Genomic DNA, 57,671 nt, shown 5'->3' on the forward strand with positions numbered 1-57,671 from the left:
TTCCAAAGAATTTAGTGGCTACAAATGTTGATACAAAAGTGGTCCTTCCCCCGGATTCCAGAAGGAAAACGAGGAAAGGACCAACGTAACTTCAGCCTAGTCAGACACCAGTCAGACAATAGTCATACTCGCTGAGGGGGTGGCCACTGCGGTGGCCGCCCCTTTTGCATGCATCGGGGGCGCCCCAGCAAAACCGGGCAGAATGATGCCTTTGGCCCCCGGCACGATACCCTAGCTCAGAGTTCACCAACGGGAAGGCACCATGGAAACCGTCACCACTTCAGCCCAGCCAAAGAAGGGCCGGCGCCGAGTTTTGTTGAAGCTCTCCGGCGAGGTTTTCGGCGGCGGGAAGCTGGGCGTTGACCCGGATACCGTCCGCGGCGTAGCCAAGCAGATCGCAGCCGCAGTCCCCGACGTGGAGGTCGCAATCGTCGTCGGCGGCGGGAATTTCTTCCGCGGCGCCGAACTGTCGCAGAGCGGCATGGACCGCTCCCGCGCTGATTACATGGGGATGCTCGGTACCGTCATGAACTGCCTCGCGCTCCAGGACTTCCTGGAACAGGCAGGCGTGGAAACCCGGGTGCAGAGCGCCATCACCATGGGCCAGGTCGCCGAGGCATATATTCCGCGCCGCGCGATCCGGCACATGGAAAAGGGGCGCGTTGTCATCTTCGGCGCCGGTGCCGGACTGCCCTATTTCTCCACGGACACCGTGGCCGCGCAGCGGGCCCTGGAGGTCCACGCCGACGTCGTCCTCATGGCCAAGAGCGGCGTCGACGGCATCTATACCGCCGACCCGAAGAAGGACCCCAGCGCGGAAAAGCTCCACCGCCTCAGTTACGACGAGGCCCTGCGCCGCGATATCCGGGTGATGGACCAGACCGCCATGACCATGTGCAAAGACAACAACCTGACCATGGTGGTGTTCGGGATGGAAGGCGAAGGAAACGTCACCCGCGCCATCCGCGGCGAGGAGCTGGGCACCGTAGTGACGCCCTAGCAACGGCTAGGATGTTTTCAGGACAATTCCGCACCCCCTAGTAGCGGGGGTAGCCAGGTGGAAGACACCACCGGAATCAAGACCGTGCAGCGCCCCGCCAGCGGCGGATGCACCAAATTTCTGAGGAGAGATCGTGATCGAAGAAACCTTGCTCGAAGCCGGGGACAAGATGGACAAGGCGGTTGAGGTAGCCAAGGAAGAATTCGCCTCGATCCGTACCGGCCGCGCGAACCCGGGCCTGTACAACAAAGTCCTGGTGGACTACTACGGCTCACCCACGCCGTTGCAGCAGCTGGCGTCCTTCGCCATCCCGGACGCCCGCACCATCCTGATCACGCCCTTCGATAAGACCGCCCTGCGCGACATCGAACGTGCCCTGAGCGACTCCGAGGTGGGCGCCAACCCCTCCAACGACGGCAACGTCATCCGGATCACCATTCCGGATCTCACGCAGGAACGCCGCAAGGAATACGTCAAGATCGTGAAATCCAAGGGCGAGGACGCCAAGGTCTCCATCCGCAACATCCGCCGCAAGGCCAAGGAGACGCTGGACAAGCTGGTCAAGGACGGCGACGCCGGCGAGGACGAGGGCAGCCGCGGCGAAAAGGAACTCGACGCCATGACCAAGGCCCATGTAGACGGCATTGATGAGCTGCTCAAGCGCAAGGAAGCCGAGCTGCTCGAGGTCTGATGGGGGAAGAACAGCGGGCCGCCGGACTACGCATCCGGGGGCGGGGGAAAGAACGGAAGAATCCGACACCTAAAGCCGGCAGGAACCTTCCTGCCGCCACCGCGGTGGGCCTTGTAATGCTCATCTCCGTCCTGGGCGGACTGCTTTTCTTCCCGCTGGTCTTCGTCCTGCTCGTCACCGTTTTCGCGGTCTTCGGAGTCTGGGAAATCTTCCGGGCCCTGGAAGCCTCGGGAACCCGGCTGCCGGTGGTTCCGGTAATGACCGGCGCCCTAGCGATGCCGGCCGCCGCCTACTTCGGCGGTGCGGAAAGCCTGCTGTTCGCCATGCTGCTCAGCAGCGTGGCGGTGCTGCTGTGGCGGTCCCTTGAAGGCGCGGCCGGCTCCGCCCGCAGCATTTTCGCCGGGGTCTTTACCCTGGCCTGGGTGCCGTTCCTGATCAGCTTTGCGGTGCTGCCGCTGCACACCCCGGTAGGGGCGGCGCCGGTAGGCCTCTGGCCCGACGGCATTGCCCCGCCCGGCGCATGGCACATCGCCACCCTTCTGCTGCTCGTGGTGTCAAATGACACCTTCGGCTATCTGGTGGGCGCCTCGCTCGGCAAGCACCCGATGGCCCCGAAGATCAGTCCCAAGAAGTCCTGGGAAGGCTTTGGCGGCTCCATCGCCGGCGCCACCGTCGTTGGTGTGCTCGCCGCCATCTTCCTGCTGGACAAGCCCTGGTGGGTTGGGGTGGTACTGGCCGTGGGCATGGTCGCAGCGGCAACCGCCGGGGATCTCTCCGAATCCATGGTCAAGCGTGAACTGGGCATCAAGGACATGAGCAGCATCCTGCCCGGCCACGGCGGCTTTATGGATCGGCTGGATTCGATCGTCTTCGCTTCCCCGGTGGCGTTCATCCTCTTCTCGGCCATGGCCGGCGTGTAGGCCCCTCCGCATTCCCACATCGCACCAACGTCCGGCCACTAGAATGGTGCCGAGCAAACCAGCCGAACGGCATTGAAGGAAACATAGTGACAGTGGACATTCAACGGCAGATTCCTGCGTCCTTTGACCGAGTTCAGCGGAACGAATACGGCTACAACGCCAAACAGGTCGATCAGTTCCTGCAACGCGCACGGGTGTCCTTCGAGACCCCGGGGACCGCGGGCCGCCCCGTCAGAAGCGCCGACGTCCGGGCCGTTTCCTTCGATCCCGTCAAGGGCGGCTATGCCGCCGCCGGCGTGGACGCGGCGCTGGACCGCCTTGAGGATGCCCTGGCCCGGCGGGAACGCGATGATCTGGTGGCCGAGAGCGGCGAGGAAGCCTGGCTGCGCGAGATCGGCAGGCTCGCCGGACTGCTCCGCGGCCGCCTGCACCGCCCGGACGGCCAGCGCTTCCGGCGCCCCGCCAAGGCCAAGGTCCGCAGCTACAACACCACCGACGTGGACGACCTGTGCCATGAATTGATCGGCTACCTCGAGGAGGAGAAGCCGCTGAGCGTGGACAACGTCCGGCGCGCCGTTTTCCGGCCAGCAGTGGGCCGGGACGGATACGAGGAAAGCCAGGTGGACGCCTTCCTGGACCGTGTCGTCGAACTGATGTCCGCGATCGACTGACCGGCCACCGCCCGGTCGCGATCGACTGACGGGCTACCGCCCGGTCGCGAGCGGCCGTTCCGGGGTGTGCAGCCGGGTCATCAGCCGCGTGATGGTCCGCGGCACCCGGTCCCTGGTTGCCCGGGACACCAGGACCATCACGGCGAACGCTGAAGGCACCGTCCACGCGGCGGGCTGAGCGAGCCACGACGGCGTCCCGGCGGCACCCACGAACGCTCCGGCCACCATGGCACCGCCGCACAGCAGGGCACCGGTCACCATACCGGCGATTGCCCCCGTATCCGTAAGCCCCCGCCACCAGATGCCCAGCAGCAGCACGGGGCAGATCGTGGACGCGGTGAACGCGAACACCATCCCCACGCTGCCGGCCAGCGCCAGCGAATCCGTCATGGCGGCGATCCCCAGCGGCACAACGGCCGAAATCAGCGCCGCCCAGCGGAAGCCGCTCACACTGCCGCCCAGCACATCCTGGCTGATCACCCCGGCGAGCGAGACCACCAGCCCGGACGTCGTCGACAGGAACGCTGCGAACGCCCCGGCCACCACCAGGGCGGTGAGCAGGTCACCGGCCATGCCGCCCACCATCCGGCCCGGCAGCAGCAGCACGAGGGCATCGGCCTGCCCGCTCTGGGCCAGCCCCGGAGCGAACATCCGCCCGATCAGGCCGTACGCGGTCGGGAACAGGTAAAAGACCGAGAGCAGCCCCAGGACAATCAGCGTGGTCCGGCGGGCCGACTGCCCGTCCGGGTTCGTGTAGAAGCGCACCAGGACATGCGGGAGCCCCAGCGTGCCGAACAGCAGCGCCACCAGCAGGGAGATGTTCTGGTACGGCCCGGCCGGGGGAGCGGCCGTGGGGTTCACGGCGGCCTCGGCCACGGCGGGGGTCCCGGTGCCGGCCAGAACGAACAGGATGAACAGGATCGGCACTGCCAGCGCCGTCAGTTTCAACCAGTACTGGAACGCCTGGACGAACGTGATGGAGCGCATCCCGCCGGCAATGACGGTGATGCAGACGACGGCGACCACCGCTACCTGCCCCACCCACGCAGGCAGGCCGGTGGTGATCCGGATGGCCAGCGCCGCGCCGTGGAGCTGGGGGACGATGTAGAGCCAGCCGACCACTACCACCACGATGCTCGTGACGCGGCGTGCCGCCCGCGAGTCAAGCCGTGCCTCGGTGAAATCCGGAATCGTGTACGCGCCGGAGCGCCGCAGCGGGGCAGCCACGAACAACAGCAGCATAAGGTACCCGGCCGTGTAGCCCACGGGAAACCACAGGGCGTCCGTGCCGGAGAGCAGGATGAGTCCGGCCACACCGAGGAAACTGGCGGCGGAGAGGTATTCGCCCCCGATCGCCGAGGCGTTCCACCACGGCCGGACCGTGCGGGAGGCCACATAGAAGTCCCCGGTGGTGCGCGAGATCCGCAGCCCGTAGAAGCCGATGGCGGCGGTGGCCAGCGAGACGGCGGCGAATGCCGCGATGCCGACAACCGGATTCACCGGCGCCTCACTTGTCCCCGACGAGGTCCCGGTAGCGGGCCTCGTTCCGCGCCGCGGTCCGGATGTATAGCCAGGCGCTGAGCCCGACGACGGGATAGCTGCCGGCACCGAGCAGGACCCAGTCGAACGGCAGGCCCACAATCGTTGATTCCGCGAGCCCGGGGACGAATCCGAGCATCAGCGGGAAGGCGAGCAGGATCAGCAGGAAGCCGCCGGCCACCACGAGCGCCAGCCGCAGCTGCGAGCGGATCAGCGAGCGGACGAACACCTGACCGGCGTCGGACTCCTCGGCGGCTTCACGTAGTGCCGCGGCCGAGCGCGCCGCGGGCAGCGCCGTGCCGTTCTGCGCAGCGGCGCGGGGGGCCGTGACCCGGACGCGGGTCATGCCTGGGGCCGGATCCGGGTGGCTTCAAGCTTCTCCCGCACTGACGGCAAATGCCGCCGGCTGATCGGCAGTTCCGCCCCGGCCACGGTCACGCTGGGGCTCGCCGAGGCAAGCTTCATGTGGCTGACGTGGTTCAGGGCAATCAGGTACGAGCGGTGCGTGCGGATGAATCCGGCGTCGGCCCATTGCTGTTCGAGATCGGCCAGCGGAACCCGGATCAGGTAGCTCGCGTCCGCGGTGTGGAGCCTGGCGTAGTCACCCTGGGCCTGGACGTAGGTGACGTCATCGCGTCGGATCATCTTGGTGGTCCCGCCGAGGTCCACCGTGATCATTTCCGGTGCCTTCGCGCCGTCCTTGAGCAGATCGCAGATTCGTCCGATCGACTTCGACAGCCGGTCGGCGCGCAGGGGTTTGAGCAGGTAGTCCACTGCGGCCAGCTCAAACGCCTCCAGGGCGCAGTCCTCGTCGGCGGTGACGAACACGACGGCGGGCGGGTGGGCGCTGCGGGAGATGACCCGGGCAATGTCCAGCCCGGAGAGGGCGGGCATGTGAATGTCGAGGAAGACGGCGTCGACGTCCTCCGCTTCCAGGGCGCGCAGGGCCTCGGTTCCGGAGGAAGCCCGGTAGATGGTGCCGATCCGGTCATCCCGGCCGAGCAGGAAAGCCAGTTCCTCGACGGCGGGCAGCTCGTCGTCGGCGACGAGGACGTTAATCATGGTTCTAGAGTAGCGCCGCAAGCATCAGCCGCAGCAGTCGTCCGCAGCAGTCGTCCGCAACAGTCGTCCGCAACAGTCGTCCGCAGGCTCACGCATCGTGACGGGGTTGGGATTTGGGTACCCGCATGGTGATCAGGGTCCCTTCGCCGGGTGCCGTCTCGATGACGAGCCCGTTGTCCTCGCCGTAAACCTGCCGCAGCCGGGTGTCGACGTTGCGCAGTCCCACGTGGTCGCCGTCGCTGTGCCCGGCGAGGACGGACCGCAGCTGTTCGGGGTCCATCCCGACGCCGTCGTCCTCGATGGTCACCTCGGCGAAGGCGCCGGAGTCGTGGGCCGTGATGGAGATGTGGCCGGGACCCTCCTTGGCCTCGAGGCCGTGCCGGACCGCGTTCTCCACGAGCGGCTGCAGGCTCAGGAACGGGATCACGGTGCTGAGCACCTCGGGCGCGATCCGCAGGCTGACCTGCACGCGGTCGCCGAACCGGGCGCGCTCCAGGAGCAGGTAGCGGTCGATGCAGCGAAGCTCTTCGGCCAGGGTGGTGAAGTCACCGTGCCGGCGGAAGGAATAGCGGGTGAAGTCGGCGAACTCCACCACGAGTTCGCGCGCCCGCACCGGATCGGTGTTGATAAAGGATGCGATTGCGTTGAGCGAGTTGTAGATGAAGTGCGGGCTGATCTGGGCCCGGAGCGCACGCACCTCGGCCTCCATCAGCAGGGTACGGGAGGCATCGAGCTCGGCCAGCTCCACCTGCGCGGCCACCCAGTCGGCCACCTCGCTGGTGGCACGGACCAGTCCTGCACCGGCCGACGGTGCGAAAGCCGCCACGACGCCCACCACCCGGGTGCCGGCCCTGATCGGGGCGATGACCGCAGCACGCTCCACCACCGGCCGGGCCGGAACAACGCCCCTGGCCTGGGCGAGTTCCTGGACCTCGCCCGCCGGGATAACGGCGGTGTGGCCGCCGTCGAGCACCCCGGCGGCGAGCCCCATCAGCACGGGCCTGAGCTCCTCGCCGGCCCCGTCCCACGCGAGCACCCCCGCGGTGTCCGTGATCGCCAGCGCGTCGCTGGCCAGCAGGCTGCGCAGCTGCCGGCTGGCCTTGGCGGCGCCCGCCGGGTTGAGTCCGGTCCGCAGGTGCTGCCCGGCCCGGGAGGCCGCGTGCAGGGTCTTGTAGGTGGCCTGCTCCGCGTCGGTGCCCAGCTCCCGGAAGGAACGCAGGACCCTGAGCCCCACAGCGACGACGACGGCGATCGCCATCGCGATCACGGCGGCTGCGGCGGCGGTAAACAGGGGAGAGTCCGGCATGGGCCCAGCGTAGCGCGGGCGCCCCGCATCAGCCGCCGGGGACGCACATCAGGTGCCGCTGGGCGCAGCATCCTGACCGCTGGGCGACGCAGGGTACGGCGGTTGTGGATTGTTAGGCGCATCACGCGAGACAGTGATTGCAGTCACATGGGCCGGAGGGCTGTTCGGAGCAGGCCAAGGCAGCCGGTGTGGACGCAAAAGTCTCAATGAGGAGGAACGATGGGTCACGAAGCCCAAGAAACGGACGCCACGGCGGCCGTGGACTTCAAGGAAGTCCAGTCGACGCCGCGGTTCCAGGAACTGCGCAAACGTCACCGCAGCTTTGTCTTTCCGATGGCCATTGCATTCCTGCTCTGGTACTTCGCTTATGTTCTGCTGGCCGATTACGCGGTGGAGTTCATGTCCACCAAGGTCTGGGGCAACATCAACGTCGGCCTGATCATGGGCCTGCTTCAGTTCGTGACCACGTTCGCCATCACCGGTTGGTACGTCAGCTACTCGAACCGGAAGCTTGACCCGATCGCAGCGGAAATCCGCCACGAAATCGAAGGCCACGACTTCGACCAGCACGGCAACCAGATCAGCGGGGTAGAGAAATGACGTTTATGGTCCCCGCAGTAATCGTTGAGGATCTCAAGGAAACCACGCTGCTGAACATGGGCATCTTCGCTCTGTTCGTGGCAGTCACCATGATCATCGTGATCAAGGCAAGCCGCAACAACAAGACGGCCGCCGACTACTACGCCGCCGGACGGTCCTTCACCGGATCTCAGAACGGCACCGCCATCGCGGGCGACTACCTCTCGGCGGCTTCCTTCCTGGGGATCACCGGCGCCATCGCCATCAACGGCTACGACGGCTTTATGTACTCCATCGGCTTCCTCGTCGCCTGGCTCGTCGCCCTGCTGCTCGTGGCCGAACTGCTGCGTAACACCGGCAAGTTCACCATGGCCGATGTCCTCTCCTTCCGGCTCAAGCAGCGCCCCGTGCGCATCGCGGCGGCCATCTCTACCCTCGTGGTCTGCTTCTTCTACCTCCTGGCCCAGATGGCCGGAGCCGGCACCCTGATCTCCCTGCTCCTTGGCATCAGCGACTGGGGCGGACAGGCGCTGGTCATCGTCGTCGTCGGCGCCCTGATGATCATGTATGTACTGATCGGCGGCATGAAGGGCACCACCTGGGTCCAGATCATCAAGGCCGTGCTCCTGATTGCCGGCGCTGCCGTGATGACCCTCTGGGTCCTCGCCATCTACGGCTTCAACCTCTCCGCCCTGCTGGGCGGCGCGGTGGAAACCTCCGGCAACCCGAATATCCTGAACCCGGGCATGCAGTACGGCAAGTCCGAAACCTCCAAGATCGACTTCATGTCCCTGGGCCTGGCCCTCGTGCTTGGCACCGCGGCCCTGCCCCACGTTCTGATGCGCTTCTACACGGTCCCGACCGCCAAGGAAGCCCGCAAGTCCGTGGTCTGGTCCATTTGGCTGATCGGCCTGTTCTACCTGTTCACCCTGGTCCTGGGTTACGGCGCGGCTGCCCTGGTGGGCGCTGACACCATCAAGGGTGCCCCGGGCGGCGTCAACTCCGCCGCACCGCTGCTGGCGTTCCACCTCGGTGGCCCGCTGCTGCTCGGCTTCATCTCGGCGGTGGCCTTCGCGACCATCCTGGCCGTTGTCGCCGGGCTTACCATCACCGCGGCGGCATCGTTCGCCCACGACATCTATGCAAGCGTTATTGCCAAGGGCAAGGCCGACGCCGCCACCGAGGTCAAGGTGGCGCGGCGCACCGTGGTCGTCATCGGCCTACTCGCCATTGTCGGCGGCATCTTCGCCAACGGCCAGAACGTGGCGTTCCTGGTGGCGCTTGCCTTCGCGGTTGCGGCCTCGGCCAACCTGCCCACCATCCTGTACTCGCTGTTCTGGCGCAAGTTCACCACCCAGGGCGCCATCTGGAGCATGTACGGCGGGCTCGGCTCCGCGATCATCCTGATTGCGCTGTCCCCGGTGGTCTCGGGTGCCAAGACGTCCATGATCCCGGGCGCCAACTTCGCGATCTTCCCGCTCAGCAACCCCGGTATCGTCTCCATCCCGCTCGCGTTCCTCCTGGGCTGGCTCGGTTCGGTGCTGGACAAGAGGCTGGAAGACACCACCAAGCAGGCCGAAATGGAAGTCCGCTCCCTCACGGGTGTGGGCGCCGAGAAGGCCACCGACCACTAAGTACCGAAGCGCTGGGCGCAGTCGGCCAGCTGGACAACAGGAGCTCCCGTGTATTGCACGGGGGCTCCTGTTGTGTGTCCGCGGCGCCGGCGGTCAGGCGGTCGGCGGTCAGCAGTCGGCGGTCAGCCCTCCGCGGAGCCCCGCTCCAGCAGGGGCTGGATCCGGAACGGGATGAGCTCACCCATGGCCAGGGCGGTGTCCGTCCGGTCCACGCCGTTACAGGACAGGATCTTGCCGTTGATCCGGAAGAGATCCTCGGCGTCGAGCGCCACTACGCGGAGCAGGAGGTCCGCCGAGCCCGTGAGGCCGTAGCCTTCGAGGATCTCCGGGATCCCCGCCATTTCCACCGCCAGCTGGCCGAGCTTCTGCTGCTGGACATGCACGGAGATGAACGCCATCAGCGGGTAGCCCAGCGAGGCCGGATTGATGCGCCGTTCAAAGGAAAGGAACACGTGCTTCTTCTCCAGCTGGGCCATCCGGGCCTGGACAGTGTTCCGGGACAAACCGAGCTTTTGGGCCAGCGCCACAACGGTGCGGCGGGGGTCACCGGCCATGGCCGAAAGCAGGCGGGTGTCGGTGCCATCCAGGGGTTGCATAATGCGCAAGATTAGCACGGTCCAATGGCTCCGGACAGTGCAGAATGCTCAACCTATCGACGGGTGGTTGTACCCAATGGGCATTGTGAGTAGGGTCACAACTATCCGGGGCAACGGCGCCCGGGCGGCTGGCGCGCAGCGGGATCACGAGTCCTGCGAGTTCCGGTCAGACGACGTCAGAAGGTGCGGACAACTGTGTTTACCGACGACGCGGGCAAGGGCGGCATTGCCGCCGGCGGCCCCGGGAACAGTGCAGAATCAAACAGGCGGACGGGCGGGGATCTCGTTCAGCTCATCACCCCAGGGGGTGAGCGTGTCAGCCACCCCGAGTTCGACCCCTGGGTCCGGGATGTCAGCGACGAGCAGCTTAGTGCGCTCTACGAGGACATGGTGGTCATCCGCCGGATCGACACCGAGGCCACAGCACTGCAGCGCCAGGGTGAGCTTGCCCTCTGGCCCCCGCTGCTGGGCCAGGAAGCGTCCCAGATCGGCTCGGCGCGGGCCCTCCGCGACGACGATTTCGTCTTCCCCAGCTACCGCGACAACGGCGTCGCCTACTGCCGCGGGGTAAGCCCGGAGGACATCGTGAAAGCCTGGCGGGGCAACGCCCTGGCCGGCTGGGACCCCTACACGGTGAATGTGGCAACACAGCAGATTATTATCGGCGCGCAGACACTGCATGCCACCGGCTACGCCATGGGCATCCAGAACGACGGCGCCGATTCAGTGGCAGTGGCCTACTTCGGCGACGGCGCCACGAGCGAGGGCGACGTCAACGAGGCCCTGGTGTTCGCCGCCAGCTTCCAGTCCCCGGTGGTCTTCTTCTGCCAGAACAACCACTGGGCCATCTCCGAGCCCGTCCGGCTGCAGTCCCACATCCAGATCGCGGACCGCGCCGCCGGCTTCGGCATCCCCAGCATGCGGGTGGACGGCAACGACGTCCTCGCCGTGATGGCTGCAACCCGCATCGCCATCGACCGGGCACGCCGCGGCGGCGGCCCCACGTTCATCGAGGCCGTCACCTACCGGATGGGCCCGCACACGACGGCGGATGATCCCACCAAATACCGCGACGCCAACGAGCTCGAGGACTGGGCTGCCAAAGACCCGATCTCCCGGCTGAAGTCGCTGCTGGGACGCAAGGGGCTGCTCACCGACGAACTCGAGACAGCCGTCGCAGCCAAAGCGGACGCCGTCGCCAGGGACATGCGCGCCGGCGTTATCAACATGCCCGAGCCGGCACCGATGGACATCTTCAAGAACGTCTACAGCACGCCCCATTCCTCGCTGGACCGCCAGCAGGACCACTATTCCCGCTACCTGGCTTCCTTCGGTGATCCCGCAGAAGCCGCTTCTGAAGAAGGTGCACGCTGATGACGCAGATGACCTTTGCCCGAGCCATCAATTCGGGCCTGCGCAAGTCCCTTGAGAACGATCCCAAGGTGCTCCTCATGGGAGAGGATATCGGCGCCCTCGGCGGCGTCTTCCGGGTGACCGACGGCCTGCAGAAGGACTTCGGCACGCACCGCGTCGTGGACACCCCGCTCGCCGAATCCGGCATCATGGGCACCGCCGTCGGCCTGGCGTACCGCGGCTACCGGCCGGTGGTGGAGATCCAGTTCGACGGCTTCATCTATCCGGCGTTTGACCAGATCGTCAGCCAGGTCGCCAAGATGCACTACCGCACCCAGGGCGCCGTCAAGATGCCCATCACCATCCGCGTACCGTTCGGCGGCGGCATCGGCTCACCCGAACACCACTCCGAGTCCCCGGAGGCCTACTTCACCCACACCTCGGGCCTGCGCGTGATCTCCGTGTCCAACCCGCAGGATGCCTACACGATGATCCAGCAGGCCATCGCCTCCGATGACCCCGTGCTGTACTTCGAGCCGAAGCGCCGCTACCACGACAAGGGCGAGGTGGACGAGATCCGCGACCTCAGCGCCGCCCTGTCCATGGAGAAGGCCCGCGTGGTCACCGAAGGCACGGACGTCACCCTCGTTGCCTACGGCCCGCTGGTGAAGACCGCCAGGGACGCCGCCCTCGCCGCCGCCGACGAAGGCGTCTCCGTGGAGGTCATCGACCTGCGCTCGCTCGCCCCGGTGGACTTCGCCACCCTGGAGGCCTCCGTCCGGAAGACCGGGCGGCTGGTCATCACGCATGAGGCCTCCCAGTCAGGCGGCATCGGCGCCGAAATCGCCGCGAGCATCACCGAACGCTGTTTCTACCACCTCGAAGCCGCCCCGGTCCGGGTCACCGGCTTCGACGTCCCGTACCCCAATTCAAAGCTCGAACTGCACCACCTGCCGGGCCTGGACCGGATCCTGGATGGCGTCGACCGCGCCCTGGGCCGTCCCAACTCCCTGAGCGGACTGGAAGGATGACCGCCACCATGATCAAGGAATTCAGGCTCCCGGACCTCGGTGAGGGTCTCACCGAATCGGAAATCGTCGCCTGGAAGGTCGCGGTGGGGGATACCGTTGCGCTCAACCAGATCATCGCGGAGGTCGAAACGGCTAAGGCCGTCGTCGAGCTTCCCTCGCCGTTCGCGGGCGTGATCACCGCGCTGCACGAACAGCCCGGCACCGTGGTGGAGGTCGGCAAGCCCATTGTTTCCTTCGAGGTCGAGGGCGACGACGGCGGCTCCGGTTCGGGTGAACCCGCCGCCAAGCGCGAGCCGAACCTCGTCGGGTACGGCGCCGTCCTGGAAGGCTCCGGCCGTCCGGCCCGCCGCGCCCGCAGCTTTGCGGCCCCGGTGGCTTCGGCCGCCGCGCCTGTCCCGGTGCTGGAGCACGTTGAGGCGGCCCCGGTGGTTCAGGCACACCCGGCCGGGATCCCGCCGGTCGGGATCCCGGCGGCCGAGCCCGGCGGGGTCCGTTCCGCCGAGCGCCCGCGGTCCACCCCGCCGGTGCGAAAACTGGCCAAGGACCTCGGCGTCGACCTCGAAGCCGTCACCGGCACGGGGGAGCACGGGCTCATCACCCGCGACGACGTAAGGACCTTCGTCGGCGGCGGGGACCTGCCTGCGGCGGCACAGGAACTGGCCGGTGTGTCCACTCAGGATCCGGCGCCGGCGCAGGGTGCCCGCGAGACCCGGTCGCCGATCAAGGGCGTGCGCAAGTTCACCGCGGCCGCCATGGTGTCCAGTGCCTTTACCGCACCGCATGTAACCGAATTCCTGACCATCGACGTCACCCCCACGATGGAACTGCTGGCCCGGCTGAAGGCCAGCCGCGCGTTCGCCGGCTACAAGCTCACTCCGCTGACCATTGTGTCCAAGGCCGTGCTGATCGCGCTGCGCAACCACCCCACGCTCAACACCCGCTGGGATGAGGCGAAGCAGGAGATTGTCCAGTACAACTACGTGAACCTGGGCATCGCGGCCGCCACGCCGCGCGGCCTGACCGTCCCCAACATCAAGGATGCGGACCGGATGTCCCTGCTGGAGCTCTCCACGGCGCTCACCGAACTGACGGACACGGCGCGGGCCGGCAAAACCAGCCCTGCCAACCTCTCCGGCGGCACCATCTCCATCACCAACATCGGCGTGTTCGGCATCGACTCCGGCACCCCCATCCTCAACCCGGGCGAGGCCGCCATCCTGGCTCTCGGCGCGGTGCGGAAGATGCCCTGGGAGTACCGGGACGAGGTGGCGCTGCGCCAGGTCATGACGCTCAGCCTCTCCTTTGACCACCGGCTGGTCGACGGCGAACAGGGCTCCCGCTTCCTGCAGGACCTCGGCGCCATCCTGGCGGATCCGGGTATGGCGCTGGCCATGGTGTAACCGCCGGTCCGGCCACCACGGCAGTCCTGAACACCAGCAGGCTGCCGGCAGCTCCGTCCGAACTGACGGAGCAGCCGGCGGTTGTTTTCCGGCCGCTGTTGAACTCGGACGAGGGTGTGGCAGGAGGCCCGACCCGCAAAGTGGCCGGCCCCGGCGGCGGTCTGGGGATCTGGCTGGCCAGTTGTGCAGCTGCTCCGTTGTGCAGCTGCTCAGCTGTCGTCATTGGGGGCGGCAGCTGCGGTGCACACCCAACGCGCCCACGCAAATACCGCCGCAGCGCTGAGCGGTGCGGTCGTGCACGGATCCTGCTGTCGTTGACTGTCGGCACTTCAGTTGAGGCCCCCAGCAGTTCGCCGAAGATGGCCGCCATGGGGGTCCCGGACGCCGGCACGACGCTCCCGCCCAGTCACTTCCACGCGCACCGGCCGGCACCCGCGGAATCCAGCGGAACCCCGCGCATCCCTTTTGCGGAAACGGGTTCCGGAACCGAGTAACTGGGCTGGAACGTCGGGCTGCGTCCCGGTGGGAGGGAATAGCGAGTCAATTGGCCCCGGGGTTAGCCACTTGTGCTGGCCCCGCCCCGGGTAGATTACCGGCGTGCCGGCAGGCGCTGCGGGGTTTCGTGGTTGCGGTCCGGCAGATCCTTCGGGACGTGGTGTCAGCCCGGCGGCCACCACGCTAGTGGGCGCACCCGAATGGCCGCCATGGGAAGTGCCACAGCGGCCGTCTTGGGCGAATGGGCGCACCGAATGGGCGAGCCCAAGTGGGCGCACCCAAAACGTTGCCCGCCAGCTGTCCCCGGACCTGGCATACCCGGCCAACATATCGATGGTGCGCTCCGGCAACGTGCCCCCGGTTCGTGGCATCCCTGCCGAAACTCGCCATCGTCAGTGCGCTGGCGGTGCGGCCGGTGCCAGGAGTGCGGCCAGCGCCATGCTTTCGAGCAATGGCCTGGCGCGCCGGACGCCCATCCGGCGCCCGTGGCTGCGTACCGAGTGCGGGGTGGAGTTGATCAGGCCGAACGTGGCGTGGGCGCGCATCCGCAGCTCGGCGGCCTCGGTACCGGCGTGCAGTCCGGCCAGGACATCGACCCAGAGCTCCACATAGTTGCGCTGCAGCGTGCGGACCTCGGCCTGATCGTCGTCGGCAAGGTTGCTGAAGTCCTGGTCCTGGACCCGGATGACGTCGGGATTGCTGAGGGCAAAGTCCACGTGGAACTCCACCAGCCGGCGCAGGGCCGGCGCGGCGCCGTCGGACTCCGCAACAACCCGGTGGCCGCCGTCGAGCAGCTCCTGGCTGACGCTCAGCAGCAGCGCCCCGAGGACGGCCTGCTTGCCGGTAAAGTGCCGGTAGACGGCGGGTCCGCTGACGCCTGCCGCGGCGCCCAGGTCCTCAAGCGACACACGGTTGAAGCCGTCGACGGCGAACAGCGCGGCGGCCGCTGTCAGCAAGGCCTGCCGCCGGTTCTCCTTGGCCTGGCTCCGCTGGGTGGTTGGAGGCTGGGTAGTTGGAACCGGTAGCGCTACCGGTAGCGCTGGAACCGGCAGCGCTGGAACCGGCATGGCCGGAGGCCGCGGTCCGGTCTGGCTCATCTGGCTGGGCTCGGTCACCGGCACATCCCTCATCTCAAAAAGCCAGCTGCTCGCATGGCCCTGTGTTGGACATCACAGTTAATAGAGACTAACCTAAAACTCAGTTATGCGGTACTAACCGAAGTGGCCGGATCGGCCACGAAGCCGGGCCCCAGCACCAAGGCCGAGAACGGAAGCAGTCAATGCAGACAATCGCCAGCCAGGTGGACGCCTCGGGCGCCGCCTTCGCCGCGAACCGCGAGGCCCAGCTGGGACTGGCCCGCGAGCTGAAGGAACGCCTGGCCACTACGGCATTGGGCGGGCCCGAAAAGTCCCGGGAGCGCCACGTGGCCCGCGGCAAGCTCCTGCCCCGCGAGCGCATCAACCAGCTCCTGGACGAGGGCAGCCCGTTCCTGGAGATCGCACCGCTGGCGGCCAATGGCATGTACAACGACGATTCGCCCGGCGCCGGGGTTATTGCCGGGATCGGCCTGGTGCACGGCCGCCAGGTCCTGGTCATTTCCAATGACGCCACGGTCAAGGGCGGCACCTACTACCCGATGACGGTGAAGAAGCATCTCCGGGCGCAGGAAATCGCCCTCGAGAACCGGCTGCCGTGCATCTATCTTGTGGACTCCGGCGGCGCCTTCCTGCCGAAGCAGGACGAGGTCTTCCCGGACAAGGAGCACTTCGGCCGGATCTTCTTCAACCAGGCCAAGATGTCCGCGGCCAGGATCCCGCAGATCGCCTCCGTGATGGGATCCTGCACCGCCGGCGGCGCCTACGTCCCCGCGATGAGCGACGAGACCGTGATTGTCCGCAACCAGGGCACCATCTTCCTGGGCGGGCCCCCGCTGGTGAAGGCCGCGATCGGTGAGATCGTCACGGCCGAGGAGCTTGGCGGCGGCGATGTGCACTCGAAGATCTCCGGAGTGACCGACCACCTGGCCGAAAACGATGAGCATGCCCTCCAGATCGTCCGCGACATCGTCGCCACCCTGCCCCGGCCGGCTGCCCCGGCCTGGGACGTGGACACCGCCGTCGAACCTCTCGCGGATCCGGACGAGCTCTACGGCGCCGTCCCCACCGACGTCAACGCGCAGTACGACGTGCGCGAGGTCATCGCCCGGCTGGTGGACGGCAGCGGCTTCCACGAGTTCAAGAAGAACTACGGCACCACCCTGGTGACCGGCTTCGCGAAGCTGCACGGCCACCCCGTCGGGATCGTGGCCAACAACGGGGTGCTGTTCAGCGAATCCTCGCTCAAGGGCGCGCACTTCATCGAACTGTGTGACCAGCGCGGCATCCCGCTGATCTTCCTGCAGAACCTGTCCGGCTTTATGGTCGGCAAGGACTACGAGCAGGGCGGCATCGCCAAGAACGGCGCCAAGATGGTGACCGCCGTCGCCACCGCACGGGTGCCCAAGCTGACCATCGTGATCGGCGGATCCTTCGGCGCGGGCAACTACTCGATGTGCGGGCGGGCCTACTCGCCGCGCTTCCTCTGGATGTGGCCGGCGTCCCGGATCTCGGTCATGGGCGGCAACCAGGCCTCCGGCGTGCTGGCCACCGTGAAGCGTGACCAGTATGAGGCCCGGGGCGAGGAATGGTCCGCCGCGGACGAGGAAGCGTTCAAGGCCCCGATTAAGGCCCAGTACGAGGACCAGGGCAGCCCCTACTACTCCACCGCCCGCCTCTGGGACGACGGCGTAATCGACCCCGCGGACACCCGCACCGTCCTGGGACTGGCGCTCGACGTCGTCTCCCGCACCCCGCTGCCGGAGACCTCCTTCGGCCTATTCCGGATGTGAGCCAGCAATGACCATTTCTTCGCCGACTGCTACCTCCGCAACACCCACCAAGCCGCTGTTCGGTACCGTGCTCGTGGCCAACCGCGGCGAGATCGCGTGCCGGGTGATCCGCACCCTGCGCGCCCTGGGCATCCGTTCGGCAGCCGTCTATTCGGACGCCGACGCCGGAGCCCGGCACGTCCGCGAGGCAGACGTCGCCGTGCGGATCGGACCCGCGGCCGCCGCCGAGAGCTACCTGAAGATCGGGGCCATCATCCAGGCCTGCCGCGACACCGGCGCCGAGGCCGTGCACCCCGGCTACGGCTTCCTGAGCGAGAACGTCGACTTTGCCCGTGCGCTCGAGAAGGCCGGCATCACCTTCATCGGCCCCGGAGTCGAGGCCCTGAACGTCATGGGCGACAAGATCCGCTCCAAAAACCACGTCACGGGCTACGGCGTGCCGGTGGTCCCGGGCATCGCCGAACCCGGGATGACGGACGCCCGGCTCATCGAGGCCTCCACCGGCGTCGGCTTCCCGCTGCTGATCAAGCCCTCCGCCGGCGGCGGCGGCAAGGGCATGCACATTGTGGAACGGCCCGAGGACCTCGAAGCCACCCTGGCCACCGCCCGCCGGGTCGCGGCCAGCGCCTTCGGTGACGACACGCTGTTCCTGGAACGCCTCGTCCTGACCCCGCGCCACATTGAGGTCCAGGTCCTGGCGGACAACCACGGCAACGTTATCCATCTGGGGGAGCGCGAGTGCTCGCTGCAGCGCCGCCACCAGAAGGTCATCGAGGAAGCGCCGTCGCCGCTGCTGGAATCCTTGCCCGACGGCGCCGAAATCCGCGCCCGCCTCGGCGAGGCCGCCTGCAACGCCGCGCGCAGCGTCCACTATTCCGGCGCCGGCACCGTGGAATTCCTGGTCTCCGACAACGCCCCGGACGAATTCTTCTTTATGGAGATGAACACCCGCCTGCAGGTGGAGCACCCGGTCACCGAGATGGTCACCGGCGTCGACCTCGTCGAATGGCAGGTGCGGATCGCCGCCGGTGAGAAACTCACCGTCCGGCAGGACGACGTCGTGCTCACCGGCCACGCGGTGGAAGCGCGCGTCTACGCGGAAATCCCGGAACGCAACTTCATGCCCTCCACCGGAACCGTGCTGCTGCTGGACGAGATCCCCGGCCCCGCACAGCGCCCCAGCGCACCTCCCCGCAACGAAGCCGAAACGGCCCGCGGCCGCATCCGGGTGGACTCGGCCCTGATCGAGGGTCTCGAGCTCTCCGCCAGCTATGATCCGATGATCTCCAAGGTCATCGCGTGGGGGAAACACCGCACCGCCGCCCTGGACACCCTGGACGAGGCGCTCGCCGGGTACACCGCCCTCGGTGTGGACACCAACGTCGAATATCTCCGCCTGCTGATCAACGACGCCGACGTCCGCGCCGGCCGGCTCGACACCGGACTGATCGAGCGCAAAATGCCTGACTTCAGCTTCCGGCGCGTGGGCGACTTCGAGCTGGTGGCTTCCGCGTTATATGCGCTGGCCATGACGGAGCAGAACAATCCGGTCCCGGCAGCGGGTCCCTGGCAGCGCGGCGACGGCTGGCGTCTCGGCGCGCGTGCTCCCTGGCGGGTCAGCCTGGGAACATCCGATGGCGGCATCGGAACTGTGGGTGTGACAGGCCGTGCCGCTGGCGGTCCGGTCCTCGTCTCGGTAGGAGACGGCCCGCAACGGCCGGCCAGCCTGCAGTTCCTCAGGCGAAGTGGCGCGGTTTTGACGCTGGACGGCGAAACCCGGACGTACTCACTCGCGCCCGTCTACACCGGCCCCGTCACTCCGAGCTGGAGCAACCCGGTGCCGGGAGCCCCCACGGAGCTCTTCCTCGGCAGCGAGGGCTGGTCCTGCCGGCTTGAGGTGCTCACTCGCGAGAGCCGGCTGGACAGGGTGCTCGCCGCGATCGAACGCGAGGAGGGCGCCGCTGACCCGGCGGTGCGCTCGCCGATGCCCGGCACAGTGGTCTCCGTCTCCGTCAGCAACGGCGACACGGTGACGGCCGGCCAGGTGCTGCTTTCCGTGGAGGCCATGAAAATGGAACACCAGCTCGTGGCGCCGCTGGCCGGGACGGTGCATATCAGCATCAGCTCCGGCGACCTCGTCAAGCCGGACCAGGTGCTCGCCACCATCCACCCCGCCGTCCCGGCCGCCGCACCTCAGGCGGTTGATGCGGCGGAGGATGCAGCCGAGGACGCGATTGAGGAAGCGCCCTGGGCGCGGAGTAACACCTAACAGCTTCAGCACCATTGCGCAGACACCCGAACACTCAGACCCGACAGAGGAGTCACCCCATGCCAGATTTTGAACTCAGCGAGGACTACCAGGACCTCAGCGACACCGTCCGCGAATTCGCCGACCAGGTGGTGGCCCCGGTCTCCGCCAAGCACGACGAGGAACACAGCTTCCCCTACGAAGTCGTCTCCCAGATGGCCGACATGGGCCTGTTTGGCCTGCCGTTCCCGGAAGAATTCGGCGGCATGGGCGGCGACTACTTCGCCCTCGCCCTCGCCCTCGAACAGCTGGGCCGCGTGGATCAGTCCGTGGCGATCACCCTGGAAGCCGGCGTTTCCCTCGGCGCGATGCCGATCCACCGCTTCGGCAACGCCGCCCAGAAAGAGGAGTGGCTGCCGCTGCTGGCCTCCGGCAAGGCGCTCGCCGGCTTCGGCCTGACCGAACCGGAAGCCGGCTCCGACGCCGGCGGCACCAAGACCACCGCCAAGCTCGGTGGCGGGGAGTGGGTCATCAACGGCAACAAGGAGTTCATCACCAACTCCGGCACGGATATCACCAGGCTCGTCACCGTCACGGCCGTGACCGGCCAGGAGGAGCGCCCGGACGGCAGCATCAAGAAGGCGATCTCCACCATCCTGGTGCCCACCAACACCCCGGGCTTCACAGCGGAGAAGGCCTACAACAAGGTCGGCTGGAATGCCTCGGACACCCACCCGCTGACGCTCGACAACGTCCACGTCCCCGAGGCGAACCTGCTTGGCGCCCAGGGCCGCGGCTACGCCAACTTCCTCTCCATCCTGGATGAGGGCCGGATTGCGATCGCGGCCCTGGCCGTCGGTGCGGCGCAGGGCTGCGTGGACCAGTCGGTGAAATACGCCAAGGAGCGCAGCGCATTCGGGCAGAACATCGGAAAGTACCAGGCCATCGCCTTCAAGATCGCCCGGATGGAAGCCCGCGCCCACACCGCACGCCTGGCTTACTACGACGCCGCCGCCCGGATGCTCGCCGGCAAGCCATTCAAGACGCAGGCGGCCATCGCTAAGATGGTCGCAGGCGAGGCAGCCATGGACAACGCGCGGGACGCCACCCAGGTGTTCGGCGGCTATGGCTTCATCAACGAATTCACCGTGGCCCGCCACTACCGCGACTCCAAGATCCTTGAAGTCGGTGAGGGCACCACAGAGGTCCAGCTGATGCTGATCGCCCGCGAACTGGGGCTCTAACCCGGCCCGCCGGGCGCAACTTTCCACCCGATGGCCGAGCTGGTCGAGGCCCCCCGAAAGGATCGACGATGATTGACAAAGTTGTTGGCAGCGCTGCCGAGGCAGTGGCGGACATCCACGACGGCGCCTCGCTCGCCGTCGGCGGCTTCGGGCTCTGCGGGATTCCGGTTGCCCTGATCGATGCCCTGCACGGGCACGGCACGAAGGACCTGGAGACCGTCAGCAACAACTGCGGGGTGGACGACTGGGGGCTGGGGATCCTGCTGCGGGACGGCCGGATCCGCCGCACCATCAGCTCCTACGTGGGAGAGAACAAGGAGTTCGCCCGGCAGTACCTCTCCGGCGAACTTGAGGTGGTCCTCACCCCGCAGGGCACGCTGGCCGAGAAGCTGCGGGCCGGCGGGGCGGGCGTCCCCGCCTTCTACACCCCGGCCGGCGTCGGCACCCAGGTGTCCGACGGCGGACTGCCGCAGAAGTACGACGCCGACGGCAACGTGGTGATCGCCTCCGCCCCGAAGGAAGTCCGGAGTTTCAACGGCGCCGACTACGTTCTGGAAGAATCGTTGACGCCCGACTTTGGCCTCGTGCACGCCTGGAAAGGCGACCGGCACGGCAACCTCGTCTTCCACGCCACCGCGATGAACTTTAATCCGCTGTGCGCCATGGCAGGGAAGATCACCATCGCCGAAGTTGAGGAACTTGTGGAACCGGGGGAGCTGGACCCGGAACACGTCCACGTGCCGGGCATCTTCGTCCAACGGGTTGTGCTCGCGCCCGGGGCCGGGAAGCGCATCGAAAAACGGACGGTCACAGCGTCGCCGTCCGGGACCACGTCCGGGACCACGTCCCGCAGCACCGACCAGGCAGGAGCGTAACCGTGGAAACAAACAGTTCGCAGGGCGCACCGGCCCGTCCGGAAGCCGTCCGCCACGAATACCGGCGCTCCGCCGTCGAACATCCCGCCGGTAGCGAAGTCAAGGGCTGGACCCGCAACGAACTGGCCGCCCGGGTGGCGCAGGAACTGCACAACGGCCAGTACGTTAACCTCGGCATCGGGATGCCCACACTGATCCCCAACTACATTCCCGCCGGCATCGAGGTGGTGCTGCATTCCGAGAACGGTATCCTCGGCGTCGGTCCGTACCCGCGTGAGGACGAGGTCGATCCGGACCTGATCAACGCGGGCAAGGAAACTGTCACGGTCAACAAGGGCGCCGCGTTCTTCGACTCCGCCGCCTCGTTCGGCATGATCCGGGGCGGGCACGTGGATGTGGCCGTACTCGGCGCCATGGAGGTGGCGCAGAACGGGGACCTGGCCAACTGGATGATCCCGGGCAAGATGGTCAAGGGGATGGGCGGAGCCATGGACCTCGTCTTCGGCGCCAAGAAGGTGATCGTGATGATGGAGCACGTGGACCGGAACGGCAGGCCCAAGATCGTGGAACAGTGCACGCTCCCGCTGACCGGCAAAGCCTGCGTGGACCGGATCATCACCGACCTCGCCGTGATCGACGTCGTGACCGAGGGCGGCAGATCCCGGCTGGTACTGCGTGAACTGGCCCCCAACGTGTCGGTCGACGACGTGGCCGCGGCCACCGGGGCCGAACTTTTCGAGGAAGACCAGGAACTGACGGTATGACAACGGACCCCCAGCGCGTGATTGAACCCCGCGTGAGCGAACCCCGCGTGAGCGAACCCCGCGTCATTGAACCCCGCGTCATTGAACCCCGCGTGATTGAACAGCGGGGCCTCTACTTCGACGAGCTCGAGGAGGATGTGGTCTACGCGCACCGTCCCGGCCGGACCGTCACGGAGACGGACAACGTCCTGTTCACCACCATGACCATGAACACCCAGGCGCTGCACCTCGATGCCGCCTGGAGCGCTGACCAGCCCTTCGGCCAGCGGCTGATGAACTCGATGTTCACCCTGGCCACCGTGGTGGGGCAGTCCGTCCCGCAGCTGACCCAGGGCACCATCATCGCCCAGCTGGGCATGACGGATGTGTCCTTCCCGCACCCGATGTACCACGGCGACACGCTGTACACAGAGACCGTGGTGACCGGGAAGCGGCTGTCCTCCTCCCGGCCCGGACAGGGCATCGTGACCATGAAGCACACCGGCCGGAACCAGCACGGCGACGTTGTGGCCCTCGCCACCCGCAGCTGCCTGATGTGGACCCGTGAGGCGTTTAGCGCCGCCGCCAGCGAAGCCCGGAATGAACGCGCGCAAAAAGCGCAACAAGGAGATTAGACACATGAGCTTCCTGATGGGCCCCGCCCTGCTGTTCTGCCCGGCCGACCGCCCCGAGCGCTACCAGAAGGCGTCCGAGCGCTCCGATGGTGTGATCGTGGACCTCGAGGACGCCGTCGCCCCGGCCGACAAACAGCGTGCCCGCGGCGCCATCCTCGCCCAGCTCGGCGCTGAAGGTGACGTCCCGGAACTGGATCCGAGCCGCACCATCATCCGGGTCAATCCGGCCGGCACCGAGGCATTTGAGAAGGACATGCACTGCCTCAAGCACACCCCGTACCGCCACATCATGCTCGCCAAGGCCGAAAGCGCCGCCCAGCTCAAGGAACTTGAGGGCTACAGCGTGATTGCGCTGTGTGAGACCGCGCTGGGGGTTGTCAACGCCGCCGCCATTGCGGCCGAGCCCAATGTGGTGGGCCTGATGTGGGGCGCCGAGGATCTGCTCGCCTCCCTCGGCGGCACCTCCAGCCGGTTCGACGACGGCGCCTACCGTGCTGTCGCGCTGCACGCCCGCTCCGCCGTACTCCTGGCGGCCGCCGCCTTCGGCAAGGACGCCATCGATTCCGTCTACGTCAACATCCCGGACCTTGCGGGCCTGGCCTTGGAATCCCGCGACGCCGTCGCCTCGGGCTTCGGCTCCAAGGCCTGCATCCACCCGAACCAGGTGCCCGTGGTCCGCGAAGCGTACGCGCCGTCGGAAGCGGATGTTACGGCGGCCACAGAACTGCGCGAGGCTGCCGCCGCGGCAGGCAGCGGAGTGTTCCAGTACAAAGGCAAGATGATCGACGGCCCCATCCTCAAGCACGCCGACGCCACCCTCCGCCGAGCCGGGCACTAGTTCCAGGCAGGGGCCGCCCTGCTGACGCCTGCGGCGCGCAACCCGTGCCTCGGGGGCGTCCTGGGGCCTCGAACTGGAGGCTTCGACGGGTCTGAATATTCGTCGATTCGCCACGAATGGCCGGATTGACGGGTCCTGTAGCGGCCATCTGTGGCGAAAGGGTGCTCCGGTGGCACACGAGGTCCTGCCGCGGGGCTTTTTGATGTGGCAATGCCGGAGTTCGGTCTGAATTCGCCACGATTCGCCACGAATGGCTGGGTTGGCGGGTCCTATAGCGGCCATTTGTGGCGAATGGGTGCTCCTGTGGTCACACCAGCTCCTGCCGCGCGGTTTTTGGTGTGCCAATGCCGGAGTTTGGTCTGAATTCTCGTGAATTCTCGTGAATTCGCGTCGATTCGCCACGAATGGCCGGGTTGGCGGGTCCAGTAGCGGCCATTTGTGGCGAAAGGGTGCTCCTGGGCACTAGACCATTGCCCAGGCCGGTGCGGCCTGGACGTGGCCGGCCGGGTAATAAGTTGGATTCAGGGCAGACCCGAGTTCGGCACCGGGCCACGATCGCGGGGTAGTGAACTACGCGGGTCGGGGGAGCGCCATGAAATCGTCCGGCCCCAGGACGCAACTCGCATCCAGGCTGCCACTGAGCGGGAACCACCCCGGCACATGTCCGAAGTTGAACACCCGAACGAGATGGTAAACATCACGGTGGCCGCCACTTCAGCAGTCGACCACGCCGTTCGTTTTTCGGCCAAGGCCGCCCCCAGTCTTCATTTGTCCGCTTTCGGCCCAGGCTACAACACGCGCCCGCAGTCTGCCGGCCAGTCCCGTCCCGCGGGGCACGCCGAGCACAGAACGCGGTGCGGGATACTTAAGCCATGCAGCCGCGCAAGATCGTCCTCCTCGGGTCCACCGGTTCCATCGGCACGCAGGCGATTGACGTCGTCGACGGCGCCCCGCACCTTTTCGAGGTCGTCGCGCTCAGCGCAGGCGGCGGCAATCTGGAACTCCTGGCCCGGCAGGCCGCCCACACCCGCGCCCGGGCGGTCGGCGCCGCGTCCGGCGACGCGAAAACGCTGCAGGAACTGATCGACGACGCCGCCCGTGCGGCCGGGGTGACAGGCTACCGTCCCGAGATCATCACCGGACCGGACGCCTCCACCCGGATCGCGGAAATCGACGCCGACGTGGTGCTCAACGGCATCACCGGCTCCATCGGCCTCGCGCCCACCCTGGCCGCGCTCAAATCCGGCGCCACCCTGGCCCTGGCTAACAAGGAGTCCCTGATTGTGGGCGGCGCGTTGGTGAAAGCCGCGGCACGCGATGGCCAGATTGTCCCGGTGGACTCCGAACACTCCGCGATCGCCCAGTGCCTGCGCTCCGGCACCGCCGCCGAGGTGGATCGGCTGATCCTCACCGCTTCCGGCGGCCCGTTCCGCGGCAAGACCCGGGACGAACTCCGCGGCGTCACCCCGCAGGAGGCACTGGCCCACCCCACCTGGGACATGGGCCTGATGGTCACCACCAACTCCGCCAGCCTCGTCAACAAGGGCCTGGAGGTGATCGAGGCGCACCTGCTCTTCGACATCCCGCTGGAGCAGATCGACGTGGTGGTCCACCCCCAGTCCGTGGTGCACTCCATGGTCCAGTTCATCGACGGCTCCACGATAGCCCAGGCCTCCGCGCCGGACATGCGCCTGCCCATCGCCCTGGGCCTCGGCTGGCCGGACCGTGTGCCCAAGGCCGCGCAGGCCTGCGACTGGACCAAGGCCACCAGCTGGACCTTCGAGCCGCTCGACACCGTGGCCTTTCCCGCCGTCGGGCTGGCTAAAGACGCCGCAAAGCAGGGGAGCACCTTCCCCGCCGTGTTCAACGCAGCGAACGAAGAAGCTGTTATGGCGTTCCACGCCGGCCGGATCCGCTTCACCGACATTGTCGATACCATCGAAGCCGTACTCAGCGAACACACAGGATCCTCCGGGCTGACGGTGGAGTCCGTGCTGGATGCTGAACGATGGGCACGCGCCCGCACCCACGATCGTTTAGCCGTCAGAAGCGTCTAGGAAGCAGCAGAACACAGCATGAGCCCAGTACTCCTCTTTATCCTCGGTGTCGTCTTTGTGGCGATCGGCATCGCCGTGTCCATTGCCCTGCACGAGGTGGGGCACCTGCTGCCGGCCAAGCTCTTCAAGGTCCGCGTCACCAAGTACATGATCGGCTTCGGCCCCACACTCTGGTCCCGGAAGAAGGGCGAGACCGAGTACGGCTTCAAGGCCATCCCGTTGGGCGGCTTCGTCTCCATGATCGGCATGTACCCGCCGAACAAGGAGGACGGCACCGTCCGGCCCTCCAGCACCGGCATGTTCCAGAGCCTCGCCTCGGACGCCCGCTCGATGGCCCACGAGGAAATCGGCCCCGAGGACGGGAACCGCGTCTTCTACCGGCTTCCGGTCTGGAAGAAAATCATCATCATGCTCGGTGGCCCGGCCATGAACATGCTGATCGGACTTGCGCTGACGGCCGTGCTGCTGATGGGATTCGGCATCGCCACCCAGACCACCGCCGTCGCCGACGTCTCCAAATGCCAGGTCAAGGCCGGCGAGACCGTGGACCCGAACTCTGCCGACTGCAAGCTCACACCGGCCGCCGCGGCGGGACTCAAGCCCAACGACACCATCACCTCCTTCGACGGCAAAACCGTCACCAGCTGGGACGAACTCACCGGCTGGATCCGCGCTTCGGCGGGCAGGCAGGTCAGCATCACGGTGGAGCGCGACGGCGCCGCCATCACCACTACCGTCACGCCGGTGCTCTCCGCCCGCCCGGTGGTCGGCGACGACGGCCGGCAGGCCAAGGACGCCGACGGCAAGCTCCAGTACCAGGATGTCGGCTTCCTCGGCATCGGCGCGCAGACAACGCTGGTACCGCAGCCGGCGTCGACCGTGCTTCCGATGGCGGGCGAGAACATCCGGCAGATCGCCGGCGTCGTGTTTAACCTTCCGGCCCGTGTGGCCGGCGTGGCGCAGGCCGCCTTCAGCGATGAACCCCGCGACCCCAACGGCCCCATCAGCGTCGTCGGGGTGGGGCGCGTGGCCGGCGAGGTCGCCGCCATGGAACAGGTTCCGCTGCAGTCCCGCTTGGCCGCGTTGGTGGGACTGTTGGCCGGCCTCAACTTCGCGCTGGCCGTGTTCAACCTGATTCCGCTGTTGCCTCTCGACGGCGGCCACGTTGCCGGCGCGCTCTACGAGGGGGCCCGCCGCAGGATCGCCAAGCTCTTCGGCCGCCCGGACCCCGGCGCGTTCGACATCGCCAAGCTGCTGCCGGTGACCTATGTGGTGGCGGTGCTGCTGATGGGCATGGGGGCGCTGCTGATCTACGCGGACATCGTCAAGCCGGTCAACCTCTTCGGCTGAGGCCACCAGTCGTTGGAACCGGAATTCGTTGATTTACTCCTCTAAGCTTATTTCGGCTTATTTTGAATAATCAGTTGAAAATGATTGATTATTGAAGATCAGCCTTCTAAGCTGGGGCTATGTACGTCATGACCATCGACCAGCGCGGCAGTACTACCGACGTCGACCGTGTCCCTGGCCTGCTCGCGGAACTGGCGGCGCTGTCCACCGCGGGGCGCTTCGAACGCTCCGTCGGCGACGAGGTCCAGGGTGTTGTGGAACGCCCCGGTGAAGTCGTGGAGATCGCCCTGCATGCCCTGCGGAGCGGCCGCTGGTACGTGGGGATCGGCGTCGGAAGGGTGGACCTGCCCTTGCCCGCCAGCCCGCGTGAAGGATCCGGACCTGCTTTCGTGGCGGCCCGGCTGGCCGTGGACAAGGCCAAGTCCGCCGCCGCCCATGTGCCCCTCGCCGTGGTCTCCGGCGGCCTGCGCAGGGGAGAAGCTGCCCCGTCCGCGGACGGCTCGTCCGGAGCCCGGGCCTGCGCAAACGCAGAGGCGGTGCTGCGGCTGATCGGCCGCCTGGTCCAGGACCGGACCGCGGCCCAGTGGAAAGTAGTGGATGTGCTGCGCTCGGTCCAGTCCGGCCAGTCCGGCACGTCTGGCACGCACGGCACGCAGAAAATTGCGGCCAAAAATCTCGGAATCACGGAACAATCGGTGAGCCGTGCACTGCTGCGCTCCGGCTGGCAGGAAGAATGGGCGGCGAGACCCGCAGCCGAAATGCTGCTGTCCCTCGCCCACGGACTGATTGCCGGCTCGGACACCACCGCGCCCGAGGAAACCAGCTCCCGGGACACCAGCGCCCGGGACACCAGCGCCCGGGAAAACAGCACAGAAGGAGATCGGTGAACGCCCTCTGGATCACCCTGGCCCTGCTCCTGGCAGGTTTCGCCGGCTGGCCTGTGACGGCCATCGTCTTCCGGCTCGCCCGCACCATCGATGACCGGGCCGACGCCGGCGCTGCCGCCGTCGGCGCGGGAGACCCCGCGGATGACCCCGCCGCGGACGTCACAGTCGATCCTAGCGCCGGGCCGGAAACGGGGCCGGCGCAGGACGCAGCGTCCGGACCCGCAGCCGCCGGGAGCGCGGGAGCCAGCGAAGCCGCGGCGGCCGGGAGCGCGGGAGCCAGCGAAGCCGCGGCGGCCGGGAGCGCGGGAGCCAGCGAAGCCGCAGCGGCCGCAGCGGTCAGCAGTGCCCGCATCCTGCGCGGCGGCGCGATCATCGGCGTCCTCGAGCGGCTGGCGGTCTGCACCGCGATCCTCACCGGCCAGCCCGTCGCCATCGCTTACGTCGTCGCCATCAAGGGACTCGGACGCTTCGCCGAACTGAAGGAGACGCCGGTGGCCGCGGAACGTTTCATCATCGGTACCCTCACGTCCATGCTGTGGGCGGCCGGCATCGCCGCCCTGGCCAAGGTATTTTTCCTCGGCTGACGCGGCATCCTGCCGACACGGGACAGCCGTCACCGCCCGGATGGCAACCCGTCCGGATGGGTACTCAGGCGAGCGGGGAGATAGTGTATTCATATGACTGTTTTTGCTGTTGAGTACGTATATGACGCCGAATCCTCCGAAGCCCGCGCCACCAGCCGCCCCGCGCACCGCGAATGGACCGCGGAACTTGCCCGGGACGGCAAGCTGCTGGCGAGCGGGCCCTACGGTGACGGCGCCGGAGCCCTGCTCATCTTCAAGGCTGCCGATGAGACGGCCCTGAACGAGCTCCTCAGGCAGGACCCGTTCGCGGCCGCCGGCGCCATCTCCGGCACCCGCACCACCGCCTGGGCTCCCGTGACCGGCCTCCTGGCCGATCACGCCGCCTAGCCCGTCCCGCTACAGACCTTCGATCCTTCGAGCCGTTACTTCGATGCCGTTACTTCCACACAAGGAGTCCATGTGACCTCGGTCAGCCTGGGAATGCCGTCAGCACCGCCCCCCGTTCTTGCACCGCGTCGGAAGACCCGCCAGATCAAGGTGGGCTCCGTCGGCGTCGGCTCCGATTCCCCCATCAGCGTGCAGTCGATGACCACCACGCCCACCACGGACATCAACGCCACACTGCAGCAGATCGCCGAACTCACCGCTTCCGGCTGTGACATCGTGCGCGTCGCCTGCCCGTCCGCCGACGACGCCGCGGTGCTGTCGATCATCGCCAGGAAGTCCCAGATCCCGGTCATCGCGGACATCCACTTCCAGCCGAAGTACGTCTTCGCCGCGATCGAAGCGGGCTGCGCCGCGGTCCGCGTGAATCCCGGCAACATCCGCAAGTTCGACGATCAGGTCAAGGATATTGCCCGCGCCGCGAAGGACCATGGCACCTCGATCCGCATCGGCATCAACGCCGGCTCCCTCGAGCCCGGCATCCTGAAGAAGTACGGCAAGGCCACCCCGGAAGCCCTCGTGGAATCCGCCGTCTGGGAAGCCTCATTGTTTGAGGAGCACGGGTTCCACGACTTCAAGATCTCGGTCAAGCACAATGACCCGGTCATCATGGTGGCCGCCTACGAGATGCTGGCCGAACGGGGCGACTGGCCGCTGCACCTCGGTGTCACCGAGGCCGGCCCGGCGTTCCAGGGCACTATCAAGTCCGCCACCGCCTTCGGCGCCCTGCTCTCCCGCGGCATCGGCGACACCATCCGGGTTTCCCTCTCCGCCCCGCCGGTCGAGGAAATCAAGGTGGGCAACCAGATCCTGCAGTCACTCAACCTGCGCCCGCGCAAGCTTGAGATTGTTTCCTGCCCGTCCTGCGGCCGCGCCCAGGTGGACGTGTACACTCTCGCTGAACAGGTCACCGCAGGCCTGGAAGGCATGGAGATCCCGCTGCGCGTCGCCGTCATGGGCTGCGTCGTCAACGGCCCCGGCGAAGCCCGCGAAGCCGACCTCGGTGTTGCCTCCGGCAACGGCAAGGGCCAGATCTTCGTGCGGGGAGAGGTCATCAAGACTGTCCCTGAGGACCAGATTGTTGAGACACTGATCGAGGAAGCCATGCGTATCGCCGAAGAGATGGGGGAGGCCGATGGCAAAGATGCTGTCAAGGGTAGCCCCGTGGTTAGCGTCTCGTAAGGACGGCGCCGCTCCCGGCGTCGTAGTCCGGGTCCTCGGGGGCCCGGACACTGCACAACTGCTGGACTTGGCGCGGCAGAACGCCGTCGCCAACGTCTTTATCCTTTCCCATCTGCAGATCGCCGGATCGGCGTCCCCCACCGCCGGGGGCGCCAGTATTCTTGGCGTGTTCGACGGCGGGGAGCTCCTCGGTGCCTGCTGGGCCGGCGCCAATCTGGTGCCGGTGCAGCTCGACCCGGACTTCGCGGGGATCGTCGCGGCGGCCGCGCACCGCCTGGGCCGGCGGTACGCCTCGATCTTCGGCCCGGCAGGGACGGTGCTTGCCCTCTATACCGAGCTGGAACGGCTGGGCCTCAACGCCCAGGAAATCCGGGACGACCAGCCGTTGATGACCATCTCCGGACCGCCCGCAGTCCCGCCGAACCCGTTGCTGGGATTCGGCCAGCTGGCCGATTTCGACCGGATCCTGCCGGCCTGCGCCGCCATGTTCGAGGAGGAAGTAGGCTATTCGCCCTATCTCGGCGGCCGGGAGTACTACAGCCGCCGGGTGAAGGCATTGATCCGCCAGGGGCATTCGCTGGTCCACCTGAACACGGACGGCGAAGTGATTTTCAAGGCTGAACTCGGCGCGGTCACCCCGGAAGTGACCCAGGTCCAGGGTGTCTGGATGAACCCGGATTTCCGTGGCCAGGGCCTGAGCGCCGGGTACATGGCCGCCGTCGTGGTCCGCGCCCAGGCCCTAGCGCCGGTGACGAGTCTCTACGTCAACGACTTTAACGCCCGGGCCCGCGCCAGCTACGAGCGCGTCGGCTTCCACCGGGTGGGCACTTTCGCGACCGTACTTTTCTAGGCGCCCTGTCCGGATGAGCAGAGGGGTAAGCGGTGAAGACGAGGCAGCTGCCAACGCATTCCATCTGAGGGAGGGCGCCCACGGTGCATGCGTTTCCTTGGACCCCTGACGAACTAACGAAAATGCCCGCTGGCGCCCTCACCTGACGTTACCTCGCGCAGCGGCTCCGGCGTCACCAGCCCATTTGCCTGTTCCGGAGCACCCTCCAGTAGATAGGGCAACGCCACGGAACGCAGAGCCAACAATATGGCGGTGTTGGGGCCGCAGAGCCATGCCATAACGGGAATGGCCAGCCGGATACGGCCAGGGGGCTTCCAGCGGTGATGGCGTGGCCCCTCCGTGTCCGGGCTGACGGTAGATTAGTACCCAGACGCTTTGACCGGTGTGACCGGTTTCGCCCGCACCTCCCAGAAATGGATGGATACCCCGTGGTCCTTCGACTCTCCAAGCTGTTCCTGCGCACCCTGCGTGAAGATCCTGCCGACGCCGAGGTGGCCAGCCACCGGCTCCTCGTCCGCGCCGGCTACATCCGCCGGGCCGCGCCGGGCATCTACACCTGGCTGCCGCTGGGACTGAGTGTGCTGCGCAAGGTTGAGCGGGTCATCCGCGAGGAAATGACCGCCATCGGCGCGCAGGAAGTCCACTTCCCGGCGCTGCTGCCCAAGGAGCCCTACGAGGTCACCAACCGCTGGACCGAATACGGCGAGGGAATCTTCCGGCTCAAGGACCGCAAGGGCAACGACTACCTGCTCGCGCCCACCCACGAGGAAATGTTCACCCTCCTGGTCAAGGATCTGTACTCCTCGTACAAGGACCTGCCGCTGAGCATTTACCAGATCCAGAACAAGTACCGAGACGAGGCGCGCCCCCGGGCCGGCCTGCTGCGCGGCCGTGAATTCATCATGAAGGACTCCTATTCCTTCGACGTCGACGACTCCGGCCTGGACGCCAGCTATGCCGCGCACCGCGGCGCGTACCTGAAGATCTTCAAACGCCTCGGCCTTGACGTGATTCCGGTCGCTGCTACGGCCGGCGCCATGGGCGGCTCCAGGAGCGAGGAATTCCTGCACCCCACAGAGATCGGTGAGGACACCTTCGTGCGCTCCGCCGGTGGCTACGCGGCCAACGTCGAGGCCGTCACCACGGTGGTCCCCGCGGACATCGACTTCACGAACGCCCCGGCCGCGGAAGTCCGGGATACCCCGGACACCCCCACCATCGACACGCTCGTCGACGCCGCCAACCTCCTCGTTCCCCGCGCGGAGTCCGACGGCGGCGCCTGGACCGCCGCGGACACGCTCAAAAACGTCGTCCTCGCCGTCACCCTGCCCACCGGGGTACGCCAGATCGTGGTCATCGGCCTGCCGGGCGACCGCGCCGTCGACCTCAAGCGCGTCGAGGCGACCATCGGTTCGTTCCTGCCGATCGCCGGCGAGATCATGCTCGAAGCCGCCAACGAGGATGACCTCAAGAAGCAGCCGCTCATCGTCAAGGGCTACCTCGGCCCGGGCCTGTCCCCGGACGCGCCACTGCTGGGCACCGAGGGTGCCGCCAAGCTGCTCTACCTCGTGGATCCCCGCGTCGTCAGCGGTTCGGCCTGGATTACCGGCGCCAACGAGGCCGGCAAGCACGTCTTCGGCCTCGTGGCCGGACGCGACTTCGGCTGGGACGGCGTCATCGAGTGCACCGAGGTCCGCGCCGGTGACGAGGCCCCGGACGGCTCGGGTCCGCTGGAAACCGCCCGGGGCATCGAGATGGGCCACATCTTCCAGCTCGGCCGCAAGTACGCTGAAGCCCTCGAACTCAAGGTCCTGGACCGGAACGGCAAGCAGGTTGTGGTCACCATGGGCTCCTACGGCGTGGGCGTCACCCGCGCCGTTGCCGCCCTGGCCGAGTCCAACCACGACGAGAGGGGCCTCGTCTGGCCGCGCGCCGTCGCGCCGGCCGATGTCCACGTGGTGGCCGTGGGCCGCGGCGAGGAAATCTTCGCAGCCGCCGAAAAGCTGTCGCTGGAGCTCGAAGCCGCCGGCCTCGACGTCATCTATGATGACCGCCCCAAGGTATCCCCGGGGGTGAAGTTCGGCGACGCCGAGCTCGTGGGCGTCCCCACCATCCTCGCCGTCGGGCGCGGGCTCGTGGACGGCGTCGTGGAGATCAAGGACCGCCGCAGCGGCAACGCCGAAAACATCGCCGTGGACAAGGCTGTTGACTTTTGTGTCAACGCCGTCCGCAACAACTAACCCGCTGTCCCGGCAGGCGTGGTTTCCGGACTTGAGTCGATTGAGCTCAGCACCCTCATCCTGATCGTGGTGGCCGGTTTCGCCGCGGGCTGGGTCGACGCCGTCGTGGGCGGCGGCGGACTGATCCAGCTCCCGGTGATGCTGCTGGTCCCGGGCATCAGCCCGGTGCAGGCACTGGCCACCAACAAGATGGGGTCCATTTTCGGGACCACAACCAGCGCCGTCACGTACTACCGCCGCGTCCGGCCGGACCTGCGCACAGCCCTGCCCATGGCGGTGATCGCCCTGGCCGGCAGCTTCGGCGGGGCGGTGCTCGCGGCCACCCTCCCGGCGAGCGTGTTCAAGCCGATCATCGTGGCCGCGCTGGTCGCCGTCGCACTGTTCACGGCTTTCCGCCCGAACGTGGGGGAGCTGACCAGGCTGCGGCATGACGGCCACCGGCACTACGTCCTTGCCTGCCTGATCGGGGGCGTGATCGGTTTTTACGACGGACTGATCGGCCCGGGGACCGGCTCCTTCCTCATCATCGCGCTCGTCTCGGCGATGGGTTACGCCTTTCTCGAGGCCAGCGCCAAGGCCAAGATCGTGAACGTAGCCACCAACGCCGGCGCGCTGCTGTTCTTTGTGCCGCACGGCGCCGTGCTCTGGGGCCTCGGGCTGGTGCTCGGCGCGGCGAACATGGCCGGCGGTTACCTCGGCGCGCGGACGGCCGTCAAACAGGGAAGCAAGTTCATCCGGATTGTCTTCCTCGTGGTGGTGGCCGCCCTGATCCTCAAGCTCGGTTCGGACATCTGGCAGGACAGTTTCGCCTGACCTGTGCCTGGACGGACGCTTCTTCGGCCGGGTCACCCGCGGTGTCCTCCCGCGGCCTCTGCCGCTGGCCCTCCCAGAAGCGTGGGTGCGGGCGTAGCATGCAGCTATGTCAGCACCTGAAGAACGCTACAGCGATGCCCTGGCGGCGGCGGCCCGGTATGCCCGCGAATGGCTGGAGAGCCAGGGAACACGCCCTGTGGGTCCGCGCGTCACCGCGGGGGACCTGGCGGCCGACTTCGGCGGCCCCCTGCCCGCGACTGGCATGCCGGCCGCGGACGTCATCGACTATCTGGCCACCAGGGCCGAACCGGGGCTGATGGCCATGCCCTCCGGACGCTTCTTCGGCTGGGTCATCGGCGGCACCCTGCCTGCGGCACTGGCCGCGGACTGGCTGGTCAGCGCCTGGGACCAGAACGCCGGGATGCGCTACGCCACCCCGGCCACCGCGGCCATCGAGGAGGCCGCCGGCGGCTGGCTCCTGGAGCTGCTGGGTCTCCCGGCGGAGTCCGACGTCGGCTTCACCACGGGCGCCACCATGGCCAACTTCACCGGCCTCGCCGCGGCGCGGTGGCGCCTGATGGCCGAAGCCGGCTGGGATCTTGACGGCGACGGCCTCGCCGGAGCGCCGAAAATCCACTGCTTTGTGGGGCAGGAACGGCACGACACCATCGACCTCGGCCTGCGGTACCTCGGGCTGGGCCGGCCCACGCCCGTTCCGGCGGACCGGCAGGGCCGCATCATCCCCGCGGAACTGGACCGCGCCCTTGAACGTGCGCTGGACGGCGCCCCCAGCCGCGCGAACAGGTCCGGCCGGGCCCCGGCGCTGGTCTGCCTGCAGGCCGGGAACCTGCATTCCGGCGCCTTTGACCCTTTCGCCGAGGCGATCGCCGTGGCGAAATCGCACGGCGCCTGGGTGCACGTGGACGGTGCCTTCGGGCTCTGGGCCGCGGCCGTCCCCGAGCTGTCCCGTCTCACAGCAGGCCTGCAACTGGCCGATTCCTGGGGCACCGACGCGCACAAAACCCTCAACGTCCCCTACGACTGCGGCATCGTCGTTGTCCGGGACGCCCAGGCCCTGCGCTCCGCCATGGGCGTGCACACGAGCTACCTGATCCACGAAGGGGGTGGTGCTGCGGACCCGTTCGAGAAGGTTCCGGAGCTGTCCCGCCGTGCCCGCGGGGTGTCTGTCTGGGCCGCCCTGAAGTCCCTGGGCCGGGACGGCGTCGCCGGCCAAATCCGCGAACTGGTGCGGCGCGCCGGGCAATTGGCGGAGCAGCTCTCCGCGCTGGACGGGGTCGAGGTGCTCAACGACGTCGGCTATACCCAGGTGTCGCTGGCCTTCGGGGACGACGCCGTCACGCGAGCGGTGACCGCCCGGATCATCAGCGACGGCCGGGTGTGGATGTCCGGCTCGCGCTGGCGGGACCGGGACATCCTGCGGATCTCGGTCAGCAACTGGAGCACGGACGACGCCGATGTGGCGGTCGCCGTCGACGCCGTCCGGGACGCGCTGGCGGCGGTCCGCAGCTAGCGCGCTTTGTCAATAGTTCGTCCGGGAGTCCTGGCCCGGGGGTAACGGGGTGCAGGTCCCCGGTGGCCCGGGCGCGGTGGCACGGCCCACGGGGACATGCCCCGCGCCGGGGCCGGCGGGTGGACATAGTGTCATTGTGCCCAGTCCCGGGCGCGAAGAATGGGCATGTCCCGCTGGGCTGGCCAATTGGGCGCGGGGGCACGGCCCACGGGGACATGCCCCGCGCCGGGGCCGGCGGGTGGACATAGTGTCATTGTGCCCAGTCCCGGGCGCGAAGAATGGGCATGTCCCACGGGAGCGGAAAGGTCTTGGCGCCGCCTACACCCCCGACGAACTTACGGGAAGGCCCGGCGGACCGTTCAGCCGGGCGATGCTCCGGGCGCCGGCAGCTCGTGCGGCGCGGGCAGCCCCGGCAGGGTGCGTCCGGCGAGCGTGCTGGCGACCCAGAGTGAGCGGGCGAGGTCCCCCGCGTGGCGGGGCTTCGAGGCATAGCCGAGGGCGTTCTCCACCTCACGGGCGAGGCTCCACTGCCGTGCGGTTTCGGAGTCGAGCCCGGCGGCCGTGCTGAAGTCCCGGCAGCGCTCCAGGAGGGCGCGCCGGGGATCCGCCCGTGACAGCTCCGGGATCCGGTTCCACAGCACGGGGGCGACGGCGAACTCCGCTTCGCCGATCATGGGCTGGGGATCAATCGCGGCGAAGCCGTTGGTGCGCTCCCGGCTCCCCTCCCCGCGCGGCCGGGCCAGGATATTCAGGTAGTGCAGATCCGTATGCACCAGCACGTCCTTGCCGGCGCGGCGGCCGACGGCGCCGCGCGTCTGGCAGACCTCGAGCGCGGCTTCCAGCAGCCAGCGCGGGAAAGGCCGGGCGAGTTCTTCCCAGCTCTGCGGCAACTCATCGCTCCATTGTTCGGCCCGGGCCGCTATGTGCTCGAATTCCCGCCACTCCGCACGGCCGTCGGGCACCAGGCTGAGCCGGCGCAGCAGGGTTCCCCACACGGGCACGGCGGTCTCCATGGGGGCGTCCTGCAGGGAGCGCACGGCGTCCAGGCGATCCAGCAGCATTGCGCCGGCGCCGGCATCGGCCGCCAGCAGGCGGACGGCGCCGTCGCCGCCCCACAAGGTGAGGGCGTGCCGTTCCACGAGCGCTTCCTGGTGCGGATAGGCGATCTTCAGGACGGCGCCTTCCCAGCCCCCGCCGTGCCCGCCCAGCCGGCGCACCGGGACCACGATGGCCCCGTGGCCGTTCCACGGCAGGGTGCCGGGAACCAGGTCAAGCTCGAGCTGCCAAAGCGCCAGGCAGTGCCTGACCAGACGGGGGAGCGACGCCAGCCAGTCCCGTCCGCTGGCGTGGCTGCCATAGCGTCGGGCGAGGTCGGGCGAGATCGGGACGTCAGCGGTGGGGCTCATCGGATCCAGCGTAGCCGCTGCTGGACGGCGAGGCCCGGCCACCGCTGCCGCGGCGCGCGGGGGCACCGGGGATCAGACGATGCCGCTGGCCCCGAGCCAGTTGCCGATCAGGAACGTCGCCACCAGTGCCACAGCGCCGCCAACCACCACCCGAAGCGCCGCCTTCATCTTCGAGCCGCCGCCGATCCACGCCCCCAGCGCACCGGTCGCCGCCAGTGCCACGAGCACCGCCACGAAGGTCAGCGGGACGCGGACGTTCTCCGGCGGCAACAGGATGGCGAGCATGGGGAGGATGGCGCCGATGAGGAACGCGATAGCGGAGGCGAGCGCCGCGTGCCAGGGGCTGACGATGTCCGTCTCGTTGATGTTGAGTTCGGCGGAAAGGTGGGCGCCGAGGGCATCGTGGGCGGTGAGTTCCTTAGCGACGGTACGGGCCGTGTCCGCACTGAGGCCCTTGCCCTGGTAGATGGCGGTGAGCTCCTCGAGCTCTTCCTCGGGCTGCTCGGCCAGTTCGCGCCGCTCCTTCTCGATCAGGTCCTGCTGGCTGTCCTTCTGGCTGCTGACGGACACGTACTCGCCCAGGGCCATGGAAATCGCGCCGCCCACGACGCCGGCAGCACCGGCGACGAGGATGGGGCCGGAATCAGTTGTGACGCCGGCGACGCCCACCACGATCGCCGCGACGGAGACAATGCCGTCATTGGCGCCCAGGACACCCGCACGGAGCCAGTTCAGCCGCTGCGCGATGTCGTTGTGGTGGGGCTCGTTCTCATGAAGGGTGGCTGCGGCTTGACTGTTCATTGCTCCAGCAAAGCACTAGCGCTGCCGGCTGGCCAGTGTGATGAGGCTAAGCAAAGTAAGCCCGGGCTTCCGGGGCATCATCAGCTCCGACGCGCCGTCAGCCGCCCGGGGAAGGAGTCACGCCGGGTGACGGCAGCCCCGGGAACCCCGCCGGGTCTGCCGCCAGGCCGGGGAGCGCACCGGTCCCGGAACCCCAGAGAGCGGACCGCCGTGCGGCACTCACGAGTCCGGCGATCGCCCACCGGCGGGTCTCACCCTCGCTCAGGGCCACCAGATCCCCGTAGACAGTCAGCGTCGAGGCTTCCAGCCCTCCAAGGCCCGCGGCGGGCGAGGCCAGAAACGCAGGCGCCATGGTGTAGCCGGCTTCCCGCGGCGGTACCGGGGCGCAGTGCACCCGGCTCAGGGACTCTGCGCCGGTGGCAAGGGCTTCGTGCCGGGCCAGCAGTTCCGACGCCAACGTCGCCGCCGTGCCGCTGAGCCGGGTCAGGGCCACCTGATAGCCGTACACGGTCTCGTGTTCGCGCCGCACTGTCGCCGCAAGCGCGCCGGGCAGACTGGCCTCGCCGTCGGACGGGCCGGACGACGACGGGGACGCCGGTTTGCCGGTGCAGGCGCCTGATGGCCGGGGACCCGGAGGGTCGGCCGGCGGGGGAGCCGGGGCGCCGGTGGCGGCGGCCAGCGACGAGGCCTGCAGTAGCTGGGCGGTTCCGACAGACGCCAGAAGCCGTGCCATGCCGCCGTCGGCCACGGCCGCGTCGGCGAGCCGTTGCGAGGCGCTGGACGCCAGCTCGGTTGCCAGCGCGGGCGCCGAAGAGGCAGCCGTCGCGGGCAGGCTAGCAGCTGGCGGAGCAGCAGGCGAAGGTGTAGACGAAGGCGTGGCCGGGACCGGCGAAGCAAAGGATGCCGGTGCACTTTGGCCCGGCACCATCTCGCCGGGCAGCAAGTCACCCGGAAGCAGGAGGGCCCGGGCCTGGCTTGTCAGCAAACTCACAGTCCGCGCCACGGCGGGTTGTCCGGTGCCGCCGGCGGACCGGCCGAGTTCCGCGCCGGCAGCCCTGAGCCGCATCGCGTCGGTGAGCGCCGCTGCCCTGGCCTGCTCGGAAAAGGGCGGTGCGGCGGGCTCCGGGGGGCTGCCGGGCGTCAGGGCCAAGCCCAGGCTGGCCACCACCAGGGCGAGGACGCTGAGGAGCGCGATGCGCGCGAAGAGCTCCCGTCCCCGCTTTTCCCCGGTGTCGTCGTTCACAACAGACCATATTGTCATGGTTGGCATGCCGGCCGGGAACTGAAGTGCACCACGGCGCCTGGAAAATCGCTACGCTAGTACCCACAACATCATCTAGCGGGAGGCGGCCGGCATCATGACCAACGCAGAAGCCACGACTTCGACAGACCGGACCGGGACGGGTAAGGCTGAAGCCGCACCCGCACACAACTTCGAGGCCGAGCGGCTGCACGCCCTCCTCGAGCCCGAAGTGCTGGCGAACCGGCTGTATCTGGAGGACGTCTCCATTCACGTCGCCGGCGCCAACCGGGTGGTCCACGTGGTGGTGGACCTGCCGCAGGAGGAAACCGGTGGAGTTGGCCTCGACGTTATCGCCGAGATCTCCAAGACCCTCTCCGACACCCTGGACAACGATCCCAGCACGGACTCGCGCCCCTACGAGCTTGAGGTTTCCTCGCCCGGCGTCGGGCGTCCCCTCACCGAAGAGCGGCACTGGCACCGGGCCCGCGGCAGGATGGTCAAGGTCAATGTCCTGCAGGGCGAGAATGTCACCGGCCGGGTCCAGTCCGTCGACGATCACGGCGTGACGCTGGTCCCCGAGATCGCCGTTAAGAAGGGCATGAAAGCCAAGCAGGGCGAGCCCGTCAAACTTCCTTTCGACAGGATCCGTAGCGGAAAAGTCGAAGTAGAGTTCAGCCACCTCGATGAGGCTGGTCTGGAGAACGCACACAATGGACCTTCTGAGGAGGCCTAATGGATATTGACATGAGCGCGCTGAGACTTCTGGAGCGTGAGCGTGAAATCCCTCTGGATCTCCTGATTCCGACGATCGAGCAGGCGCTGCTGGTTGCTTACCACAAGACGCCGGGTGCTTTCGAGACCGCCCGCGCCGAGCTGGACCGCAAGAGCGGCCATGTGACCATCTGGGCCACCGAGATCGACGACGACGGCGCCCCTATCGGCGAATTCGAGGACACCCCCGCTGGCTTCGGCCGCATCGCGGCCAGCACCGCACGTCAGATCATCCTGCAGCGTCTGCGCGATGTCGAGGACGACAATGTGCTCGGCGAGTTCAAGGGCCGGGAAGGCGAACTGGTTTCCGGAACCATCCAGCAGGGCAACAACCCGCACATGATCCAGGTCAACCTGGGCACCGTGGAGGCACTGCTGCCGCCGCCCGAGCAGGTCCCGGGGGAGAAGTACACCCACGGCAACCGGCTCCGCGCCTTTGTGATCGACGTTCACCGCGGCACCAAGGGTCCCTCCATCACGCTGTCCCGCTCGCACCCGGGCCTCGTCCGCAAGCTCTTCGAACTGGAAGTCCCGGAGATCGCCGACCGTTCCGTGGAAATTGTGGCACTGGCACGCGAAGCCGGGCACCGCACCAAAATGGCGGTCAAGGCCAACACCTCCGGCGTCAATGCCAAGGGTGCCTGTATCGGTGAGATGGGGTCGCGTGTCCGCGCCGTCATGACCGAATTGAACGACGAGAAGATCGACATCGTCGACTACAGCGACGATCCGGCGACCTTTATCGCCAGTGCCCTCTCGCCGTCGCGCGTGAATTCGGTCACCATCACGGACGAGGCAACCCGCTCCGCCCGCGTGGTGGTTCCGGACTATCAGCTCTCCCTCGCGATCGGCAAGGAAGGCCAGAACGCTCGCCTGGCCGCCAAGCTCACCGGCTGGCGGATCGACATCGTCTCGGACGCCGCGGTGAACCGCGACAAATAGGCCGCAGTCCGGGTCCGCCCTCCGGCGTCCGCGTCCCCGCGGGTTCGGGGCACAGACGCTTCTGGGGCTAGACTAGACATGACCGCGCCTAACGGCCGGTATCCGTGTGCCCTCAGCACAACCGGGTTTTCATCCGGACGCCAGGGGCCGGCAGATATGTACTGGCAGGAAGATACTCGGAAGTGGCACAAGTGCAACACCTCGAGAATCAGCCCCAGCGCACCTGTATCGGATGCCGGAAAAAGGGCCCGCGGTCTGAGTTACTCCGGCTCGTCGCCGACGGCAGCGGTTCATCCGCCGTCGTACTGGATGAACGACGCCGGATGGCTGGCCGGGGTGCATGGCTGCACCCCAGCGAGAAGTGCCTGGCACTGGCGGTCAAACGTCGAGCGTTCGGTCGCGCCCTCAACGGCGCAACCGGAACAACCGACGTCGAACGCCGGATCACCGCAGTCACGAAAGCCGTGGACACTCCGGTGGCCGCAGCAACAACCGTCCAACCTGAAAGCGGGTCAGAAAACTGATGGAAACCCGATGAGTTCCCAGCGATGAGTGCGCAACGATGACAACTTTGTTGCGCTCAGCAATGGACCTTTCAGCCGCACTCGCGGCGGAGGTCCGCATTAAGAAGTAGACGGTTCGTGCCTGGCTCGGTGCGGACCGAGACAGGAGAAATGTGGCCAAGGTCCGCGTGCATGAGCTTGCTAAAGAGCTCGGTATTACTTCCAAAGATGCAGTCACCAAACTGCAGGAACTGGGCGAATTCGTTCGCTCCGCCTCTTCCACCATTGAGGCTCCCGTTGTGAGGAAACTCCGCAACGCATTCCCCGACGCAGCAGCAGCTCCGAAGTCTGAAGCGCCTGCGTCCGCCCCCAAGGCACCCGCCAGCCCCTCGGCAACCCGTCCGGCGCCGGCTCCGGCAGCGCCCGGTGCCCCGGCACCGGCAGCAGCAACCAGGACTGAGGCTCCGGCAACGGCTGCTCCGGCACCGTTCGCCGCGCCGTCGTCCACCGCTGGCCAGGCTCCGGCTGCACCGTCGGCTGCTGCGCCGTCGGCCGCTGCACCGACGGCGGCACCGCCCGCTGCACCGTCGACGGGCATCAAGCCCGGCGCACGGCCTGCTCCGAAGGCTGAAGCTCCGGCTGCTCCGGCACGCCAGGGCGGTTCGGCACCCCGTCCGGGCGGTCCTCGTCCCGGCAACAACCCGTTCGCTACGTCCCAGGGCATGCCCCGGGGCCGCGGCGGCGACAACGAACGTCCTTCGCGTCCGGGCAACAACCCCTTTGCTCCTTCCCAGGGCATGCCGCGTCCGGGCGGCAACCGCACCGAGGGCGAACGCCCCGGCGGCCCGCGTCCCGCAGCAGGCGCAGGGGGTCCCCGTCCGGGAGCTCCCCGCACCGGTGGCGCTCCGGGTGCCCGTCCGGGTGCTCCGCGTCCGGCCGGCGCTGCCGGCGCCGGCCGTCCGGCAGGAGCCGGCGGAAACCGTCCGACTCCCGGCATGATGCCTAACCGCACCGAACGTCCCGCACCGGCCGGTGCAGGCCGTCCCGGTGGCGGCGCCCGTGGTCCGGGCCGTCCGGGTGGCGCCCCGGGTACCGGTGCTCCCGGTGCCGGCGGCGGCGCCCCGGCCGGCGGTGGCTTCGGCAAGGGTGGCCGCGGTCGCGGCGGAACCCAGGGTGCTTTCGGTAAGGGCGGCGCAGGCCGTGGCAAGCAGCGCAAGTCGAAGCGTGCCAAGCGCCAGGAACTCGAGCAGATGAGTGCTCCGTCGCTGGGTGGCGTCAGTGTGCCCCGCGGCGACGGCAACACCATCGTCCGGCTCCGCCGTGGCTCGTCCATCACGGACTTTGCCGACAAGATCGAGGCGAACCCCGCCGCACTGGTGACCGTCCTCTTCCACCTCGGCGAAATGGCTACGGCCACGCAGTCGCTGGATGAAGAGACCTTCGCACTGCTCGGCGAGGAGCTTGGCTACAAACTCCAGGTCGTCTCACCGGAGGACGAGGAGCGCGAGCTGCTCTCCGGCTTCGACATCGACTTCGAAGCCGAACTGGAAGCCGAAGGCGATGAGGACCTCGAGGCACGTCCTCCGGTGGTCACCGTCATGGGTCACGTTGACCACGGTAAGACCCGCCTGCTCGACGCCATCCGCAAGTCCGACGTTATGGCGGGCGAGCACGGCGGCATCACGCAGCACATCGGTGCCTACCAGGTCACCCACCCGCACGAAGGCATCGATCGCAAGATCACCTTCATCGATACTCCGGGCCACGAGGCGTTCACCGCCATGCGTGCCCGTGGTGCGAAGGTCACCGACATCGCCATCCTGGTGGTCGCAGCGGACGACGGCGTGATGCCTCAGACCGTTGAGGCCCTCAACCACGCACAGGCGGCCAACGTGCCGATCGTGGTGGCTGTCAACAAGATTGACAAGGAAGGCGCCAACCCGGAGAAGGTCCGCGGCCAGCTGACCGAATACGGACTGGTTCCGGAAGAGTACGGTGGCGACACCATGTTCGTGGAGGTCTCTGCCCGCCAGAACCTCAACATCGACGAGCTGCTCGAGGCCGTTCTGCTGACCGCAGACGCTGCCCTGGACATGCGCGCCAACCCGAACAAGGATGCCCGCGGTATCGCGATTGAAGCCAACCTGGACAAGGGCCGCGGTTCCGTTGCCACCGTCCTGGTTCAGTCCGGCACCCTGCACGTCGGCGACACCATCGTGGCTGGCACGGCGCACGGCCGTGTCCGAGCGATGTTCGACGACGACGGCAGCGTCCTGACCGAAGCCGGCCCGTCCCGCCCCGTGCAGGTCCTGGGTCTGTCCAACGTCCCGCGCGCCGGTGACACATTCTTCGTGACCGCTGACGAGCGCACCGCCCGTCAGATCGCCGAGAAGCGTGAAACCGCCGACCGCAACGCCGCGCTGGCCAAGCGCCGCAAGCGCATCAGCCTGGAAGACTTCGACCAGGCCGTCGCCGAAGGCAAGATCGACACCCTCAACCTCATCCTCAAGGGTGACGTGTCCGGTGCCGTGGAAGCCCTCGAGGACGCGCTGCTCAAGATCGACGTCGGCGAAGGCGTCCAGCTGCGCATCATCCACCGCGGTGTCGGTGCGATCACGCAGAACGACGTCAACCTGGCAACGGTCGACAGCGCCGTCATCATCGGCTTCAACGTCAAGCCCGCCGAGCGTGTTGCCGAACTGGCAGACCGCGAAGGCGTGGACATGCGCTTCTACTCCGTCATCTACGCAGCAATTGATGACATCGAGTTGGCCCTCAAGGGCATGCTCAAGCCGGAGTTCGAAGAAGTCCAGCTTGGCACCGCCGAGGTCCGCGAAGTGTTCCGTTCCTCCAAGTTCGGCAACATTGCAGGCTCGATCGTCCGCTCGGGTGTTATCCGACGCAACGCGAAGGCCCGCATCAGCCGCGACGGCAAGATCATCGGGGACAATCTCGCAGTTGAGACGCTCAAGCGCTTCAAGGACGACGCCACCGAGGTCCGCACGGACTTCGAGTGTGGTATCGGTCTTGGCTCGTTCAACGACATCAACGAGGGTGACACCATCGAGACCTTTGAGATGCGCGAAAAGCCGCGCGTCTAGGTTGGTTTAGCGTTTGGGGCCGTCGGAATTTTTCCGGCGGCCCCGCCCCTACGCTGGGCGGCAATGGATCTGCGATCCATTGCCGCCCAGCGTAGGGGCGTCAGCCTTCCCAATGCTCGCAAGCTCGCATTGGGGCCCTCGGCTGCCGCCTTCGATGCCACTCCCAGGCCGCCGGAAAAGTTCCAACGGGAGTCCGTCGTTGACTCGCCGTGGTGCGTGGCAGAAAACTGAAACGAGCGACCCCGCCTAGCAGGCGCCGTCGTACATCCAAATTTTAGGAGTGGAAATGGCTGATCCCGCACGGGCTGCCAAGTTGGCGCAGCGGATTAAGGTTGTTGTTGCTGAGGCTTTGGGCCGGAGGGTCAAGGATCCGCGGCTTGAGGGTATTACTGTCACTGATGCCCGCGTGACCAATGATCTGCAGCATGCCACGATCTACTACACGGTGTTCGGCGGCGAACTGGTCCAGGCTGAGGCGGCGAAGGGGCTGGAGAAGGCCAAGGGCGTGCTTCGGCAAGAGGTGGGCCGGAACATCACTGTCCGGCTGACCCCGACCCTGGAGTTTGTTGCCGACCAGATCCCGGTCAACGCTTCCAACCTTGAGGAACTGCTCCGGGCCGCTAAGAAGCGCGACGCCGAAGTGGCCGCACTCGCGGCAAGTGCGCAGCACGCCGGCGACCCCGACCCGTACAAGAGTGACACGTCCGAGGACGTGGACCTCGACGAAGACGACTTCGACGAAGAGGACCTCGACCTAGTCGACGAGGACGACGTCGACGAGGACAGCAACAAGTAGGCTCCAGCACTGCAGGATTTCTGCAGCGAGCCGGCCGGCCCCGATTTCGGGGTCGGCCAGTGCTGTCTGAGGCGGCTCTTGCCAGGCGGCTCATGCGAGGCGGCCCGTGCGAGGCGGCCCGTGCGAGGCGGCCCATGCCAGCTGGCCCGCTCAGGGGCCGCTGTCGCGATCGTTCGAGCCATGGTCCAGCTCCAGATAAACCACCTGGCCGTTCGGCCCGAGGGCATTGGCCGTCGCGTACAGCGTGTGTCCGCGGAGGGCGAGGTCGGCCGTCCCATCATGTATTTCCCGGCATCAGTGCGTCGTGTACAAACCGGGTAGCGCGTGCAAGCATGGAGCTATTGCGCACCGAGCTGTCAGTTACTTCTTTGCAGAACACGACACAGACAGATCAGTACAACCACCTCCTATGAGGCATCTCCGTATTGACCGCCTCGCTCGAGGACGTGCTCATGTTTGATCTGTTCAAAGACCTTGATACTTACACAGGGATCCCTCCGTACGCCAGTGAACACTACGGTGTCTATCAGCCTCTGCTGGGGTGGGAATCCCGTTTGACCAAGAAATGGATCCAGCGCGGAGGGATCGTTGTCGATCCGCACATCAAGAAAGTCCTGGACGGCCGGTTCAAGCCCGGTCCGGAGCTCGTGCAAAACGATCATCCGCTCGAATTCCTGGCATTTCCCCTGCAACCAGGCTCCGGGATATCGCCCTATTCCGTCGTGTTGACAAAAACGCTCAACAGCGAATTGCTGGTTGTACTGCGCGATGCCATACAGGGATTTGTCGTACAAAATGACGGCCGTCTGCCGCAGGGCGCAGAATGGAATGCCCTGATAGAAATCAACAATCTGATGGACCCCGAGGAGGGGCCGCTCCGAAAGGTCAACGATATACACCGGGCTCGCCTTAACCAGCAGATGATGGCCCAAGCCCAAGGAGGCCAGATCACCGCCGAGATGCTGGCGACAACAAAGCAAGCTCACCTGTCCCTCATGCAGTACGAATCTCAGATCGCCGTCTTCCTGCTTGCCCACGCCGAGGGGCAGGGCGGGGCCGATCCCAACGAGCTGTCCAAGCTGTTTTCTGTCGTTACCGCCGCGCCGGCGAATGACATCCTCAGGCCGACCGACCCTTTGGCGAGCATCGACCCCCGCGCCTCCGGTGGAGCGCTGTCCCCTGTGGGCTTCGTGCACTTGTTCCGCCAGTACTTCTTCGATCTGGGAACGTTCCTGGGCGAAAGCGTCGAACACATTTGGCTCGCACCCGGAACAACAATCGAGCTCATCGAAGTGAGTACCCGAAAGTCCATCGTGGAGCACCAGGAGGAAAGCGCGACCGAGACCACTACCGCTTCCGAAGACAGCAGCGCGGTGAAGGATGAACTCAGTGATGCGGTGAAGGCGGAGAACAGCAGCAGCACCAAACTTGGAGTCTCGACCACCAACACCGTGAATTTCGGTGTCTACCAGGGCACTGCTTCCGCAAACTACGGGGTCGAGAGCAGCCGGAAAGAGGCACGCGAGGCCACGCACAAGCAAAACCGGGAGCAAGCGGAAAAGCTTTCTTCGCAGATCAAGCGGAGCTACAAGTCCATCTTCAAGACCGTGACAGAGACGACAGATGTGCGCAGCCGGCGATACTTGCTGCAAAATACCTCGAACAAACTCATCAACTACGAGCTGCGGCGCAAAATGCGCCGCGTCGGAGTGCAGCTTCAGGACATGGGAAACCAACTCTGCTGGCAGGTATTCATCGACGATGCAGGAGTGTCCTTAGGACTTTCCGAACTGGTGCATTTTGCTGAATCACCGGACCTGGCCAACCTCAAGGATCCCGATATCGGCCCGCCTCCAGCCAACATCGCCAAGAAAGTTACCGTACCGATTCCTTTCACCCCCATCCTCAACTACAGCAACTGGCATGCCAACTACGAGTTCGCGTATCTGGAAACAGGTAACACTGCGTACAAAGACAAGTTCCTCGGCACAGTCAAGGGCGACGACGATGACGACGACAGCCAGATCATCATGGGCCCCTTCACCTTCAAAATTGACCCCCCGCAGAGCAACTATGTCCTCACCGACGACATCCGGATTATCGGGCCGCAGGGCAATAAGCAGGCTGTGGTGAGGACGAAAACCAAGAACGCGGACGGCTCGTTCACCTTGGTACTTCAGTTCATCAACTTCGGCAAAGAAAATGTCCTCAACCTCGACGTCGAGCTGGTCTTCGCCCCTCAGACCGGCGCCCTCACCGAATACGAGACGAACAAGAAGAAGGTACAGGAAAAATACGACGCCGAGCGGCAGCGCCTGCTGAAGAAAAGTTTCCTGGAAAGCGTCAGGAAACGCATAAAAGACGCAAGCAGTATCAGGTCCCGGCCGGCATGGGATCTGAGAGAAGAAGAACGCACGGTCATCTACCGACAGTTGCTCCAGCGGCTGATGCTCGACAGCTGGGACATCGCATCCAAGAATCAAAAAGACACCGAAAACCTCCGTCTCAGCCACGTCCGCTCGGAAATCATCCGGGCCATTTTCGACGTTGACGGCATGCTCTACTTTGTCGCACCTGAATGGTGGATGCCGCGCCGGCACCGAAGCCAGCTCGATTTGAAAGTGCAGGTGGGGGACCCCGCCATCGAATTGACGGACAACGACGTCGTCAAGTGGGATGATGTGGAAAAACGCGCCGACAATTATCGGATTACGGAAGACTCCGCTCCCGCAAGATACGGCAGTTCGCTCGGGTGGCTACTCCAGCTGGACGGTGACAACCTCCGCAACGCGTTCCTCAACGCACCCTGGGTAAAGGCCGTCATCCCGATCCGGCCCGGGAGGGAGCGGGCTGCGCTTAACTGGCTAAGGAGCATCGAAGGCCACGAGAACGACGGCTGGAACACGCCCTACATCGGCACGGCTGAAGAGGATGCCGAATTCAACGGGAAGACCATCGGCGAAGTACTGGAGATCATCGCCGAGCGGATGGAAAAGGAGAACGGCAAGATCGCCAACGTGCTCGAAGCGGACAAAGTCTTCGAAAAAGGGTTTGACCCGCTGGCATCGGGCTTCGATGCCGGACTGCCCGCCAATAAGGTCTTCAGCCAGTGGATCTCGATTCTTCCCACGGACCAAATCGTGGCCTCGGAGTACGAGCCAAAAGACCTCACCCGTTAGCCTCGGCGGCGAAACACGCGATGGAACTTAGGGATATCACCCGGGAGACATCACTGCTGAAGTCGTACAAAACAACCTACGTCGACAACCAGAATTACCAGCTGCTCAGGATGTATCGGGACAAGGGACGACAGTTCCCAATACTGACAGAGCACGTCTTCTCACTGTCAGGAAGCTCGCCGGAAGAGTTGATCGACTACAAACTGCGGCGAAACATGGACGACGCCGATGCCGGACGCTTTTTCGTCCTCGAGCGCACCGACAACTTGACCGACAAGGCGAAAACGAGGCTCTTCTTAGTTTGGGTGTCCCCAACACTGGTCGAGCAATTCAAGAGCGACCCGTCAAACGCTCCCCGCGTGAAAGCGAACGTCATCTTTCATCCGCGAGCCGGTCTGGAAAACTACCCTACGTACTGGAACGGCGGAATAGAGCCGGTCCAGGTACCCAACTTCCTCGAACTCGGGATCAGATACCTCTGCAAGGAAAAGCACGTTGTTGCCCAGCACTTCTGCGCCGTCGCCAAGCCCCGGCCCCCCGGCGCCGCCGGCGTCGACAACCCGAAGAGCTCCCTCGCCGTGATGGTCGTGGTCCCTGTTTCCAGCGCCACCGCGTTCGCCAGCCTAGGGAATCCGCTGGAGCTCGAAGATGCGCTGCGGCACATCACGAAACGATGCTACGAAGGCGTCACCGCCAAGCTGATCCCAGCGACGGCGGTCACCCTCGAAAGGGTGGCCGTCTCCGGCTACAGCCGCAGCGGGGTGGTGCTTCGCACGCTCCTGGACAACGCCAGGGCAAACGAGCCGTTCATGCGCAATGTCGTGAAAGAGTTCTACGCCTTCGACGTGATGCTGAACGAGAACGACCCGCAGGGCCTCGTAGTCAAAACGAAAAAGCAGGGCTACGACGAGTTCTGGTCGAAACTTACGGCCTGGCAGGGAGACGACTCCGACAAGAAGATCCGGCTTTACAGCGCGGAGCCGGCAACGGTCGGCTCAATCTACGGCGAGCTGCAAACCCGACTCAAGAAGTACGGAGGCGGTTATCAGAACAAGGTAGGCTTCAGTTCCTTCAACGGCAAGATGCGGCGGGACGGTTCCGGAAAGTACGCCAACCTTAGCGACGGCTATGAGATCTATTCCACCGACGGCTCACGTTCCCTCGCCGTCATGCCGTCGGGAAACGCGCTTATTTACCTGTCGAGCGACAACCTGGTCAATCCCGACGGCTTTGCCCCGGGAGGGACGTACGAGCCTGGGCTGGAGGGGCACAGTTGGTTCATTTCGAGACTCCTCTCGCATGCCGTGTTCCACAGCGGCTTCTAGGACTTGTGGTCCAAGGGAGCCGGGAGCCCTGCACGCAGGTCGCGGAAGCTGTACCGGGTCTTGCCGTTCGGCATTGGCGTCCTCTTCCAGCGCGGCGAAATCGCCCGGTGTCCGCTGGTCGCCGTCGTCATCGATGATCCGGACGTGGCCGACGAGCTCGCGTTGGTCACCCGGCCCGGACTCCCGACCAGTGAGACCGGTGAACGGCTGCCGGAAATACACGGCTGCCCCCCCAAGATCGGATTTTAATCCGCCCGGCCGCCAAAGTCGATGCTTTCCGCAATCCACTGCGGGCCGTCCGCAGCCCACGGCGGCCCGCTGGCTAAGATCGGACCATGCTCACGCCACCCCCAGCTCCCGATGTCAACGACTTTCTGGACCAGGCCATCCGGCTCGCGGTGGCAAGTGTGGCCGACGGCGGCGGTCCGTTCGGGGCGCTTGTGGTCACCGCGGACGGCCGGACCTTCGGGGGCGTCAACCGCGTAACACGGGACAACGATCCCACAGCCCACGCCGAGGTGGTCGCCATCCGCAGGGCCGCCGCAGCCACAGCCACTTTCGATCTCAGCGGTGCTGTGCTCTACGCCAGCTGCGAGCCGTGCCCGCTCTGCCTCGCGGCTGCGCTGTGGGCCCGCAAGGACCGGGTGCACTTCGCGGCGGACCGAAACGCGGCCGCTGCAGCCGGCTTCGACGACGCCGTCTTCTATGAGTATTTCGACGGGGCCCGGCCGGAACTGATGCCGGTGCGCCACACGGCATTTCCGGCGTCGGGCCTTCCCTTCCAGGCGTGGCGCGACAACCCGGACCGCACCGGGTACTGAACCCTGCCGCCGCCGACGCCGGCGGGACTTATGGCTCTTGATTCGGTCCTCCTCGTGGCGTCTGATGGAACCATGACAGCGCGGACAGGAATCATGACAATGCGGGCGGCGGACAGCTGGCGGCGGTGGGCTTGAGCCTGATTAAATGCCCCCATTGCGGGAAAACCAACCGGGTTCCGACGGTGGCCGCCGGCCACCCGCGCTGCGGCAACTGCCGCAAGGACCTGCCTTGGATCGTCGAAGCCGGCGACGCGGACTTCGGGGTGGTCGCCGAGCAGTCCTCGACGCCGGCGCTGATCGACTTCTGGGCCGCCTGGTGCGGGCCATGCCGGATGGTCAGTCCCGTGCTGGACAAGCTGGCCCGGGAGCGGGCCGGGCACGTCAAGCTCGTCAAGGTCGACGTCGACAAGTCACCCCTACTCTCGCGCCGCTTCGATGTCCAGGCAATCCCTACCTTGCTCCTGATCAGGGGCGGCCAGGTCGTGGCCCGTCAGGCGGGGGCACCGCCGGCGGCGGCCCTGCGCAGCTGGCTGGACGGGGCCCTGGCTGCGGGCGCCACCTGAGGCCGGGAGGCGGCCGCCGTGGTGCCGGTGCCGTGGTACCGGTGCCTCAGCGGCGCTTCGAGCGGCCCCGGGCCCCCAGACCGCCCAGGACGGGCGAACCCATGCCCAGCAGGAAGCCCACGTCATACCAGTTTCCGGCGCGGGCGGTGTTATAGAACGGGAATTCGCTCCACTGTCCGAAGACATGGACAATCAACACGATCCACGCCGTCAGCCCGTTCCAGATGCCCCACAACAAATCCTGCCACCACATGAGTACCTCCCCGACTGAACCGGGAACCCGGTCCGTTGACCCGGGCGGAAAACGCCCTGGGCTCAGGCTAAGGGCTAAGGCGTTCCTGCGGTAGAGGCGTTCTCAAGGGGGGGATAGACCCGTCAGGGGAGCCGGGCCGGGAGGCGGTTGAGTCCTTCCACCAGGTCTGCCTTGCTGCTGCAGAGGGCAATCCGGATCCAGCCCTCACCGATCGAGCCGAAGGCCGTTCCCGGGGCGAACGCCACTCCAGAGTCGGCCAGGAAACGCCGGACCCAGGACCGGACGTCCCCGCCGCTGACGTGGGTCACATCCGCCCACAGGTAGAAGGCCCCCTGGGCAGTGAGGAAGGGGATTCCTTTGGACGCCAGGACGGCCGAGGCGGCGTCACGGTTGGCCCGGTAGTGCGCGTGGGCGTGGCTGACGTAGTCCTGCGGGCCCGTCAGTGCGGCCAGCGCCGCGTACTGCGAGGGCGACGCGACGCAGGAGACGATTGACTCCATGACGTTGTTCATCTTCTGCTCCAGCCCCGGCGGGCAGATCAGCGCGCCGATGCGCAGCCCTGTCAGGCCGTAGGTCTTGGACAGCGTCACCGAGGTGAAAACGCGGGCCTCGCCCGGAACCTCGCTGTCGAAGCGGGCCGGGCTCACATGGGGGACGTCGTAGGTGAACGCCTCGTAGCATTCGTCCGAAATGATCCACAGGTCATGCCGGACGGCCAACGCCACGAGGCTGCGGGTGAGCTCCCCGCCCAGCACCGCGCCCAGCGGATTGGACGGCGAATTCAGGATCAGCACTTTGGTCCGCTGCGTGATGAGCTCCTCGATGTCCGCGATCCGCGGCTGGAAGTCATGGTCCGGATACAGCGGATACTGCACCGGAACGGCGTGCAGCAGGCGGCTCGTCATCGCGAACGTGGGGTAGCCCGGGTTGGGGATGAGGATCTCGTCACCCGGGGAGAGCAGCAGGCTCATCGCGAAGTGCAGGCCCTGCTGGGCGCCGTCGACGACGTACACCCGGTCCGCCCCGACCGGCGTCCCATTGTGTTCGCGGAACCTCGCCGCAAAGGCCTCGCGCAGCGCCGGGATGCCGGCATTGGGGGTGTAGTTGGTTTCGTCCCGGTCCAGGCACGCCATCCCGGCTTCGAGGATGTGGCGGGGGACGGCGAAGCCGGGTTCCCCGATGCTCAGGACGATCGCGCCGGGGGTGGCCCAGGCGGCTTCGGTGATCTCGCGGATCTGGTTGCTGGGGACGTCGCGGACATGGGCGGCTAGCTCGGGCATGTCTGCCATCCTAACCGCCGGGCAGGAGCCGGACGGGGCGGGCAGGAGCCGGACGGGGCGGGTCCGGTCGGGAACGGGGCCGGGCGGGGGGAGCGTCCCGCGCAGATATACTGGGAAGCGTGCTTTCAGGACTGGTGATAGTGGACAAGCCGCAGGGCTGGACCAGCCACGATGTGGTTGGACGGATGCGGCGGCTCGCCGGTACCCGAAAAGTGGGGCATGCCGGGACCCTGGACCCGATGGCCACGGGAGTGCTGGTGCTCGGCATCAACAAGGCCACGCGCCTGCTGACCTACATCGTGGGCACCTCCAAGACCTATACCGCCACCATCCGGCTCGGCGAATCGACGGTCACCGACGACGCCGAAGGGGACGTCACCGCCGTCCACAGCGCCGCCGCGGTCACCGCGGAGGCCGTCCGGGCCGGCGTCGCCGACCTTACCGGCGAAATAGCCCAGGTTCCCAGCAGCGTCAGTGCCATAAAAGTCAACGGCGAACGCGCCTACGCGCGCGTCCGGTCCGGCGAAGAGGTCACGCTCGCCGCACGTCCGGTCACCATCCACCGTTTCGAAGTCCACGGGCTGCGCCCGGTACGCGACGGCGAGGCGCTCGACGTCGACGTCACGGTTGAATGCTCCTCCGGCACCTACATCCGTGCCCTCGCCCGCGACCTGGGCAACACGCTCGGCGTCGGCGGCCATCTGACGGCGCTTCGCCGGACCCGGGTGGGGCCGTACACCCTGGACCAGGCCCGTACCCTCGAAGAGCTCGCCGAGGAATTGGACGTACTGGAAATGTCCACGGCTGCCCGGGCCCTGATGCCGAACCGGGAACTCAGCGACGAGGAAACCACCGAGATTTCCTTCGGCCGCAGGATCGCCCCCGGACCGTCGGCCGGCACCCCGGACGCCCCGACGGCGGAAATGCCCGCCGCCGCTTTCGCGCCTGACGGTACCCTCGTGGCGCTGCTGGCTGACTCGGGAAGCTACGCCAAGCCCGTGCTGGTCTTCGCGCCGGACAATGAGAAGCGCGCCGCGAAGCAGTCCACGGCGGAACAGCAGGCAGACCAGTAGTGGACGCGTATTTCTACATCATCCTGGTGGCCGGGCTGGTCTCGACAATTATCTGCCTCACCGCGGGCCTGCTGAAGAAAGCCCCGAACGACACGACGATCCTGTCGGTGGCCGCCGTCGAACTGTCTCTGCTGGTCTACCTCGTCGGCTCGATCGTCCGGGTCATTGCCGGGGAGTCGATGGCGGGGGAGCCGTGGGAGTTTTGGGGATATCTGCTGACAGCGCTGATGCTGCCGGTCGGCGCGGTGTACTGGTCCGTTCTGGAACGCACGCGCTGGAGCAACTTCGTCCTGGCCGCCGTCGGCGTCACCGCCGTGGTGATGGCGGCCCGAATGAATCAGATTTGGTACTGACGTGGAAGAGGCAACGAACATGACGGCAGGATCTTCACACGAGGACGCCGGTTCGACGGCGGGCCTTGCAACGCCCGGCGCCGGTTCGACGGCCGCCCCGACGGCTGCTACCAGGGACACCCGCAATACCGGCCCCGGCCGGCTGCTGATCGCCGTCTACGCCGTGTTTGCCATCTCGGCGACCGCCCGGGCGGGATACCAGATCCTGACCAAATTCTCCGAAGCGCCGCTGGCCTACCTGCTGTCCGCTTTCGCCGCCGTCGTCTATCTCGTGGCTACGGTGTCCCTCGCCAAAGCCGGCCGCACCTGGTTCAAGGTGTCCGTTGCGGCGGTGCTCGTGGAGTTGATCGGCGTGCTCGTGGTCGGGGCGTTGAGCGTGTTCGACTCCGTCAACTTCCCGCACGAGACGGTCTGGTCGCTGTTTGGCCGCGGCTACGCGTTTATCCCGCTGCTGCTGCCCATCCTGGGACTGATCTGGCTGTACCGCCGACGTCCGGCGCCGAAGCAGGCCTGAGCCGTACGGGGCCGTAATGAGCCTTACTGAGCCGTCCTAGGCGGGAGCGTCGGGGATACCGGAGCCCAGGAGCCTGAGGCGCAGGCCCCGCCAGGCCGCCCCGAAGCCGGGATGCAAGTCCTTTTCGCCCACCCGCTCCACCGGCACCCACTGCAACTCCAGGCTTTCCGGGTCGCTGATCTCCGGTTCAAACGCTTCCACAACCACGACGGCGACCGTGGTGTAGCGCCAGTAGCCGACGTCGAACACCGAGGTGAACAGCACACGGACCTTCTCCGGCGGCACGGCAGCTTCTTCCCTGGCCTCCCGCAAGGCGCCATGGACTGCTTCTTCGCCCTGATGGAGGGCTCCGCCCGGGAGCCCCCAGGTGCCGCCCTGATCGCTCCACAATGCGCGGTGCTGGAGCAGGATGCCCTTGGCGGGGTCGTGGACCAGGAGTCCGGCCGAGCCAAAGCGCCCCCAGAATCTCCCACGGTCGCCGTCGACCCACGCGTCACCTGGATCACGGCGCCCGAGCGGGCGGCGCAGTTCGAAGGGGTGCTCGGTGGAGTGTGCCTCGCCGGGCGGCACGGTTTGGGGGCTATCCGGGCTGGCTGTCGGGGCAACAGTGCTGTCCATGCCCTCAGTTTCCCACGGACCGTGCCCGTTCCTGCCGAAGTGTGACCCCGCGGGAAGACACATCAAACGGGCCGCGCGCCGGAGGCACGGCGGGATCCGTCGGTCAGGACGTGACAGCGGCTGTTCCAACAGAAACTGCCGGCCAAACACTTTAGTTATCCACATAGGGGAGCCCGCTAGGGCTACCAGAGCTGGAATCGGGAATCATTGGAGGTAGCCCCCGGGCAGCCGGAGCAGCGGATCACTCACTCGGGCCTAGTGATTACAGCTGTCTCTACACTCGTATGTTCTTCAGGAGATTTCACGCAGTCACGGCCCCCAGAATGTCACAGCCTCGAGGAAGAATTTGGCTATGCAAGCCAGCGAAGATTTCGTACCGTTACAAGCCACATGGCCTGGCGCCGGGGTCCTCCCTGAAATTCCCCGGCTTACGCCCGTTCCACACGGGGCGGATGACATGGGCTGTGCCCTTGATGGGGCGCTGGTACTGCTGCGCTCTGCAAATGTGACGGCAGTTCCTGATGCAGCGCTGTTCGGAGTGACCGAAGCCTCGGACTTTGCCGGCCACGTCGAGGAGTTGTCCCGCATGGTTGACTACCTGCAACTTGTGGCTGCGGCGGCGGTCGACCGGACCCGAAGCCGGGCAGCGGCCGGGGCCAGGACTGCCGCTGCGACGTTTGGTTCTGACGCACCCGCGGGCTGGCTTACCGGCTGGAACCCTGAATCGAGTGCCCTGGCGGTTGACCAGTCGGGCCCCACCTGGAAAGAGCCGGACGGTGCTGATCTTTCCGAGGGCTGGGTGGACGACGGGTACCGGAACACCGCGGAATTCCTGCGGGCCAGGCTGCGGATCAGTGCCGCCGAAGCGCGACGCCGGCTGGCCCTCGTCGGGGATGTCCTGCCGCGCACGGGCCTGACGGAACAGCCGCTGCCGGCCGCGAAGGAAGAGCTGGCGGCTGCGGTCGCCGCCGGGGACGTCGCCTCACAGGCGGCGACCATCATCAGCCTTTCCCTGGACCGGGTCCGGCGCGTGTCCTCGCCCGAGGATGCCGTCCGGATGGAGCATGCCCTCATCCGGACAGCGGTCGAGAACGACCAGGATTTCCTGACCAGGATCGCCAAACGCTGGACGGACGCCTTGGACCAGGACGGCGAGGAACCCAGCGAGCAGGAATTGCGCCAGCGGCAGGGTGCCTTCATCCGCCGGGCACACCGCGGACTGCAGCATCTGGAAATCTTCGCCACAACCGACCAGTTCGAACACTTGCTCACGGTCATGAACGTCGCCACCAACCCGCGGACCGGCGTCGCATCCTGTCGCGAGGGCGGCACGGATGCTGCCGGCCATGGCGGGCCTGCTGCTGAATCCCGGTCTGAAGCCGGCACTGAAGCCACCGGCGTCGGCGATGCTGACGACGTGGCTGCCCTCGAACGGCTGGATCAGCGCACCCGGCCGCAGCGGCTTCTCGATGGCCTCGTCGGCGCCTGCAAAGCCGCTCTCGCCGCAGGAGTCCTGCCCTCTGCGGGAGGGCTGCGCCCGCAGGTGATGGTCACCGTTGACTACCGGGACCTGCTGGAGCGGCTCGGAGGCGCCGATCTGGAGACCCGTGCCCCTGGGTCCAACGCCGGGACACTGATGTTCACCGGTCCAATCACGGCCTCGACAGTGCGCCGGATCGCCTGCGACGCCGACATCATCCCGGTTGTGCTGGGCGGCCAGGGCCGGATCCTCGACATTGGACGCTCATCGCGGGTTTTCCCGCCGCACATCCGCAAGGCCATCACAGCGCGAGATGGGGGCTGTGCCTTTCCCCAGTGCACTATCCCGGCGCCCTGGTGCGAAGCCCACCACATCGATTACTGGTCCCGCGGCGGGAGCACGGGGGCCGGCAACGGAGCCCTGCTCTGCTCTCATCACCATCACCTGATCCACAAAGAACAGTGGTCCATCCAGCTGAGAAGCGGTGTTCCATGGTTCATACCGCCTCCGCACCTTGATCCTCGCCGGGTGCCACGGCGGAACCGCTACTTCCGGCTTGAGTAGGGCTTGAGCTTCCGCCCCGGAAGAGGACGGGGCGTCTGAGCTGTGCGGCTACCGGAACTGAGCAAAGATGCGCACCGGATCAGGACGGAAATCCGAGCCCTCGGTGAATCCGAGGGCCTCGTAAAAGGCACGCTGCCCGGGTTCGTCGTCGGTGATCAACACCAACTGCCGGACATGCTGGTAGCGCGTCCGCACAGCTTCCAGCAGCCCGCGCCCGGCACCTGATTTCTGGAACGCCGGGTCCACGAGAATGTCCTGCAGGTAACAGATAGTCGCGTCATCGGAGATCGCCCGGGCCAGCCCAACCAGCCCACCGCCGGCATTCCGGGCCGTGGCAACGAGGGACGAACCGCGGATGGCGGCGGTCGTGACCTTGGGATCCCGGGTATAGGCGCTCCAT

General features: G+C 66.8%; 53 protein-coding genes (1 of these 53 running past the window's edge). 40 read left to right on the forward strand and 13 right to left on the reverse strand.

Annotated elements, in window-relative coordinates; translation table 11 throughout:
* Positions 1-262: 262 nt before the first annotated feature.
* From pyrH to RCH07_RS12020, 4 genes are all read left to right on the forward strand, one after another.
* Positions 263-1,000 (forward strand): UMP kinase, encoded by a 738-nt coding sequence (gene pyrH / locus RCH07_RS12005; RefSeq protein WP_326967702.1) that lies wholly within the window; start codon positions 263-265, stop codon positions 998-1,000.
* Between the two features lie 133 nt (positions 1,001-1,133).
* A complete protein-coding gene (gene frr / locus RCH07_RS12010; protein ID WP_326967703.1) occupies positions 1,134-1,691 on the forward strand; it encodes a ribosome recycling factor in 558 nt (185 codons plus the stop codon).
* Positions 1,691-2,611, forward strand: coding sequence for a phosphatidate cytidylyltransferase (locus RCH07_RS12015; RefSeq protein WP_326967704.1), 921 nt, complete (start codon positions 1,691-1,693; stop codon positions 2,609-2,611). Before frr ends, RCH07_RS12015 begins: the two co-directional genes overlap by 1 nt.
* An 86-nt stretch (positions 2,612-2,697) precedes the next feature.
* Positions 2,698-3,282: a DivIVA domain-containing protein gene (locus RCH07_RS12020; protein WP_326967705.1), complete on the forward strand. Its 585-nt coding sequence runs from the start codon at positions 2,698-2,700 to the stop codon at positions 3,280-3,282.
* Positions 3,283-3,315: 33 nt separating this feature from the next.
* Here the strand turns inward: RCH07_RS12020 and RCH07_RS12025 are convergent, their stop codons facing one another.
* The 4 genes from RCH07_RS12025 to RCH07_RS12040 form a co-directional block, all read right to left on the reverse strand.
* The gene (locus tag RCH07_RS12025; protein WP_326967706.1) at positions 3,316-4,782 is read right to left on the reverse strand and encodes a sodium/solute symporter; all 1,467 of its coding nucleotides are present in this window, start codon (positions 4,780-4,782) and stop codon (positions 3,316-3,318) included.
* Between the two features lie 7 nt (positions 4,783-4,789).
* Positions 4,790-5,167 (reverse strand): hypothetical protein, encoded by a 378-nt coding sequence (locus RCH07_RS12030; RefSeq protein WP_326967707.1) that lies wholly within the window; start codon positions 5,165-5,167, stop codon positions 4,790-4,792.
* The gene (locus RCH07_RS12035; protein WP_326967708.1) at positions 5,164-5,883 is read right to left on the reverse strand and encodes a LytR/AlgR family response regulator transcription factor; all 720 of its coding nucleotides are present in this window, start codon (positions 5,881-5,883) and stop codon (positions 5,164-5,166) included. The genes RCH07_RS12030 and RCH07_RS12035 overlap by 4 nt, the downstream gene beginning before the upstream one ends.
* A gap of 88 nt (positions 5,884-5,971) precedes the next feature.
* Complete coding sequence (locus RCH07_RS12040; RefSeq protein ID WP_326967709.1) at positions 5,972-7,189, reverse strand: sensor histidine kinase; 1,218 nt, start codon at positions 7,187-7,189, stop codon at positions 5,972-5,974.
* A gap of 219 nt (positions 7,190-7,408) precedes the next feature.
* Here RCH07_RS12040 and RCH07_RS12045 point away from each other — a divergent pair, with 219 nt between their 5' ends.
* Together RCH07_RS12045 and RCH07_RS12050 are read left to right on the forward strand one after the other, a co-directional pair.
* Entirely contained in the window at positions 7,409-7,789 is a 381-nt protein-coding gene (locus RCH07_RS12045) for a DUF485 domain-containing protein (protein ID WP_326967710.1), read from the forward strand.
* Positions 7,786-9,402 carry a solute symporter family protein gene (locus RCH07_RS12050; protein WP_326967711.1) on the forward strand — a complete coding sequence of 539 codons (1,617 nt, stop codon included), beginning with the start codon at positions 7,786-7,788 and terminating at the stop codon, positions 9,400-9,402. The genes RCH07_RS12045 and RCH07_RS12050 overlap by 4 nt, the downstream gene beginning before the upstream one ends.
* A gap of 122 nt (positions 9,403-9,524) precedes the next feature.
* Here the strand turns inward: RCH07_RS12050 and RCH07_RS12055 are convergent, their stop codons facing one another.
* Positions 9,525-9,998, reverse strand: coding sequence for an Lrp/AsnC family transcriptional regulator (locus RCH07_RS12055; RefSeq protein WP_326967712.1), 474 nt, complete (start codon positions 9,996-9,998; stop codon positions 9,525-9,527).
* Positions 9,999-10,193: 195 nt separating this feature from the next.
* On the opposite strand from RCH07_RS12055, the gene pdhA reads away from it, so the two are divergent.
* Genes pdhA through RCH07_RS12070 form a run of 3 tightly spaced genes read left to right on the forward strand, consistent with a single transcriptional unit; the run spans position 10,194 to position 13,782 of the window.
* A complete protein-coding gene (gene pdhA, locus RCH07_RS12060) occupies positions 10,194-11,372 on the forward strand; it encodes a pyruvate dehydrogenase (acetyl-transferring) E1 component subunit alpha (RefSeq protein WP_326967713.1) in 1,179 nt (392 codons plus the stop codon).
* On the forward strand, positions 11,372-12,382 hold the full coding sequence (locus tag RCH07_RS12065; RefSeq protein ID WP_326967714.1) for an alpha-ketoacid dehydrogenase subunit beta: 1,011 nt from the start codon (positions 11,372-11,374) through the stop codon (positions 12,380-12,382). The genes pdhA and RCH07_RS12065 overlap by 1 nt, the downstream gene beginning before the upstream one ends.
* The gene (locus RCH07_RS12070) at positions 12,379-13,782 is read left to right on the forward strand and encodes a dihydrolipoamide acetyltransferase family protein (RefSeq protein WP_326967715.1); all 1,404 of its coding nucleotides are present in this window, start codon (positions 12,379-12,381) and stop codon (positions 13,780-13,782) included. The genes RCH07_RS12065 and RCH07_RS12070 overlap by 4 nt, the downstream gene beginning before the upstream one ends.
* A gap of 887 nt (positions 13,783-14,669) precedes the next feature.
* Here the strand turns inward: RCH07_RS12070 and RCH07_RS12075 are convergent.
* Positions 14,670-15,344: an SACE_7040 family transcriptional regulator gene (locus RCH07_RS12075; protein ID WP_442784826.1), complete on the reverse strand. Its 675-nt coding sequence runs from the start codon at positions 15,342-15,344 to the stop codon at positions 14,670-14,672.
* Between the two features lie 212 nt (positions 15,345-15,556).
* Here RCH07_RS12075 and RCH07_RS12080 point away from each other — a divergent pair, with 212 nt between their 5' ends.
* The 17 genes from RCH07_RS12080 to RCH07_RS12160 all read left to right on the forward strand — a co-directional run bounded on the left by RCH07_RS12080 (position 15,557) and on the right by RCH07_RS12160 (position 35,685).
* On the forward strand, positions 15,557-17,164 hold the full coding sequence (locus tag RCH07_RS12080; RefSeq protein ID WP_326967717.1) for a carboxyl transferase domain-containing protein: 1,608 nt from the start codon (positions 15,557-15,559) through the stop codon (positions 17,162-17,164).
* A gap of 7 nt (positions 17,165-17,171) precedes the next feature.
* The gene (locus tag RCH07_RS12085) at positions 17,172-19,433 is read left to right on the forward strand and encodes an ATP-binding protein (RefSeq protein WP_326967718.1); all 2,262 of its coding nucleotides are present in this window, start codon (positions 17,172-17,174) and stop codon (positions 19,431-19,433) included.
* 59 nt (positions 19,434-19,492) lie between these two features.
* Positions 19,493-20,656, forward strand: coding sequence for an acyl-CoA dehydrogenase family protein (locus RCH07_RS12090; RefSeq protein WP_326967719.1), 1,164 nt, complete (start codon positions 19,493-19,495; stop codon positions 20,654-20,656).
* Between the two features lie 68 nt (positions 20,657-20,724).
* Complete coding sequence (locus RCH07_RS12095; protein ID WP_326967720.1) at positions 20,725-21,531, forward strand: CoA transferase subunit A; 807 nt, start codon at positions 20,725-20,727, stop codon at positions 21,529-21,531.
* Positions 21,532-21,533: 2 nt separating this feature from the next.
* Positions 21,534-22,295, forward strand: a complete 762-nt coding sequence (locus tag RCH07_RS12100; RefSeq protein ID WP_326967721.1) for a CoA transferase subunit B — start codon at positions 21,534-21,536, stop codon at positions 22,293-22,295.
* A complete protein-coding gene (locus RCH07_RS12105) occupies positions 22,292-22,909 on the forward strand; it encodes a MaoC family dehydratase (protein WP_326967722.1) in 618 nt (205 codons plus the stop codon). Before RCH07_RS12100 ends, RCH07_RS12105 begins: the two co-directional genes overlap by 4 nt.
* Before the next feature lie 4 nt (positions 22,910-22,913).
* Positions 22,914-23,747: an HpcH/HpaI aldolase/citrate lyase family protein gene (locus tag RCH07_RS12110; RefSeq protein ID WP_326967723.1), complete on the forward strand. Its 834-nt coding sequence runs from the start codon at positions 22,914-22,916 to the stop codon at positions 23,745-23,747.
* A gap of 872 nt (positions 23,748-24,619) precedes the next feature.
* Positions 24,620-25,804: a 1-deoxy-D-xylulose-5-phosphate reductoisomerase gene (dxr, locus tag RCH07_RS12115; RefSeq protein ID WP_326967724.1), complete on the forward strand. Its 1,185-nt coding sequence runs from the start codon at positions 24,620-24,622 to the stop codon at positions 25,802-25,804.
* Positions 25,805-25,822: 18 nt separating this feature from the next.
* Positions 25,823-27,154 carry a M50 family metallopeptidase gene (locus RCH07_RS12120; RefSeq protein WP_326967725.1) on the forward strand — a complete coding sequence of 444 codons (1,332 nt, stop codon included), beginning with the start codon at positions 25,823-25,825 and terminating at the stop codon, positions 27,152-27,154.
* Positions 27,155-27,273: 119 nt separating this feature from the next.
* Positions 27,274-28,041 (forward strand): MarR family transcriptional regulator, encoded by a 768-nt coding sequence (locus tag RCH07_RS12125; protein ID WP_326967726.1) that lies wholly within the window; start codon positions 27,274-27,276, stop codon positions 28,039-28,041.
* Positions 28,038-28,625, forward strand: a complete 588-nt coding sequence (locus tag RCH07_RS12130) for a hypothetical protein (RefSeq protein WP_326967727.1) — start codon at positions 28,038-28,040, stop codon at positions 28,623-28,625. The genes RCH07_RS12125 and RCH07_RS12130 overlap by 4 nt, the downstream gene beginning before the upstream one ends.
* Before the next feature lie 93 nt (positions 28,626-28,718).
* On the forward strand, positions 28,719-29,012 hold the full coding sequence (locus RCH07_RS12135; RefSeq protein ID WP_326967728.1) for a YciI family protein: 294 nt from the start codon (positions 28,719-28,721) through the stop codon (positions 29,010-29,012).
* 72 nt (positions 29,013-29,084) lie between these two features.
* On the forward strand, positions 29,085-30,251 hold the full coding sequence (ispG, locus tag RCH07_RS12140; protein WP_326967729.1) for a flavodoxin-dependent (E)-4-hydroxy-3-methylbut-2-enyl-diphosphate synthase: 1,167 nt from the start codon (positions 29,085-29,087) through the stop codon (positions 30,249-30,251).
* Positions 30,214-31,101 (forward strand): GNAT family N-acetyltransferase, encoded by an 888-nt coding sequence (locus tag RCH07_RS12145; protein WP_326967754.1) that lies wholly within the window; start codon positions 30,214-30,216, stop codon positions 31,099-31,101. Before ispG ends, RCH07_RS12145 begins: the two co-directional genes overlap by 38 nt.
* Positions 31,102-31,529: 428 nt before the next feature.
* A complete protein-coding gene (locus RCH07_RS12150; protein WP_326967730.1) occupies positions 31,530-33,341 on the forward strand; it encodes a proline--tRNA ligase in 1,812 nt (603 codons plus the stop codon).
* A gap of 18 nt (positions 33,342-33,359) precedes the next feature.
* Positions 33,360-34,154, forward strand: coding sequence for a sulfite exporter TauE/SafE family protein (locus RCH07_RS12155; RefSeq protein WP_326967731.1), 795 nt, complete (start codon positions 33,360-33,362; stop codon positions 34,152-34,154).
* A gap of 106 nt (positions 34,155-34,260) precedes the next feature.
* Entirely contained in the window at positions 34,261-35,685 is a 1,425-nt protein-coding gene (locus tag RCH07_RS12160) for a pyridoxal phosphate-dependent decarboxylase family protein (protein WP_326967732.1), read from the forward strand.
* 359 nt (positions 35,686-36,044) lie between these two features.
* Here RCH07_RS12160 and RCH07_RS12165 read toward each other — a convergent pair whose 3' ends face one another.
* From RCH07_RS12165 to RCH07_RS12175, 3 genes are all read right to left on the reverse strand, one after another.
* On the reverse strand, positions 36,045-37,091 hold the full coding sequence (locus RCH07_RS12165) for an aminoglycoside phosphotransferase family protein (protein WP_326967733.1): 1,047 nt from the start codon (positions 37,089-37,091) through the stop codon (positions 36,045-36,047).
* Between the two features lie 72 nt (positions 37,092-37,163).
* On the reverse strand, positions 37,164-37,892 hold the full coding sequence (locus RCH07_RS12170) for a VIT1/CCC1 transporter family protein (protein ID WP_326967734.1): 729 nt from the start codon (positions 37,890-37,892) through the stop codon (positions 37,164-37,166).
* A 97-nt stretch (positions 37,893-37,989) separates the two neighbouring features.
* Entirely contained in the window at positions 37,990-39,153 is a 1,164-nt protein-coding gene (locus tag RCH07_RS12175; RefSeq protein ID WP_326967735.1) for a ferritin-like domain-containing protein, read from the reverse strand.
* Between the two features lie 97 nt (positions 39,154-39,250).
* Between RCH07_RS12175 and rimP the strand changes: the two genes are divergently transcribed.
* From rimP to trxA, 10 genes are all read left to right on the forward strand, one after another.
* Positions 39,251-39,868: a ribosome maturation factor RimP gene (gene rimP / locus RCH07_RS12180; RefSeq protein WP_326967736.1), complete on the forward strand. Its 618-nt coding sequence runs from the start codon at positions 39,251-39,253 to the stop codon at positions 39,866-39,868.
* The gene (nusA, locus tag RCH07_RS12185) at positions 39,868-40,848 is read left to right on the forward strand and encodes a transcription termination factor NusA (protein WP_326967737.1); all 981 of its coding nucleotides are present in this window, start codon (positions 39,868-39,870) and stop codon (positions 40,846-40,848) included. The genes rimP and nusA overlap by 1 nt, the downstream gene beginning before the upstream one ends.
* Positions 40,849-41,030: 182 nt before the next feature.
* Positions 41,031-41,372, forward strand: a complete 342-nt coding sequence (locus RCH07_RS12190) for a YlxR family protein (RefSeq protein ID WP_326967738.1) — start codon at positions 41,031-41,033, stop codon at positions 41,370-41,372.
* A gap of 152 nt (positions 41,373-41,524) precedes the next feature.
* The gene (infB, locus tag RCH07_RS12195; RefSeq protein ID WP_326967739.1) at positions 41,525-44,452 is read left to right on the forward strand and encodes a translation initiation factor IF-2; all 2,928 of its coding nucleotides are present in this window, start codon (positions 41,525-41,527) and stop codon (positions 44,450-44,452) included.
* 286 nt (positions 44,453-44,738) lie between these two features.
* Positions 44,739-45,248, forward strand: coding sequence for a 30S ribosome-binding factor RbfA (gene rbfA, locus RCH07_RS12200; RefSeq protein ID WP_326967740.1), 510 nt, complete (start codon positions 44,739-44,741; stop codon positions 45,246-45,248).
* 452 nt (positions 45,249-45,700) lie between these two features.
* The gene (locus tag RCH07_RS12205; protein ID WP_326967741.1) at positions 45,701-48,427 is read left to right on the forward strand and encodes a hypothetical protein; all 2,727 of its coding nucleotides are present in this window, start codon (positions 45,701-45,703) and stop codon (positions 48,425-48,427) included.
* Between the two features lie 20 nt (positions 48,428-48,447).
* Entirely contained in the window at positions 48,448-49,752 is a 1,305-nt protein-coding gene (locus tag RCH07_RS12210; RefSeq protein ID WP_326967742.1) for a hypothetical protein, read from the forward strand.
* A 60-nt stretch (positions 49,753-49,812) separates the two neighbouring features.
* Complete coding sequence (locus RCH07_RS12215) at positions 49,813-50,001, forward strand: hypothetical protein (protein WP_326967743.1); 189 nt, start codon at positions 49,813-49,815, stop codon at positions 49,999-50,001.
* 86 nt (positions 50,002-50,087) lie between these two features.
* On the forward strand, positions 50,088-50,573 hold the full coding sequence (locus RCH07_RS12220) for a nucleoside deaminase (protein WP_326967744.1): 486 nt from the start codon (positions 50,088-50,090) through the stop codon (positions 50,571-50,573).
* 131 nt (positions 50,574-50,704) lie between these two features.
* Positions 50,705-51,136, forward strand: coding sequence for a thioredoxin (gene trxA, locus RCH07_RS12225; RefSeq protein ID WP_442784825.1), 432 nt, complete (start codon positions 50,705-50,707; stop codon positions 51,134-51,136).
* A 46-nt stretch (positions 51,137-51,182) separates the two neighbouring features.
* Here trxA and RCH07_RS12230 read toward each other — a convergent pair whose 3' ends face one another.
* Positions 51,183-51,389 carry a hypothetical protein gene (locus RCH07_RS12230; RefSeq protein WP_326967746.1) on the reverse strand — a complete coding sequence of 69 codons (207 nt, stop codon included), beginning with the start codon at positions 51,387-51,389 and terminating at the stop codon, positions 51,183-51,185.
* Positions 51,390-51,511: 122 nt separating this feature from the next.
* The gene (locus RCH07_RS12235; RefSeq protein WP_326967747.1) at positions 51,512-52,669 is read right to left on the reverse strand and encodes a pyridoxal phosphate-dependent aminotransferase; all 1,158 of its coding nucleotides are present in this window, start codon (positions 52,667-52,669) and stop codon (positions 51,512-51,514) included.
* Positions 52,670-52,788: 119 nt separating this feature from the next.
* Between RCH07_RS12235 and truB the strand changes: the two genes are divergently transcribed.
* From truB to RCH07_RS12250, 3 genes are read left to right on the forward strand one after another with little or no spacing between them, the layout of a single operon-like run.
* Positions 52,789-53,742, forward strand: coding sequence for a tRNA pseudouridine(55) synthase TruB (gene truB, locus RCH07_RS12240; RefSeq protein ID WP_326967748.1), 954 nt, complete (start codon positions 52,789-52,791; stop codon positions 53,740-53,742).
* Positions 53,742-54,095: a hypothetical protein gene (locus tag RCH07_RS12245; RefSeq protein WP_326967749.1), complete on the forward strand. Its 354-nt coding sequence runs from the start codon at positions 53,742-53,744 to the stop codon at positions 54,093-54,095. The genes truB and RCH07_RS12245 overlap by 1 nt, the downstream gene beginning before the upstream one ends.
* A 19-nt stretch (positions 54,096-54,114) precedes the next feature.
* Positions 54,115-54,609 (forward strand): hypothetical protein, encoded by a 495-nt coding sequence (locus RCH07_RS12250; RefSeq protein ID WP_326967750.1) that lies wholly within the window; start codon positions 54,115-54,117, stop codon positions 54,607-54,609.
* A 36-nt stretch (positions 54,610-54,645) separates the two neighbouring features.
* Here RCH07_RS12250 and RCH07_RS12255 read toward each other — a convergent pair whose 3' ends face one another.
* Positions 54,646-55,227, reverse strand: a complete 582-nt coding sequence (locus tag RCH07_RS12255; protein WP_326967751.1) for an NUDIX hydrolase — start codon at positions 55,225-55,227, stop codon at positions 54,646-54,648.
* Positions 55,228-55,732: 505 nt separating this feature from the next.
* On the opposite strand from RCH07_RS12255, the gene RCH07_RS12260 reads away from it, so the two are divergent.
* Entirely contained in the window at positions 55,733-57,271 is a 1,539-nt protein-coding gene (locus RCH07_RS12260) for an HNH endonuclease signature motif containing protein (protein ID WP_326967752.1), read from the forward strand.
* A gap of 48 nt (positions 57,272-57,319) precedes the next feature.
* On the opposite strand, the gene RCH07_RS12265 is transcribed toward RCH07_RS12260, so the two are convergent.
* A protein-coding gene (locus RCH07_RS12265; RefSeq protein WP_326967753.1) for a GNAT family N-acetyltransferase crosses the window boundary here: on the reverse strand, positions 57,320-57,671 show its 3' portion. It continues 68 nt past the right edge of the window; only the last 352 of its 420 coding nucleotides appear in the window; its start codon lies off the right edge, out of view; its stop codon occupies positions 57,320-57,322.

Source organism: Arthrobacter sp. CG_A4 (genome assembly GCF_035985125.1).
In the GTDB taxonomy this organism is placed as follows: Bacteria; Actinomycetota; Actinomycetes; order Actinomycetales; family Micrococcaceae; genus Arthrobacter.

Excerpts from the sequence above, each read along its gene's own strand:
- pyrH (WP_326967702.1), top strand. The coding sequence starts at position 263 with ATGGAAACCGTCACCACTTCAGCCCAGCCAAAGAAGGGCCGGCGCCGA.
- RCH07_RS12015 (WP_326967704.1), top strand. The coding sequence starts at position 1,691 with ATGGGGGAAGAACAGCGGGCCGCCGGACTACGCATCCGGGGGCGGGGG.
- RCH07_RS12030 (WP_326967707.1), bottom strand. The coding sequence starts at position 5,167 with ATGACCCGCGTCCGGGTCACGGCCCCCCGCGCCGCTGCGCAGAACGGC.
- RCH07_RS12035 (WP_326967708.1), bottom strand. The coding sequence starts at position 5,883 with ATGATTAACGTCCTCGTCGCCGACGACGAGCTGCCCGCCGTCGAGGAA.
- RCH07_RS12040 (WP_326967709.1), bottom strand. The coding sequence starts at position 7,189 with ATGCCGGACTCTCCCCTGTTTACCGCCGCCGCAGCCGCCGTGATCGCG.
- RCH07_RS12045 (WP_326967710.1), top strand. The coding sequence starts at position 7,409 with ATGGGTCACGAAGCCCAAGAAACGGACGCCACGGCGGCCGTGGACTTC.
- RCH07_RS12050 (WP_326967711.1), top strand. The coding sequence starts at position 7,786 with ATGACGTTTATGGTCCCCGCAGTAATCGTTGAGGATCTCAAGGAAACC.
- RCH07_RS12055 (WP_326967712.1), bottom strand. The coding sequence starts at position 9,998 with ATGCAACCCCTGGATGGCACCGACACCCGCCTGCTTTCGGCCATGGCC.
- RCH07_RS12065 (WP_326967714.1), top strand. The coding sequence starts at position 11,372 with ATGACGCAGATGACCTTTGCCCGAGCCATCAATTCGGGCCTGCGCAAG.
- RCH07_RS12070 (WP_326967715.1), top strand. The coding sequence starts at position 12,379 with ATGACCGCCACCATGATCAAGGAATTCAGGCTCCCGGACCTCGGTGAG.
- RCH07_RS12075 (WP_442784826.1), bottom strand. The coding sequence starts at position 15,344 with ATGCCGGTTCCAGCGCTGCCGGTTCCAGCGCTACCGGTAGCGCTACCG.
- RCH07_RS12080 (WP_326967717.1), top strand. The coding sequence starts at position 15,557 with ATGCAGACAATCGCCAGCCAGGTGGACGCCTCGGGCGCCGCCTTCGCC.
- RCH07_RS12085 (WP_326967718.1), top strand. The coding sequence starts at position 17,172 with ATGACCATTTCTTCGCCGACTGCTACCTCCGCAACACCCACCAAGCCG.
- RCH07_RS12090 (WP_326967719.1), top strand. The coding sequence starts at position 19,493 with ATGCCAGATTTTGAACTCAGCGAGGACTACCAGGACCTCAGCGACACC.
- RCH07_RS12095 (WP_326967720.1), top strand. The coding sequence starts at position 20,725 with ATGATTGACAAAGTTGTTGGCAGCGCTGCCGAGGCAGTGGCGGACATC.
- RCH07_RS12105 (WP_326967722.1), top strand. The coding sequence starts at position 22,292 with ATGACAACGGACCCCCAGCGCGTGATTGAACCCCGCGTGAGCGAACCC.
- RCH07_RS12110 (WP_326967723.1), top strand. The coding sequence starts at position 22,914 with ATGAGCTTCCTGATGGGCCCCGCCCTGCTGTTCTGCCCGGCCGACCGC.
- dxr (WP_326967724.1), top strand. The coding sequence starts at position 24,620 with ATGCAGCCGCGCAAGATCGTCCTCCTCGGGTCCACCGGTTCCATCGGC.
- RCH07_RS12120 (WP_326967725.1), top strand. The coding sequence starts at position 25,823 with ATGAGCCCAGTACTCCTCTTTATCCTCGGTGTCGTCTTTGTGGCGATC.
- RCH07_RS12125 (WP_326967726.1), top strand. The coding sequence starts at position 27,274 with ATGTACGTCATGACCATCGACCAGCGCGGCAGTACTACCGACGTCGAC.
- RCH07_RS12135 (WP_326967728.1), top strand. The coding sequence starts at position 28,719 with ATGACTGTTTTTGCTGTTGAGTACGTATATGACGCCGAATCCTCCGAA.
- RCH07_RS12145 (WP_326967754.1), top strand. The coding sequence starts at position 30,214 with ATGCTGTCAAGGGTAGCCCCGTGGTTAGCGTCTCGTAAGGACGGCGCC.
- RCH07_RS12160 (WP_326967732.1), top strand. The coding sequence starts at position 34,261 with ATGTCAGCACCTGAAGAACGCTACAGCGATGCCCTGGCGGCGGCGGCC.
- RCH07_RS12165 (WP_326967733.1), bottom strand. The coding sequence starts at position 37,091 with ATGAGCCCCACCGCTGACGTCCCGATCTCGCCCGACCTCGCCCGACGC.
- RCH07_RS12170 (WP_326967734.1), bottom strand. The coding sequence starts at position 37,892 with ATGAACAGTCAAGCCGCAGCCACCCTTCATGAGAACGAGCCCCACCAC.
- RCH07_RS12175 (WP_326967735.1), bottom strand. The coding sequence starts at position 39,153 with ATGACAATATGGTCTGTTGTGAACGACGACACCGGGGAAAAGCGGGGA.
- rimP (WP_326967736.1), top strand. The coding sequence starts at position 39,251 with ATGACCAACGCAGAAGCCACGACTTCGACAGACCGGACCGGGACGGGT.
- nusA (WP_326967737.1), top strand. The coding sequence starts at position 39,868 with ATGGATATTGACATGAGCGCGCTGAGACTTCTGGAGCGTGAGCGTGAA.
- rbfA (WP_326967740.1), top strand. The coding sequence starts at position 44,739 with ATGGCTGATCCCGCACGGGCTGCCAAGTTGGCGCAGCGGATTAAGGTT.
- RCH07_RS12205 (WP_326967741.1), top strand. The coding sequence starts at position 45,701 with ATGTTTGATCTGTTCAAAGACCTTGATACTTACACAGGGATCCCTCCG.
- RCH07_RS12210 (WP_326967742.1), top strand. The coding sequence starts at position 48,448 with ATGGAACTTAGGGATATCACCCGGGAGACATCACTGCTGAAGTCGTAC.
- RCH07_RS12220 (WP_326967744.1), top strand. The coding sequence starts at position 50,088 with ATGCTCACGCCACCCCCAGCTCCCGATGTCAACGACTTTCTGGACCAG.
- RCH07_RS12230 (WP_326967746.1), bottom strand. The coding sequence starts at position 51,389 with ATGTGGTGGCAGGATTTGTTGTGGGGCATCTGGAACGGGCTGACGGCG.
- RCH07_RS12235 (WP_326967747.1), bottom strand. The coding sequence starts at position 52,669 with ATGCCCGAGCTAGCCGCCCATGTCCGCGACGTCCCCAGCAACCAGATC.
- RCH07_RS12250 (WP_326967750.1), top strand. The coding sequence starts at position 54,115 with ATGACGGCAGGATCTTCACACGAGGACGCCGGTTCGACGGCGGGCCTT.
- RCH07_RS12255 (WP_326967751.1), bottom strand. The coding sequence starts at position 55,227 with ATGGACAGCACTGTTGCCCCGACAGCCAGCCCGGATAGCCCCCAAACC.